General features: G+C 55.9%; 57 protein-coding genes and 1 pseudogene (1 of these 58 running past the window's edge). 30 read left to right on the top strand and 28 right to left on the bottom strand.

Annotated features, from left to right (window positions below; translation table 11 throughout):
• Positions 1 to 445 precede the first annotated feature (445 nt).
• Entirely contained in the window at positions 446 to 934 is a 489-nt protein-coding gene (locus ALO43_RS26355; protein ID WP_005895568.1) for a hypothetical protein, read from the top strand.
• A 134-nt stretch (positions 935 to 1,068) separates the two neighbouring features.
• Here the strand turns inward: ALO43_RS26355 and pilM are convergent, their stop codons facing one another.
• On the bottom strand, positions 1,069 to 1,194 hold the full coding sequence (gene pilM / locus ALO43_RS29700; protein ID WP_255870994.1) for a type IV pilus biogenesis protein PilM: 126 nt from the start codon (positions 1,192 to 1,194) through the stop codon (positions 1,069 to 1,071).
• A gap of 431 nt (positions 1,195 to 1,625) precedes the next feature.
• On the opposite strand from pilM, the gene ALO43_RS26360 reads away from it, so the two are divergent.
• On the top strand, positions 1,626 to 2,930 hold the full coding sequence (locus ALO43_RS26360) for a hypothetical protein (protein WP_235662580.1): 1,305 nt from the start codon (positions 1,626 to 1,628) through the stop codon (positions 2,928 to 2,930).
• A gap of 83 nt (positions 2,931 to 3,013) precedes the next feature.
• Positions 3,014 to 3,370: a hypothetical protein gene (locus ALO43_RS26365; RefSeq protein WP_054998397.1), complete on the top strand. Its 357-nt coding sequence runs from the start codon at positions 3,014 to 3,016 to the stop codon at positions 3,368 to 3,370.
• 19 nt (positions 3,371 to 3,389) lie between these two features.
• Here ALO43_RS26365 and ALO43_RS32285 read toward each other — a convergent pair whose 3' ends face one another.
• From ALO43_RS32285 to ALO43_RS26375, 3 genes and pseudogenes are all read right to left on the bottom strand, one after another.
• Complete coding sequence (locus tag ALO43_RS32285; protein ID WP_412778933.1) at positions 3,390 to 4,265, bottom strand: methyl-accepting chemotaxis protein; 876 nt, start codon at positions 4,263 to 4,265, stop codon at positions 3,390 to 3,392.
• A pseudogene (locus ALO43_RS32290) lies at positions 4,251 to 5,024 on the bottom strand (MCP four helix bundle domain-containing protein); the annotation flags it as partial. The gene ALO43_RS32285 and the pseudogene ALO43_RS32290, both read right to left, overlap by 15 nt.
• Before the next feature lie 333 nt (positions 5,025 to 5,357).
• A complete protein-coding gene (locus ALO43_RS26375; RefSeq protein WP_054998399.1) occupies positions 5,358 to 6,164 on the bottom strand; it encodes a cytochrome c in 807 nt (268 codons plus the stop codon).
• 211 nt (positions 6,165 to 6,375) lie between these two features.
• Between ALO43_RS26375 and ALO43_RS26380 the strand changes: the two genes are divergently transcribed.
• From ALO43_RS26380 to ALO43_RS26395, 5 genes are all read left to right on the top strand, one after another.
• A complete protein-coding gene (locus ALO43_RS26380; protein WP_054988901.1) occupies positions 6,376 to 7,089 on the top strand; it encodes a methyltransferase in 714 nt (237 codons plus the stop codon).
• A 410-nt stretch (positions 7,090 to 7,499) separates the two neighbouring features.
• Positions 7,500 to 8,360 (top strand): GNAT family N-acetyltransferase, encoded by an 861-nt coding sequence (locus tag ALO43_RS26385; RefSeq protein ID WP_054998400.1) that lies wholly within the window; start codon positions 7,500 to 7,502, stop codon positions 8,358 to 8,360.
• A gap of 69 nt (positions 8,361 to 8,429) precedes the next feature.
• On the top strand, positions 8,430 to 9,707 hold the full coding sequence (locus ALO43_RS26390; protein WP_054998401.1) for an NAD(P)/FAD-dependent oxidoreductase: 1,278 nt from the start codon (positions 8,430 to 8,432) through the stop codon (positions 9,705 to 9,707).
• Between the two features lie 191 nt (positions 9,708 to 9,898).
• On the top strand, positions 9,899 to 10,054 hold the full coding sequence (locus ALO43_RS31005; protein WP_005895597.1) for a hypothetical protein: 156 nt from the start codon (positions 9,899 to 9,901) through the stop codon (positions 10,052 to 10,054).
• 90 nt (positions 10,055 to 10,144) lie between these two features.
• Complete coding sequence (locus ALO43_RS26395; RefSeq protein ID WP_005895600.1) at positions 10,145 to 10,522, top strand: hypothetical protein; 378 nt, start codon at positions 10,145 to 10,147, stop codon at positions 10,520 to 10,522.
• A 111-nt stretch (positions 10,523 to 10,633) separates the two neighbouring features.
• Here the strand turns inward: ALO43_RS26395 and ALO43_RS29710 are convergent, their stop codons facing one another.
• The 3 genes from ALO43_RS29710 to ALO43_RS26405 form a co-directional block, all read right to left on the bottom strand.
• Positions 10,634 to 10,780 (bottom strand): YetF domain-containing protein, encoded by a 147-nt coding sequence (locus ALO43_RS29710; RefSeq protein WP_080267959.1) that lies wholly within the window; start codon positions 10,778 to 10,780, stop codon positions 10,634 to 10,636.
• An 11-nt stretch (positions 10,781 to 10,791) separates the two neighbouring features.
• Positions 10,792 to 11,562: an OBAP family protein gene (locus ALO43_RS26400; RefSeq protein ID WP_005895605.1), complete on the bottom strand. Its 771-nt coding sequence runs from the start codon at positions 11,560 to 11,562 to the stop codon at positions 10,792 to 10,794.
• Between the two features lie 78 nt (positions 11,563 to 11,640).
• On the bottom strand, positions 11,641 to 12,168 hold the full coding sequence (locus ALO43_RS26405; protein WP_005895609.1) for a CinA family protein: 528 nt from the start codon (positions 12,166 to 12,168) through the stop codon (positions 11,641 to 11,643).
• A 322-nt stretch (positions 12,169 to 12,490) separates the two neighbouring features.
• On the opposite strand from ALO43_RS26405, the gene ALO43_RS26410 reads away from it, so the two are divergent.
• The 5 genes from ALO43_RS26410 (at position 12,491) to ALO43_RS30840 (ending at position 21,044) form a co-directional block, all read left to right on the top strand.
• Complete coding sequence (locus ALO43_RS26410; RefSeq protein ID WP_053932145.1) at positions 12,491 to 14,680, top strand: ATP-binding protein; 2,190 nt, start codon at positions 12,491 to 12,493, stop codon at positions 14,678 to 14,680.
• Between the two features lie 443 nt (positions 14,681 to 15,123).
• A complete protein-coding gene (locus tag ALO43_RS26415) occupies positions 15,124 to 17,280 on the top strand; it encodes an NUDIX hydrolase (protein WP_083492267.1) in 2,157 nt (718 codons plus the stop codon).
• 606 nt (positions 17,281 to 17,886) lie between these two features.
• Positions 17,887 to 18,681, top strand: a complete 795-nt coding sequence (locus ALO43_RS30835; protein ID WP_255870995.1) for a cellulase family glycosylhydrolase — start codon at positions 17,887 to 17,889, stop codon at positions 18,679 to 18,681.
• Between the two features lie 165 nt (positions 18,682 to 18,846).
• Positions 18,847 to 19,650 (top strand): type III secretion system effector phosphothreonine lyase, encoded by an 804-nt coding sequence (ospF, locus tag ALO43_RS26425; RefSeq protein WP_024670905.1) that lies wholly within the window; start codon positions 18,847 to 18,849, stop codon positions 19,648 to 19,650.
• 350 nt (positions 19,651 to 20,000) lie between these two features.
• Complete coding sequence (locus ALO43_RS30840) at positions 20,001 to 21,044, top strand: hypothetical protein (RefSeq protein ID WP_005895620.1); 1,044 nt, start codon at positions 20,001 to 20,003, stop codon at positions 21,042 to 21,044.
• 33 nt (positions 21,045 to 21,077) lie between these two features.
• Here the strand turns inward: ALO43_RS30840 and ALO43_RS26435 are convergent, their stop codons facing one another.
• The 17 genes from ALO43_RS26435 to pilB form a co-directional block, all read right to left on the bottom strand.
• Positions 21,078 to 22,154, bottom strand: coding sequence for a protein-glutamate methylesterase/protein-glutamine glutaminase (locus ALO43_RS26435; protein ID WP_005895623.1), 1,077 nt, complete (start codon positions 22,152 to 22,154; stop codon positions 21,078 to 21,080).
• Positions 22,117 to 22,650, bottom strand: coding sequence for a chemoreceptor glutamine deamidase CheD (gene cheD, locus ALO43_RS26440; protein ID WP_005895625.1), 534 nt, complete (start codon positions 22,648 to 22,650; stop codon positions 22,117 to 22,119). Before cheD ends, ALO43_RS26435 begins: the two co-directional genes overlap by 38 nt.
• A complete protein-coding gene (locus ALO43_RS26445) occupies positions 22,647 to 23,456 on the bottom strand; it encodes a CheR family methyltransferase (protein WP_005895627.1) in 810 nt (269 codons plus the stop codon). Before ALO43_RS26445 ends, cheD begins: the two co-directional genes overlap by 4 nt.
• A gap of 9 nt (positions 23,457 to 23,465) precedes the next feature.
• Positions 23,466 to 24,005: a chemotaxis protein CheW gene (locus tag ALO43_RS26450; protein WP_005895629.1), complete on the bottom strand. Its 540-nt coding sequence runs from the start codon at positions 24,003 to 24,005 to the stop codon at positions 23,466 to 23,468.
• 36 nt (positions 24,006 to 24,041) lie between these two features.
• The gene (locus ALO43_RS26455; RefSeq protein WP_054998402.1) at positions 24,042 to 25,697 is read right to left on the bottom strand and encodes a methyl-accepting chemotaxis protein; all 1,656 of its coding nucleotides are present in this window, start codon (positions 25,695 to 25,697) and stop codon (positions 24,042 to 24,044) included.
• Positions 25,698 to 25,725: 28 nt separating this feature from the next.
• The gene (locus tag ALO43_RS26460; RefSeq protein WP_054998403.1) at positions 25,726 to 27,825 is read right to left on the bottom strand and encodes a chemotaxis protein CheA; all 2,100 of its coding nucleotides are present in this window, start codon (positions 27,823 to 27,825) and stop codon (positions 25,726 to 25,728) included.
• A 47-nt stretch (positions 27,826 to 27,872) separates the two neighbouring features.
• Positions 27,873 to 28,163 (bottom strand): STAS domain-containing protein, encoded by a 291-nt coding sequence (locus ALO43_RS26465; RefSeq protein ID WP_024690839.1) that lies wholly within the window; start codon positions 28,161 to 28,163, stop codon positions 27,873 to 27,875.
• 23 nt (positions 28,164 to 28,186) lie between these two features.
• On the bottom strand, positions 28,187 to 28,555 hold the full coding sequence (locus ALO43_RS26470) for a response regulator (RefSeq protein WP_005895634.1): 369 nt from the start codon (positions 28,553 to 28,555) through the stop codon (positions 28,187 to 28,189).
• A gap of 9 nt (positions 28,556 to 28,564) precedes the next feature.
• The gene (locus ALO43_RS26475; RefSeq protein WP_081004339.1) at positions 28,565 to 29,782 is read right to left on the bottom strand and encodes a methyl-accepting chemotaxis protein; all 1,218 of its coding nucleotides are present in this window, start codon (positions 29,780 to 29,782) and stop codon (positions 28,565 to 28,567) included.
• Positions 29,783 to 30,122: 340 nt separating this feature from the next.
• A complete protein-coding gene (locus ALO43_RS26480) occupies positions 30,123 to 31,421 on the bottom strand; it encodes an NAD(P)/FAD-dependent oxidoreductase (RefSeq protein ID WP_005895640.1) in 1,299 nt (432 codons plus the stop codon).
• 217 nt (positions 31,422 to 31,638) lie between these two features.
• Positions 31,639 to 32,172: an MOSC domain-containing protein gene (locus ALO43_RS26485; protein WP_053481610.1), complete on the bottom strand. Its 534-nt coding sequence runs from the start codon at positions 32,170 to 32,172 to the stop codon at positions 31,639 to 31,641.
• Entirely contained in the window at positions 32,169 to 32,798 is a 630-nt protein-coding gene (locus ALO43_RS26490) for a DUF1780 domain-containing protein (protein ID WP_005895647.1), read from the bottom strand. Before ALO43_RS26490 ends, ALO43_RS26485 begins: the two co-directional genes overlap by 4 nt.
• A 143-nt stretch (positions 32,799 to 32,941) precedes the next feature.
• Positions 32,942 to 33,151, bottom strand: a complete 210-nt coding sequence (gene yacG, locus ALO43_RS29725) for a DNA gyrase inhibitor YacG (RefSeq protein ID WP_003381207.1) — start codon at positions 33,149 to 33,151, stop codon at positions 32,942 to 32,944.
• Positions 33,148 to 33,771, bottom strand: a complete 624-nt coding sequence (gene coaE, locus ALO43_RS26495) for a dephospho-CoA kinase (protein WP_005895649.1) — start codon at positions 33,769 to 33,771, stop codon at positions 33,148 to 33,150. Before coaE ends, yacG begins: the two co-directional genes overlap by 4 nt.
• Positions 33,768 to 34,640 carry a prepilin peptidase gene (locus tag ALO43_RS26500; RefSeq protein WP_054998404.1) on the bottom strand — a complete coding sequence of 291 codons (873 nt, stop codon included), beginning with the start codon at positions 34,638 to 34,640 and terminating at the stop codon, positions 33,768 to 33,770. The genes coaE and ALO43_RS26500 overlap by 4 nt, the downstream gene beginning before the upstream one ends.
• Position 34,641: 1 nt before the next feature.
• Positions 34,642 to 35,859: a type II secretion system F family protein gene (locus ALO43_RS26505; protein ID WP_024690386.1), complete on the bottom strand. Its 1,218-nt coding sequence runs from the start codon at positions 35,857 to 35,859 to the stop codon at positions 34,642 to 34,644.
• 2 nt (positions 35,860 to 35,861) lie between these two features.
• A complete protein-coding gene (gene pilB, locus ALO43_RS26510; RefSeq protein ID WP_005895655.1) occupies positions 35,862 to 37,556 on the bottom strand; it encodes a type IV-A pilus assembly ATPase PilB in 1,695 nt (564 codons plus the stop codon).
• Positions 37,557 to 37,782: 226 nt separating this feature from the next.
• Here pilB and ALO43_RS29730 point away from each other — a divergent pair, with 226 nt between their 5' ends.
• The 3 genes from ALO43_RS29730 to ALO43_RS26520 all read left to right on the top strand — a co-directional run bounded on the left by ALO43_RS29730 (position 37,783) and on the right by ALO43_RS26520 (position 39,719).
• Complete coding sequence (locus ALO43_RS29730) at positions 37,783 to 38,187, top strand: pilin (protein ID WP_083492268.1); 405 nt, start codon at positions 37,783 to 37,785, stop codon at positions 38,185 to 38,187.
• Between the two features lie 471 nt (positions 38,188 to 38,658).
• The gene (locus tag ALO43_RS26515; RefSeq protein ID WP_328586987.1) at positions 38,659 to 39,315 is read left to right on the top strand and encodes a MerR family transcriptional regulator; all 657 of its coding nucleotides are present in this window, start codon (positions 38,659 to 38,661) and stop codon (positions 39,313 to 39,315) included.
• A complete protein-coding gene (locus ALO43_RS26520; protein WP_053481442.1) occupies positions 39,312 to 39,719 on the top strand; it encodes a PIN-like domain-containing protein in 408 nt (135 codons plus the stop codon). Before ALO43_RS26515 ends, ALO43_RS26520 begins: the two co-directional genes overlap by 4 nt.
• A gap of 43 nt (positions 39,720 to 39,762) precedes the next feature.
• Here the strand turns inward: ALO43_RS26520 and ALO43_RS26525 are convergent, their stop codons facing one another.
• Positions 39,763 to 40,308, bottom strand: a complete 546-nt coding sequence (locus tag ALO43_RS26525) for a DUF1523 family protein (protein WP_054998406.1) — start codon at positions 40,306 to 40,308, stop codon at positions 39,763 to 39,765.
• Positions 40,309 to 40,427: 119 nt separating this feature from the next.
• Here ALO43_RS26525 and ALO43_RS26530 point away from each other — a divergent pair, with 119 nt between their 5' ends.
• The 13 genes from ALO43_RS26530 to ALO43_RS26590 all read left to right on the top strand — a co-directional run bounded on the left by ALO43_RS26530 (position 40,428) and on the right by ALO43_RS26590 (position 51,998).
• Positions 40,428 to 41,426 carry an ATP-grasp domain-containing protein gene (locus tag ALO43_RS26530; protein WP_054998407.1) on the top strand — a complete coding sequence of 333 codons (999 nt, stop codon included), beginning with the start codon at positions 40,428 to 40,430 and terminating at the stop codon, positions 41,424 to 41,426.
• A gap of 54 nt (positions 41,427 to 41,480) precedes the next feature.
• The gene (locus ALO43_RS26535; RefSeq protein ID WP_005895666.1) at positions 41,481 to 42,629 is read left to right on the top strand and encodes a trypsin-like peptidase domain-containing protein; all 1,149 of its coding nucleotides are present in this window, start codon (positions 41,481 to 41,483) and stop codon (positions 42,627 to 42,629) included.
• A gap of 65 nt (positions 42,630 to 42,694) precedes the next feature.
• Entirely contained in the window at positions 42,695 to 43,828 is a 1,134-nt protein-coding gene (locus ALO43_RS26540) for a phosphoribosyltransferase domain-containing protein (RefSeq protein ID WP_054998408.1), read from the top strand.
• Positions 43,821 to 44,579, top strand: coding sequence for an HAD family hydrolase (locus tag ALO43_RS26545; RefSeq protein WP_024669664.1), 759 nt, complete (start codon positions 43,821 to 43,823; stop codon positions 44,577 to 44,579). The genes ALO43_RS26540 and ALO43_RS26545 overlap by 8 nt, the downstream gene beginning before the upstream one ends.
• A complete protein-coding gene (locus ALO43_RS26550) occupies positions 44,572 to 45,672 on the top strand; it encodes a cysteine protease StiP family protein (protein ID WP_005895672.1) in 1,101 nt (366 codons plus the stop codon). Before ALO43_RS26545 ends, ALO43_RS26550 begins: the two co-directional genes overlap by 8 nt.
• Entirely contained in the window at positions 45,672 to 46,622 is a 951-nt protein-coding gene (locus ALO43_RS26555) for an HpcH/HpaI aldolase/citrate lyase family protein (protein ID WP_005895674.1), read from the top strand. The genes ALO43_RS26550 and ALO43_RS26555 overlap by 1 nt, the downstream gene beginning before the upstream one ends.
• Positions 46,623 to 47,369, top strand: a complete 747-nt coding sequence (locus ALO43_RS26560) for an HAD family hydrolase (protein WP_005895676.1) — start codon at positions 46,623 to 46,625, stop codon at positions 47,367 to 47,369.
• Positions 47,370 to 47,416: 47 nt separating this feature from the next.
• The gene (locus tag ALO43_RS26565) at positions 47,417 to 48,010 is read left to right on the top strand and encodes a TerD family protein (RefSeq protein ID WP_005895677.1); all 594 of its coding nucleotides are present in this window, start codon (positions 47,417 to 47,419) and stop codon (positions 48,008 to 48,010) included.
• Positions 48,007 to 49,218, top strand: a complete 1,212-nt coding sequence (locus ALO43_RS26570) for a TerD family protein (RefSeq protein WP_054998409.1) — start codon at positions 48,007 to 48,009, stop codon at positions 49,216 to 49,218. Before ALO43_RS26565 ends, ALO43_RS26570 begins: the two co-directional genes overlap by 4 nt.
• 51 nt (positions 49,219 to 49,269) lie before the next feature.
• Positions 49,270 to 49,719 carry a tellurite resistance TerB family protein gene (locus ALO43_RS26575; RefSeq protein WP_005895681.1) on the top strand — a complete coding sequence of 150 codons (450 nt, stop codon included), beginning with the start codon at positions 49,270 to 49,272 and terminating at the stop codon, positions 49,717 to 49,719.
• A 25-nt stretch (positions 49,720 to 49,744) separates the two neighbouring features.
• Entirely contained in the window at positions 49,745 to 50,779 is a 1,035-nt protein-coding gene (locus ALO43_RS26580) for a TerC/Alx family metal homeostasis membrane protein (RefSeq protein ID WP_024669660.1), read from the top strand.
• A 27-nt stretch (positions 50,780 to 50,806) separates the two neighbouring features.
• The gene (locus ALO43_RS26585; RefSeq protein ID WP_005895685.1) at positions 50,807 to 51,382 is read left to right on the top strand and encodes a TerD family protein; all 576 of its coding nucleotides are present in this window, start codon (positions 50,807 to 50,809) and stop codon (positions 51,380 to 51,382) included.
• 37 nt (positions 51,383 to 51,419) lie between these two features.
• Positions 51,420 to 51,998 carry a TerD family protein gene (locus ALO43_RS26590; protein WP_005895687.1) on the top strand — a complete coding sequence of 193 codons (579 nt, stop codon included), beginning with the start codon at positions 51,420 to 51,422 and terminating at the stop codon, positions 51,996 to 51,998.
• 188 nt (positions 51,999 to 52,186) lie between these two features.
• Here the strand turns inward: ALO43_RS26590 and ALO43_RS26595 are convergent, their stop codons facing one another.
• The 3 genes from ALO43_RS26595 to nadC are packed head-to-tail and all read right to left on the bottom strand — an operon-like array spanning position 52,187 to position 55,470.
• Complete coding sequence (locus tag ALO43_RS26595; RefSeq protein WP_054998410.1) at positions 52,187 to 53,419, bottom strand: VWA domain-containing protein; 1,233 nt, start codon at positions 53,417 to 53,419, stop codon at positions 52,187 to 52,189.
• 60 nt (positions 53,420 to 53,479) lie between these two features.
• Positions 53,480 to 54,574, bottom strand: a complete 1,095-nt coding sequence (locus ALO43_RS26600) for a TIGR00266 family protein (protein WP_005895690.1) — start codon at positions 54,572 to 54,574, stop codon at positions 53,480 to 53,482.
• A 47-nt stretch (positions 54,575 to 54,621) separates the two neighbouring features.
• On the bottom strand, positions 54,622 to 55,470 hold the full coding sequence (gene nadC, locus ALO43_RS26605; RefSeq protein ID WP_005895692.1) for a carboxylating nicotinate-nucleotide diphosphorylase: 849 nt from the start codon (positions 55,468 to 55,470) through the stop codon (positions 54,622 to 54,624).
• A 351-nt stretch (positions 55,471 to 55,821) separates the two neighbouring features.
• On the opposite strand from nadC, the gene ALO43_RS26610 reads away from it, so the two are divergent.
• On the top strand, positions 55,822 to 56,384 hold the start of the coding sequence (locus ALO43_RS26610) for a DUF1631 domain-containing protein (RefSeq protein ID WP_024690392.1). The gene runs 1,693 nt beyond the window's last position; only the first 563 of its 2,256 coding nucleotides appear in the window; it begins with the start codon at positions 55,822 to 55,824; its stop codon lies off the right edge, out of view.

Consider the following 56,384-nt stretch of genomic DNA (forward strand, 5'->3'; position numbering starts at 1 on the left):
TTGCTCGGAGCATCCCTAGGTGGTCGTCACTAAGCTTGGCGTTCCGGCGACAACGAGTGATTGCGTTATAACTAACTAAGCCTATGCGTTCGAAACGCGTGGTGATCCCGCTTTCTCATCCGACATCACATCTGTAACGTGGTGATAAATACGTTATCGCCAATGGCTGCCGCTTTTCGAGGACAGTGTGCGCTACCGAGAGGTAGCTCTGATGGTGTACTCGGTTTTCTTGATGCTACGCTATGGGAATAATGGGTAATTTGCAGTCCCAGGCTGCCTGGTTGGGAGATCTTGCAAATTCAGGAATCCTTTTGCAGGATGTGCATAGGGCCATAGTCATAACTGGTATGCAGTGCGCACATGAAATTGTAACATCGCCAACGTGGGTGAGAGTCTCAGTACGTTGACGTAACGTCCTTCATAAAATCAGGCGAGGAAAAGTGAATTGAAATTCATCACAATGGTAACCACAGCTCTGCTCCTGCTCATGAGCGGCGCTCACGCCGAGGGACTGACAACCTCGGTGGATGGTAAAGAACTGACCGTTAGCTTCGGTAAGCCCACCATCAAGCAAGTGCTACATTACCGTAAAATGTACGACAAAAAACCTTTCCCTGATGCCGAGATCTATTACTACGACAACGGCACATACAAACTCATTTCGCAGGGTGAGAACCACTATGGCGTTTACTCCATACAGGGCAAGCCAGACGAAGAAACTTTCACCGTGCGTTTCATTTCTCTGCCGTCTAGCGACTGGGGGAATAAAACGGCCTTTCATCAGTTAACTTTCGTCCGTGGAGACAAGCAAAACATATTCATCCAGAACGCCGTTGTTGATACCGGCGAAGCCCTTGCCGAGCAGAATGGCACTTACACCCAAGAAGAAAATACCGTAACGAATCCGGTGCACACCGACTGGAAAAATAAATAATCCTCAGGGAGTATTTAATCGTGGAGGTTCTTCTCTATCTACCCGTTCGTAAGATGCTACCGCCCCTGCGGCTTGGTGGCAGGCGATAACCAGCGCGACCTATCACAGTGTCTTGATGGGTAGGCGACAGCTGCTCACTTTGAAACTGCCGCAGGCAGCGTGACAACCACGCTCCCTGAGGCTGGTGTGATGAGACTACCGGAGGATCCTATGCCGATGGCTGGCGATCCCCCGGTCAACTCGATCATCGCTGAAACCAGGCCAGGCGTTCAGCAGCGTTGTTGTCGAGCGGCAGGCTTGTGCTTGCCACGATGTCTGGCGGAAGTGACGACCTTCTAATCCGCTCCTTCGCTGATCGGTCCGGCGATACTTTCGGCTTCGTTGAGCAGCGCCAACACATTCCGCAGGTACGCTGAATTAAAAGCCTAAAAGAGGCCCCGTCAGCGTGGTGCTCCCCCCCCCATCAATGCATTCGTCAGTTTTGAATCTGTCTTCGGAACTCACGAGCCCTTGTGACCACACATGAGGCCAAATTAATTCATTCGAGACAGTTCTGGGCCTGATCAACAATGCCCAACGCGTCGCGCAATTGAGGTACGTGCCGGCCTGATGTGGGGAAGGTGCGCCTGAAACTCACGAAACGCCGCACTCGCCTCGACTTTATAACCTTTCACCTTTGTATGGAGAAATCATGCGCTCAACCCTATCGATCCCTGTTTCCAAAACATCAGTTTTCAACGACTATCAGCAGCCCGCAGCGGTGGTGTCGGCACCGACACCGACACCGACACCGTCGTCACCAATAGATAAAAAAACGGGTACTACCTCGGTTGTTAATTCGGCACGCGACAAAGCGTTGCAATCGAAATTAAATAAACTATTCCCCACGCTACGGCGTTCCAATTCAACCTCCGCAGAAACCACACGCAAGCTGGCGCCCGATGTACGCCGGTTCGACACCTTGCTGCATCCCACTGAAAATGCCAGCAATCTCAGCGCAGGAATTCTGATGCTGGCTCAAAACGACAAGCGTCAATGGCATCGTGTGACGTGCTCACCCGGTTTACTTTTACAGAACATCGAAGTGCGACCTGAAAAAGGCCTGCTGAATTTGACCGGATCGGAAAAGTTTTGCAGCGGCGAACTGAGCCAAACAGAAAAACGCGATCTTCAGCGCGCCGTCACCAGTATCGTAATGACCTACAACCAGATAGCGGCGGAGCATGGGGAAACACCGATCAGCATTCATGAAAATCATTTGGAGGGCGATGGCAAGGTGTACGAGGATCGACGTATTCCACGCAAATCGAATGAAAAGGATTACGATTATTACCACACACTGGGCGTCAGTTATGCCGATAATGGAAAAATGCTGCCGCATTACCATCTTGAGTTTAATGGCACATTAAACAAACACAACGTCGGTATTATACTCGACAATCTGAAGCATTTGGGCAAGCAAGTAATAAAGAAAGACATTCTGACTGAAAAAGAAATTACCGCAGTTTTAGAAAAACTCCCAGAACATAATGGCACACCCGGCTTCAATGCCGCGATGGTAAGAGAGCAGCGTCCACTGCTGCCCAACGAAATAACCGACCCAACAGCACGGGTGCAGCGCCGCGACGAGCTTGAGGGTGACTTCATTTCCTTATCAAGTCACAACACCGAATTGGCAGCTGATAAAGATCGCTTGTTCATTCAGAACGCGCATATGAATTCTTTCCGACCAGCCGAGCCTATATTCGAATGCTTTTCAGCAGGCCAGGTATCGGTCATCGACGACTTGCGGAAAATTGAGAAATATCTGCAGTCGGACAACTCCGAATCTTCTGGCCAGTTAGATTTCAATGAGCTTTTAGCGATCCACTTTAGCTTGAATAAAGCGCTGAAGGAATTGAACGGCGATGCGAGCAGCACTGTCGAGCAACGTCAGGAGTTGGCGGCCAGATTTGGCGCCGGTATCGAGAAGATCAAACAGTTGGTGATCTCATGATGGCAACACGCCCTAGCTGAATCCAATGATGATCGAAACAAGCGCAAGTATAGGGGGGCGGTGAACATTAAGCCTGGCATCCGATGGGCGAGCTGATAATCACCAGCGTCGGCGAGCGCCGACTAACAGCACTGAGGTTTCAGGAAACTGCCCGCAGTGCCGGCAGCGGCGAGTGGTTCGCCAATATCCGCAACCCAAGCAAGCGCCGGGCGCGCCAAGCAGATCTGCGCAGCTTTGCCGATGCCGAAGAGTTTCGCGCGGTGAGCCGGGCGCACGTTTTTAGCTTGGAGCGCCCAGATGGAGCGACGCGCTCTGTCGGGGCGAAGGTTTCCGATGATTTCGGTCGAATTCAGCCAGAAGCATATACACTGCACACTGCACAGTTTGGCCTTTGTATCGCGCCTAAACCTGCCGCTGTAAGAGCTTCAGCCAGGATTTAAAAACTGTGGTAACAAAAAATCACACAAGTTTAAAATTCTTCAATAGAAGATCCAGCGAATTAGCGGTGTTAGACAGGCCCTGACTGGCCATGTTAGTGATTTTAGAATTCTCCACGCCTTCGTTAGCCAACGTCCTGATTTTTTCAAGATTTTGCTCAATCTCTCGTGTCACGCTTGCTTGCTCTTCTGCCGCCCTGGCAATGACCTGGTTGCGATCACTGATTTTTTCAATAGCTAAACTTACTTTTTCTAATGATTTGCCGGCGCCCAAAGCGACTTCAAGTGTTGTGCTGGCATTACTAACACTTCTGTTGATGGCTCCAATGGCTTGATCTGTACCTAGGCTAATACTGCTTACCAGGCTTTCTATTTCGAGAGTCGATGCGCGCGTACGCGACGCAAGATTACGAACTTCATCAGCGACGACGGCGAATCCACGGCCCAGCTCGCCTGCTCGTGCTGCTTCAATGGCAGCATTCAATGCGAGCAGATTCGTTTGGTCGGCCACTGAGCGGATATCCACTAATATATTGTTGATGCCGGCTGCTTGATGGGCAAAATCATTCACTAAAACCGAGCTTTGTTGAACATCGCCTGTAAGTTCCTGGATGGCTTTAATGACATTGATAACAAGACGATTTCCTTCCAGGGTTGATTCGGCAGATGATTTCGACGCTTGCGCAGTGGTAACCGCATTAGTCGCCACCTCATCGACAGCAATGCTCATTTCATTGAACGCTGTGGCAACACGCTCGACTTGTTGATTCTCTTCATCGGCCGACTTGGCATGTGATTCAGCCAGAAGGCTTAAATCAGAAGCAGAAGTCGTGAGGTTCTTGGCGGTGTGGGTGATGATGCCCAATGTTTCAGAAAGCTTTCCTTGCATGACTTGCATGGACTTCTGAAGTAAAGAAAGTTCATCATCGCCTGAAACGTCGATAGGTTCCCTCAGGTCTCCTCGAGCAATGCGATCAGCAATGTCGACCGTGATCTTTAAAGGCCTCTGAATACTCCTCACTATAGTCCAGGCTAAGACGCCACCCAAGATAAATACAGCGATGACAAAAAAGACAGAAAGATTCACTATTTTTTTGTATTCTTGTTCGACGGATGAGTTTACCTTGACTGTTTTTTCTTCGATGTCTTCAGCCAATAGGTTCAGCTGTGAAAGAGCGGCATTGTGATTTTGATTAAGCTCATTATTAAGCAGTGATTTTAGTTTTTCGGTGTCTCCCTGTTCTGACAGGGAAAGCAGTGCTGGAAACAAAACAGCGTATTCGTCCATTGCTTTTTTATAAGCATCATAAGCTGTCTTTTGTTGTTCCCCGTGCACGAGACTTTCAAATTTATTTTGCTGTGTCTTGAGCTGATCATAACGCTGCTTCATCAAGCCGGTGATGCGATCCAATGTCGCCTGGTCACGGTTTGCCAATAGCCAGTAAGACAGCACTCTCAACCTAAGGGTGAGTTCCGTGAGTCGATTCATGGTCGTAGCCGTTGGTAGCATTTTTTGCCCTGTCTCAACTTGGGCAGCCCTCAGTTTCGATATTGACTGAAAGGAGAACACAGATAGAAACAGCACCATAAAACCTATCATTGCAAAGCTAAGATAGGCTCGGGTGCCTATTTTGAAATTTCTAATCATTGCCAGCATCCTGTTTTTTGTAAGGTTCTGTGAAAGTAACGTGTTAGGTTTTACGTTCAGTTTCAAGCGCTTTCAAGAGGATTAGATAATTTCACGACTCAATATAAATCAAGTTAAAACCTAAAAAGTCTCCTGGCAGATTGTTTTGATGTACAGGTGTTCATGTGTTGCTTTTAATGGGTTTTATTTTTCTGAGCGGCAAATCCAATGTATCGGCTCCAAGGAAAAATCTTTAGCACAGCCACAACAAATTTATAAATTTTCGCTCAGCTGCATCAGCGTTGAGGATCAGGGCTCGAAAAAAGTTGTTTTGTTGCAACGGGTAATAACACACGCTATGGATCAAGGCTCTATCTTGCGTCCCGCCATATGCTGCAAATACGCCATCAGCCTCTGCAAGTCGGCATCCGGCAGTACCGTTTCCGAAAACCCCGGCATCTTCGCCTGTGGCCAATGACGCAAATCCTGAGGGTTGCGAATGTAGCGCTTGAGGAAGTCCATGCCCAGATACTCGGTCGGGTTATAGGGAATATTCAGATCGGGTCCTAACTGTGCATCACCTGCACCGTTCAAGCGGTGGCAAGCCACACAGTTTCGTTGAAACAGTGCAAAGCCCTGATTGACCGGATCGTCAGGCTTGAGCGCTGGGTCCGGCAACAGGGCGGGGAAGCGCTCGGCAACTGAAGCCATGCGTGTGATGCTGGCCACTTCGAATGGCCATTGCTCCGGGCTGATATTGTCTGCCTGCGGGTCCGTCCACACTATATAGAACGGCCCCGCGCTGGGTTTGCCAGGGGACAATGGCGGCCAAGGATGGGCAGGGTCCTCGATAGCCAGCCAGGCCCGTGCGCCTTTATCGTTGAGTAGCGGTGCGGCGGGCAGCTCTGCGGCAAACCCGTCCAGTGCCACGGCCTGCAGGTGATCCTGAGGCTTGGTTCCCTTCAGCAACGCGGCCAGAGGCACGGCACGGTAGGTCATGTCCCTCTTGTAGGACACATCATCTTTAACGGTAATAGCTTGCAGCTGAGGATGGGTAAGCAATTCTTCGGTTTGCCAGATGCGGCTGCTCTCGCCCAATTGCAATTCCAGCTGGGCAGCGGACAGCGTCGTGCTCAGCAGCAGAGCACTGAGCAGAATAAGTGCTTTCAAAACGTGGCCCTCCCTATCGTGAACTGCGAGAAGTCTTTCACAGACACATGGATGCTGAATAGCGGGCTGGTCGCAGGTCGGTGGTTTTTCATGAATCCAAGCCAACGCGCGTAGTAAGGAGTCGGGAAGGGCTGAAGTCAGTTGAGCTATTGGAACCATAACGGATTCGCTACCACTCACCTTGGGTCACTACCGGCCAAGGGCGTTTTCAATGCACGAAGATGCAAATGAATCGACAGAAATCCATACCCGGGTTTTTCCGATGGAATGGATTGAGATCGGGCCCTGCACGTTTTCAAGCCACGCGCAGCACGTTGCCAATCTGACCAACCCGCAACCTGCTCCCTCAATAGGCGGGGTCGAGTTGTTTCTTCCGCCTAATGTGTACCATCCCGGTACCGGACTGTCCTCCAGCCTTTTGGTCGAAGCGCTGTCGAGCGAAAATCTGGGGAGAACCGTGTTGGACCTCGGGTGTGGCAGTGGTTATATAGGGATATCTCTCTATCGCCCTGGGATGGATCTGGTTCTGGCCGATATTTCAAAAGACTCAATTTTGAGCAGCACCGAAAACCTCCGCCGTATGGAGATACCGGGGAGGGTGCTAGAGAGCGATTTATTCTCAAATCTGAAAGGCCTGCGCTTCGACACGATTCTGTTTAATCCGCCTTTACTCGACAAAAAGATAGAACACGAAGCTGAAATCGCATTATGTGACCCTAATGGTGATTTGCTGACTCGTTTTCTCACTGAGGCGCCACAGCATTTGATTTCAACGGGGTGTATTTACTTTATTGCGTCCAACCTGATGAACCGTGAGGTGTTATTAAATGGATTAGTCGGTTATCGATACAACATTATCTCGTCTTCATTTTCCACTCAGTCGCAGGTCTCACGCTGGATAATCAGCGCCCGGCCAAAGCATTGAGCCACAGGCTGAGATAGGTGTGATCGTCACGTAACAGCCCCTTGTAAACGTCTGCACAGCGTAGGGGTGTTGCGATGGCGTCCTGAATCAAAAAACACGCAGGCAATTGTTTATCCCCTGATGTACCCAGCCATTCGACCCCTCTGCGCGTGCTGTCAGCGAGTCAACGCTGATGAGCGCCGAATCTTCTGCGAGAGGCCCACGCTTGGTGCAATACGCCAAGTCTGCTGAGGAACTTGGACAATACGGTTTTTTCTATCAGCCAAACGGCCCGTTCAACACCATCTGCTGATTTCCTGGTGTTGTAATAAAAGGGTGTTGCAGCAATCACAATGGCTACATCGTTGATATACCTGCCCGAGGCACTTTTGGTGAGCAATCCCGAAGGAACTGTATGTGGAGCACCCTCTATGGGCTCGTCTCCATGCGTGATACCGCTGTGCGCAGACCATTTACCGCAGGCGGTGGGGCTTTCAGACGCTTTGCGCTGGCCTTACCGAGAGGCGGACTGGCGCTTCGCCTTCGATCTTGGCGCTGGTCTTGCGGTGGAGGTGGAGGGGCAACTGCTTGCCACGGCGTTGTGGTGGCCACAAGGCGAAAACCATGCCTCGGTAGGTATGATCATTGTTTCCCCCTCGCTGCAGGGCCAGGGCATCGGGCGCGCTCTGATGGATCAACTGATGCAGCAGGCCGGCGAGCGAACGCTGATCCTCAATTCCACTCAGCAAGGCCTGGCACTGTACACGCGGCTCGGCTTCGTTGCGCATGGGAAGGTCAACCAGCACCAGGCAAAGCTTGAACATGCCGCTCACTTTGTTCCTGATTCGGTGAACGTGCGTGTCATGCAGGCCGATGACGAGCAACCGCTGCAACAACTGGATCTGGCCGCCACAGGCCGGGATCGCAGTGTATTACTGAGAGCCTTGTTCGACCACGCCAGTACCTTGGTCATTGATCGCGGCGCGGGTGTTTCAGCTTACGGCTGTGTGCGCGAGTTCGGGCGGGGTGTGGTCATCGGTCCGGTAATCGCCAGGGGGCCTGCTGCTGCAGCGGATGCCAAGGCGCTAATCGCAGCACTGGCCAATACCCATCGCGGACATTTCGTGCGTATCGACGTCACTGAAGACGCAGGCTTATCGGATTGGTTGACCGAGCAAGGTCTGCCCTGCGTCGACCATGCGATACCCATGGTCCGCCTGACGCCATTGCAGGTTTGCCCTGCTGAAACTGATGCGCGGCTGTTCGCCCTGTCCAACCAGTCGATTGGTTGACGCGTACGGCCAGCGAATTTGTGTAATGCGCGACCCGATGATTAACCCTGAAATAATGGACAGCCCCTGATGAAACTGATGCCCTACTGGCTGGATACCGCGCCTGCATTTGCAGCCGGTGAACGTGATGCGCCCAGTGGCGAGGTAGATGTGGCAATCGTCGGCGCCGGCTTTACCGGTCTGTCCGCCGCGATTGCGCTTGCCAAAAAAGGCGCGAGCGTGGCCGTGTTCGAAGCAGGCCTGGTCGGCAATGCGGCTTCCGGTCGCAATGGCGGGATGTGTAACAACGGCTTTGCTCAGGATTACTACGCACTGTCGACTGCCATCGGGCGTGAGCGCGCGAATATGTTGTACCGCGCCTTTGATGCCGGGGTAAGCAAAGTCGAATCCCTGATCGCGGAGGAGGGCATCGACTGCAGTTTCAAGCGCGTCGGAAAGCTCAAGCTTGCGGCCAAACCTGAGCACTTTGACAAGCTGGCCCGGTCGCAGGCGCTCATGGAACAGGAGTGTGACCCCGACACCTACATGTTGACGCGCGAGCAGTTGAGCAGCGAGATCGGTTCGGACCGGTATTTTGGCGGCCTGGTTTTCGGCAAAAGCGCCGGCATGCATGTTGGTCGCTACGGCCAGGGCCTGGCAGAGGCGGCTGCCCGACGCGGGGTGCGAATCTATGAAAATGCCCCGGTGCTTGGTCTCTCGCGTCAGACTGGCACAGTGCATCAAGTCAAGACGCCGCGTGGTGAAGTGCGTGCCAAACAAGTGCTGCTTGCGACCGGTACATCCTCGGTGGGCCCCTTGGCGTGGTTTCGCCGACGCATTGTGCCGGTGGGGGCGTTTATCATTGTCACAGAGCCCCTTTCAATAGAGGTGCTTGACCGCCTGCTGCCACGCCGACGCATGACCACCGATACGAAAAACTTCGTCAATTACTTTCGGGTTACTCCCGACAATCGTTTGCTGTTCGGTGGTCGTGCGCGATTCGCAACTTCCAACCCCGCCTCCGACATGAAAAGCGGGATCATCCTGCAGAAATCGCTGATCGAAGTATTTCCGGAATTGAGCAATACACGCATTGATTACTGTTGGGGTGGCATGGTCGATATGACCCGCGACCGCCTTCCTCGAGCCGGTGAGCATGATGGGTTGTTTTATTCAATGGGCTACAGCGGCCACGGCACGCATATGTCGACCTATATGGGCGCGATCATGGCCGAAGTTCTCGACGGCCGTTCCGACTTGAACCCATGGCGGGACTTTACTTGGCCAGCGATTCCTGGGCATTTCGGGAACCCCTGGTTTCTGCCATTGGTGGGTGCGTATTACCGGTTTCAAGATCTTCTACGATGAAATAGCTGCCGGGACGTGAGCACATCAAGTTCGCCATGCACACTGGGTATTTCATAATTCACTCTGGCAAACCCTGGGTAGAAATGCACTGAACGCCTTGGCACGACCTGACTCCAAATCTTGTCCCGGCGCTCAAAACCAACATATCGCGTCGATGGATATTTGAATCCTCTGCCAATCAAGGAATTCCCATGACCGATCCACGTAACGTCGCTCACGACAAAAAAGTCCAGCAAGAGAAAAAGAACCACGGTGAAGAAATTGCGCCAAATGCCGAGCACGCACCTCAGCCAGGCATGAAGCCTGCGCTCAAACACGATGATGAAGAGCAAGACGAGCAAGCTTGAGCCGGGCGCTAGCCTGACCTGATATTGCCGTGTGGCGGCGCTGACTCAAGTCGGCGGTCGCTGCATACCTTTTAAGAGGAGGTAAATGTCATGCCACGTGGAAGCAAGGACAAATACACCGAAGAACAGAAGCGTAAGGCTGAGCACATCGAGGAGTCTTACGAGCACAAAGGCGTACCCAAAGCTCAGGCTGAGGAACGTGCGTGGGCGACTGTCAACAAGCAGTCGGGAGGTGGCGAAAAACCAGGAGGGTCTGGTCGCAAAACGCCTCTGGCACGCAAGCAGAAAGCCGAGTCCGACTCCGCGAAACGCGCCGCTAAAACCCGACAGGGTCATTCACGAGAATCCTCTGCGTCATTGGAGACGCAAACCAAGGCGAGCCTGATGACGGAAGCCCGAAGTCGTAACCTGTCGGGAAGGTCCAACATGACCAAGGCCGAGTTGATCGAGGCGTTAAAGAAGAAGTAGCTTGCACACTAAATGTGCGTGCGTCTTGATTCGATGGCTTTCGATGACTAAAGCAATTTTTGATCTACTGGGTGTTAAAAAACACCCAGTCGTGTTCAGCAATGCGCGCTATCAAGTTGCAGATATGATCGAGATAGCCCCATTTCTTTCAATGAACGCGTACTTGATATCTTTCATCTCGACGATCCCTTGAGTGGTTCGTGCAGCTTCCATGATGTCTGCTTCGGTGATGCGCACCTCTTTTATTCTGCGCAGCAATGGTTTGCCTACTAATGAGAGTGGCCGCCTGTGGGGTCTTTTATCTGAAAGGCGTTGCCGTTACGCCAGGCGTCGGCACCTGCGTCTACCGCCGGTGTCGGAATATCTGCTCGAGACTTTTTCTCTTCTTCGCTGTTTACGCCGAATCTGGAATCTCTTTGCTGAACCAGCGCGGGCTTTATCTGCCCGTCAGAGGTGAATCCCATCATCAGTTGAGGCACGCCCAGCGGAAGAGTCTTGTCGAGGTCCGTATGCCACGTGTGCCAGGTTTTTCCGTAGGTATTCACGAGCTTCTCCATCAATGCATGCTCCGCCGGAGCAGGAATTCCCGGGGCGATGAGCTGACCTGATTTCACCTCATGCACATGGCTGTGCCACAAGGCCTTCTCGGCGGGCGGGAGCTGCGTGAACAATCGCTTGCTGATGATGTATTCGACGCCCATCAACTTTGCGTCCTTGACGTTACCGTCGTAGATGACGCACTGGATGACTTCTTCATTCACAATCGAACAATAGTGATGAGCTTCCATCTGTGAATGAAGACGACCGTTATAGAAATGGAAGCCGTCAAGGTATGCGTTCAACGCTTTAATGGGTGGGCGTGTCTGGAGAACATTCGCTCCGGCCTCAAGGACTTTTGTGGAGGCTGTTGCAGGCGCGCCGGGCGCATTAACATTGGAGCCGCTATTGTTGCCTGCGCACGCCACAATGGAGAATGCAGCGAAGACTGCGAGCGGTAGTCTGATTATTGTTCGTCTCGAGAAAGGGTGTGTGCTGTTCATCTCAACTCCTTGTAATGGCTCGCTTCAAGCAAACGTATGATCGATGATCAACCGGTCGACTGACTTCTACGCAAGCTGTCACGCGTCGCAGAGGGGCGGGTGTTCATCAATTGAATTTTCCAGGCCCTTCAGCTTCAAGTGAAAGTAAGGCAGCCTTTCCAATGCATGCAGTGCTGCCTCATGCTGCATGGTTTCTCTGTCGCCAGAGAAACGCTGTATTTCAGTGAATACGCAAGTGCGCCCTGCATGTACAAAGCCCCAGGCGAAACACACAGTACCTGCCGGAATGCCGTCTACGTCCTCGGTCCCGCACAGGCCGGTCGTTGCAATCGCTACATTGGCAGGGCTGTCCTGCAACGCGCCCTCTGCCATCTCTTGAGCAACCTCGACGCTGGTGAGATTGAAGCGCTCGATGGTTTCAGGCTTCACGCCCAAAAGGCGGTGCTTGGCCTCTGGCGAGTAAACAACGTAGCCGCAGTCGACCAACGAACCGCTGCCGGGAACCTCCGCCAAAAGAGCAACTATGCGACCTGCCGTACACGACTCAGCGGTGGCCAGTAGCAAGTTGTGTTGCTGCAGATAACTGACGGTTTCACTCGCAGGCATGAGCGTGTTTTCTCACCTTTCAGGTTGTACGACTATTTTTTAGGACAGATGAAAAACAGCTTCGTCTCGACTTTTTCGACAGGTATTGCGCGGCCACGACAGTCGAATTATTGAATCGATATCAACCAGGGCAGTCTAGAGTCATGCGCACCCGAATCACGACCACGCTGGTAATGAGGCGCTTTGACAACGGTAACCGAATAATTGCCGGCCTCCAGGCTGTCAGGAAGTGGTATTGGCTGCTGCGGATTGCATTGACCCAACGGTCTTTTCCAACGCTCTTCTTCCCACCCGCAACACGTTGACGTCGATGAGGAAAGCAATGCCCTATAGTGATGGAGTAGAGCACCTGACCAAGGCCGAACTCATGGCCGAGGTCTTACGCCTGCGCGCTGAAACTACAGGCAAGGAACAAAGCCTCCGACACACCAGCAAGGTCAAACTCGACCTGACAGAAACACCTGCCTCCGAAGTCACGTTGCGCCAAAGCCATGAGCTTTTTAGAACCATCCTCTACACAATCGAAGCCGCCTTCGCCATTGTCGAGGTGAAGTTTGACGAGCACGACAAGCCAGTGAATTATCGCTTCCTAGAGGCCAATCCTGCCTTCGAGCGGGAAGCCGGTGTCAATCTGCGCGGCAAGTGGGTGACAGAGTTTGCGCCTGACCTCGAGCCGTTCTGGTTTGAGATATACGGTCACGTCGCAAAAACCGGGGAGCCGAAAACGTTCGAGAATTACGCCAGAACATTCAACCGTTGGTTCGACGTGAGAGCCGTACAGGTGGGCAATCCTGACGACCGCCAGATTGCGATATTTTTCAGTGATGTGACTGAGCGGCGCAAAACTCAGGAGCGTTTGCGAGCCAGTGAAGCCCTGGCGCGTGAAAGTGTCGAGCGGGTGCAACTAGCACTTGCGGCCGGTGCCATTATCGGCACGTGGCACTGGGACCTTATCAGTGATGATTTCACCGTTGATGAGCCCTTTGCCGAGTCCTTTGGCCTGGATCAGGCAATAGGTCGGCAAGGGCTGACACAAACGCAGGTCCTGTCCACCGTACACCCTGATGACAGAGCGGGTATTACTGCAGCTATTGCACAAGTGATAGCGAGTGGCAGCGCCTACGTACATCAATATCGTGTTCGCCGCCCGGACGGTAATTACTATTGGATCGAGGCCAATGGCCGGGTTAACCGGGCTGAGGACGGAACGGCACTTAGTTTGCCGGGTGTTCTGATAGACCTGGAAGAGCGCCGTGCCCTGGAAGCAGAGCGTGACAGGGCGATAGCAGATTTGCGCATGCTTAATGAAACACTGGAGCAGCGCGTTGCCGAGCGCACTGAAGAACTGATGCGATCCGAAGAGCAACTGCGGCAATCGCAGAAGATGGAGGCAGTGGGGCAGCTTACCGGGGGCCTGGCCCACGATTTCAATAATTTGTTAGCCGGCATCTTGGGCAGCCTTGAGCTTATGAACGCTCGTTTCGCACAAGGCAGGCTCACAAACATCGATAAGTATATGGCGGCGGCGCTTGGGGCGACAAAGCGCGCCGCAGCACTTACGCACCGCCTGCTGGCGTTTTCGCGCCGCCAGATTCTTGCGCCGACCGCGACTGACGTCAACGAACTCATCGGCGGCATGATTGATCTGCTCCAGCGTACGGTAGGTCCAAGTGTGCAGATCAAGACAGCCAAAGTCTCGGATCTATGGCTGGCATTGGTTGATCCTTCTCAACTGGAAAATGCCTTGTTGAATCTGTGCATCAATGCACGTGACGCGATGCCTGACGGGGGCACTATTGTCATTGAGACGGCTAACCGTTCAATCGACGCGAAGGCCTCTTTACGCCAGGACATGCCTGAAGGAAATTATCTGTCGTTAAGTGTATCGGACACCGGAACGGGCATGCCTCCCGAGGTCATCGCCAAAGCGTTCGAACCTTTTTTTACCACCAAACCCATCGGTCAGGGTACAGGCCTGGGCTTATCCATGATTTACGGGTTTGCCAAACAATCAAACGGCCAGGTCCGCATTCACTCGGTTGTGGGAGCAGGGTCGACAGTAACCATCTACTTGCCCCAGCACCAGGGCGGCGTTTGCAATAGCGACTCCAGCTCCGCGCCAGTCGCTAACCCACGAGCGAAGGAAGGCGAAACAGTGTTGGTCGTCGAGGATGAGCCAACGGTACGTTTGTTGGTCACAGAGGTTTTGGAGGATCAAGGCTATATCGCTATTGAAGCAACTGACAGCGCGGGAGGGTTACGGATACTTCAGTCCAACGTGCGCCTGGATTTGCTTATAAGCGATGTGGGGTTGTCTGGCGGTATCAATGGGCGTCAGATGGCCGACGCAGGCCGTGTAACGCGGCCTGGTCTCAAAGTACTCTTCATTACCGGCTATGCGGAGGGCGCGTTGCTTAATGACGGCCAGCTTGAGGCCGGGATGTCAGTGCTGGCCAAGCCATTTGCGGCCAATGTGCTGATCGCCAGAGTCCAGCAAATGCTCGCTGAATGAAACGCGAGCTGATGGCGTTTTTTGCCGGTAGACCTGGCTGACAAGCGACACCATTACTTCCTGAAAGGGCAGCGCCGATTGGCTCATTGTTGATCACTGTCAGTGATACCGGATGATAAGTGAGACGTATTCTCATTATTTTCTGGAACCCACTGGTGCAGTGCGACACTCATCTACTCAATTTCCACTGGGTATAGATGATTAGTCTCTGCGGTGTATTACATCGATTGAATTATAAAGCCTGCTTATTGATGACCTTTGCACATTGGTGGCAATGAGCTGCTTATTCCCGTCTTCTTATTATCAGTTGGCTTTATTCAGGGTGTGGCTACGTGCCTTGCGCGTATCGGTTGCTGGCGATCTGGCCAGATGTAAGTAGATGCCCGCTGTTCCAGAGACAACGTTTCATCGCGTGCCCCAAGACGGATTTACAGGAACGCTTAATGATAAATCCCATAAAATATAATTTCAGTCATCCTGGGTTTTCCGCTGCGCAAAACCCACCTGCTCCAGCGCACCAGCCTATGCAGGGGCCGTCCGTCAGCAGCAATTGGGTGCCTAACTTTATCTCGCGCGGGCGAGGCAAAAGCGTCCCTCTGAGCCATTTCAACACGGCTGATGAGCATCACCTGGCTGACAGGCAACACGCCGTGTTGCAATCGATAGAGGGTAACAAGTTCATGCGGGTGCTGCAGAAGTACACTGCCTCTGAAACAACCAACACTGAATTTGCCTTTCTAAGGGATGCGATACCGCGCTATTCCATTGAATTAGCCAAACCATGCTGTCATAAAGTGCTTTACCGGGGCATATCTCTTGATAAGCGTTCTGCGCTGGACTTACTGAAACTTCCCCACGGCTATTACAGTCGTGAACTGGCACATGGCCTGGTGCATGGTATGCCGCTGGCAAACGGTGGTTACACTGGACGAGGCGTGGCCAGTGCCTCTACGGTTTCGGCGATTTCCAGGGGGTTCGCACTGCTCAATGCGGAGAAGAAGAATGAAATACAGGTTCTTTTTGTACTGAAAGCAATGGGGCCTGTGCCAGCGCTCCGACACAGCGGTGCCAAGGGTGTGACACTCAGTACAAGCCGATTGCCGTCATCGGTGGCGGGCAAGAGTGAACACGAAGTCATTCTGGATATCACCAACCGGTACGAAGTTACGCAGGCTTATCCGGAGGGTGATGGCATCACCGTTGAGATGACTGTTTTGGGACGCTCGAAAAGGGCTGTCGAACTCGCCGCACCCGAGACTGATAAATGGGAACAGCTTTCCCGGGCCAAGGGATCTAACCCGGGCGGTTTGTTCCGGGCGCCCAATGGCATCAAGTGGTATGTGAAGACCGGGCGCCTTACGAATAACTACACCGATAACTACATGGATCGTTTTCGCAACGAGCTGCTCGCTTCCAGGCTGTATATCGCTGCAGGCATTGACGTTCCCGAAATAAGACTCGCGCTCCGTGATGGCAAAACTGCGTTAATTTCCAGAGTGCTCGAAGGGAATCACAAAGGCGTTGTCGCTATGGCGAGAAGCGGCCAGTTGATGAAAGGGTTTGCCGTGGATGCCTGGTTGGCCAACTGGGATGTCGCGGGGCTTGATCTGGACAATATTCTGTTTACCCAGGATCACACGCCTGTGCGTATTGATCTGGGCGGCGCGATGATTTTCAGGGCAGGCGGAGAGCGCAAGGGAAGCCAGTTTAGCGCCACGCCTATGGAGCTGGTGACCATGCTGTCAAGGAAAGACAACACGTCAAGTCGTGTTTTTCAGTACATCGAGCGTGATCAGATCCGTGCTGGTATTACGGCGATAGAACAAATAGCCGACGTGCATATCAGAGAGCTCTGCTTGAACCACGGTCCTGGTAATAGCCTCGAACGCGCTGCGCTCGGAGAAATGTTGATCAGAAGGAAGAAGTGGCTTGTCAGTGTGAAGCAGGAACTTCCTCATATTCACCCCCGGAAGAATGAGCATGGCCAGGTAGTTACCGTTAAAACCCCCACGTCGCCCACGACGGCTAATACATGGAACACTCCAGACAGGACGGCGGTTTTCGTACCTCACCATTTTGCCAGTGGCAGCCTGAACAACATACCGTTCACCTCATGGCGGTGTCCCGAAACCCTTCCGGGTTGGCGCCAGATTACAACCCGCGCTGTGAAGTTCAGAGAGCCGGAATTTCAGAATCATGGCCATCTTCATCCCGCCAGTGGCGCAGTAATTTTCGAACCTGATGGCAGGATATGGGTCACCGAGCCGACTAATCATGTATTCGGCACTGCTCACTCGTTGCCCAAGGGAAAACAGGAAACCGGGCTGAACTTGAGGACTAATGCCGTCAAGGAAGTCTACGAAGAGACCGGTCTTAGGGTTGAACTTCACGGTTTCATTGGTGATTACGACAGAACAACATCACGTACCCGCTATTACCTTGCCAGGCGCATCGGTGGAACGCCATCGGATATGGGATTTGAATCCCAAAGTGTCAAGCTGGCAAGGCTTTCCGAGGCCAACAAATTGCTGTCCAGTGAACTGGACACCGCCATCTTGCTGGATGCAGCGAAGGTGTTCCAAAAGGCCTCTTTCCACTGAGCCTCAGCTGCTCGGACGCTGGTGAGCGGTATGGGTTTTTTGAAGCATTGCGAAAAACCGTTTCACCCCAGCGTGTTACGTCCACAGAAACGGAGTAATGAAATGACGATTAATACTCACGTAAGTAATAACGGTTCATCGTGGTCATCTCTCTCGCCAGGCAATCAGGCACCGGACCCGCAACATTCCGGAAAAACATCAGGCAATGCCGTTAACTTTCTCCCTCCAGAACATACAAACGGCTCGAGCAATGCCGTCAGTTGGGGAAGCGGCACGCCAAACGCTGCTATTGCAGGCCCTGGACGAGCAAGTGGCTCAGGTCAAAGCGAGTTGGTAGAGGCGCTGAAGACGCTTATCTTTACGCTGCTCAAAAGTTTGATGGGCAACACTTCCGCAGGCCATCCATCTGCAAGCAACTCATCCGCAAGTGAGCCTTCTGCAAGCCAGCCTTCTGGATCGTCCGGGCCTGGAAGTAGTTCAGCTTCCCCAGACTGTGCAAACAGTTCGGCTGCAGACGCGAGCCCACCTGAACAGTCCGGTGAAACTTTTCCGCTCAACAACTCTGGCCTGGGTGCTCATGGTGGCGCTAATACTGTTCCGGACCGGATTGCCTCTCCCGAGGCAGCTCGAAAAATGGTCGAAGATGTGAAGAATGCCGGCGGGGGAACACTGCGCATGCAGATGACCCACGACCAGATCAATGACCCGGAGCAAATGGCCAAGCTCAAGGCGATGGTCGATGCTGGCGACAAACAGGGGGTCAAGGTTCAGTTCACGTTTCGTGACAACGCCAATGGCGGTGGCGGCAATGTCTTGACCGGTGAAAAACTCAAACAAGCCGCCGATGATGTCAAGAACGTCGTTTCCGCAGTTGGAAAGCACCCAAGTTTTGTACTCGACACGTTCAACGAAGGTGGCAAGAGCGCCACTCAGGGCTGGGCTGATATGCAAAGCACGTTGATCAAGTCTGCGCGTGACGCCGGTTACAAGGGCGACATTGTGGTAGAGGACAGCAATTGGGGCGGCGGTCTGACGGCAGGCGGGGAGAGCGGGCTGGTCAAATACGCCGATCAGTTGAAAGCCGCCAATGGCCGTGGCAACCCTGGCCTGATCGGCAGTATCCATGAATACGCCAGCGGTGCCGACGCGTCTTCGCGTCTTTCATCAGAGATAAAGGCGCTGACGGGTGCTGGCTTCAAGCCTCAAATAGGCGAAGTCGGCAACGCCAACTGGGCCGGGGGCAGTAACTTCGAAGAGCGCGACGGGGCCAATCAGGCTGTGAAAGACAACATGGACGCGCTAAAAGCCGCAGGCGCTGATGTCCTGCCGTGGATGGACCAGTTCAGGGACGGCAAGATCAAACACGACGTCGGCTTTTCGAAAGGCGATCAATTCTCCTGACGTTGGGTATTTGTATTACGCCTGATCACGCCAATCAACTTAAGGTCGCTGGTTCTACGTGAACAGACAGCCATCAATCCATTCAGGCTGATGAATACAAAAGGGGGACGACGGCGTCGCCACCCCTGCATTTTGGTTCTCGATAGAAAGCAGGAAATCAATGTTATGCCCGTAAACAGCCTCATGCTGAGTTTGAAGCTGAACACCCAGCTGACTCCACCACCGGTAAGAAAAAATACAAACGCTGAACTGAATCGCATGAATAAGGGAGAGGTACTTGCACACACTCAAACCCGGTTCGCCTTGAATCACCGTGCCCCCACCTACGAGATCGTACAGCGAGCGCGGGGCGAGAATCATGGCGGCTGGACGGCGTTCAACAAATGCCGGATGACGGGCACCGACATGTTTATTCACATGGACCGCAGAGCGCCCAAGAGCAAGGGCGACTTTGCCGGTGACAAGTTTCACCTGAGTGTGGCGCCCGAGCACGTTGCGCGCGCATTTGATGCGATAGGCAAACTGTTACAAGCCGACGACAGCCCTGTCGACAAGTGGAAAGTGACCGACATGAGTGGCGTACATACAAACGCGCCGCCTGAACAAGCGCGCATCACGCAGGGCGCTCAATTTACGCTGTATGCCAAACCTGACCGTGCGGATAACACCTACAGCCCCGAATACATGGGGAAAATGAGGGGCTTGATCAGCAGCATCGAGCATGAGTTGCGAGCGGCCGGTATAGCGCAGAGCCGTAATCGCCCGGCCTCGGATGTTGCTCCCGGACACTGGGCGTATGCGTCTTATCGTAATGAACACAAAAGCGAGAGAGCGGGGTCATCCAGCCAAGCTAATGAACTTGAAACAGAACCGTTTTTTCAGTTGGTTTCATTTGCTGAGGTTGCTGCTTCGCCAGTGAATGCAAACGCCGGAAATCGCTCATTGCTGCCACCACCCTGGACCCGCTGAGCAGGCCTGGCTTGTGGATCGTCGCTGCATACAAACCAGCTCCCCTTACATCACATGGCTCACAACCCTTGACGGGTACTGTGCAGATTCTGTGATGACCGCTGGTGACACCTGCATGTGCTTACAAAGCACGTGTTGAAAATAGAAAACGCCGTCGCACAACGAGGCGTCTTACAAGGAAACACTTCATGCCAAACCCGGTATCTCAACATTCTGCCAATCATGCCTACCTCCACAATCAGTCTTCCGGTAGCCAGCGCCCTGCTTCACGTGCTCAGGCGGCCCCACACAGTGTTCAGCGTGCCAGGCCAGGAAACGCGACGGCGCTCGTCGGAGGACACCCCGTTGCCATGGCCGCGATTAACCGGACAGGGTTTGCGTCTGCGTTTGCAACTTCCCAGACCGTGCACACCACGATGATGGGTCAACAAGGCATATCGCCTGCTTTTGCTCAGCAAGTTTTAAATCAGAGCCAGCGATTGGCGCACGCGGCTGAGCATGAGAAACAGCATATTCTCAGCAGTCAGCTGAATAATTTCCCGACAGAAAGAAACGGAATTGCACACAACAGCCTGCAGCACTTTCGCCGCTATTCACCCGCGCAGGGCAAGCACATCGTTGATGCATTGCATACCTATCAGGCGGACTATGGCGATAACTACCTGATGAATATCAGCGCGATGGGTTATCGCTCCCTGAGGCATTACCTGCAATCCCTCGACCCTAAATATAACAACGAAGCCGAGGTCAATAAGTTTGTCCGTGATTTCGCTCGACATTATGAGGCGGGCGAACTGAACGCCAGTGAAGTTGAAATGCACAAGACTCACATCGAACATCAGCTGGCGCCGCAAGTCGCCCTTTTACAACAGTTTATTCACGCCGCTCCGCGTATTTCAGGCGTTTCCCTCTTGAAAGGGGCGACAGGGCATAACGATCTGTTCACCACCCAACTGGACGGCCGTTCAGCACTGGGCGCCTTGCTGGCGGGACAATCAATACGATTCAACGGCTTCCTCAGCACCACATCAGGCGCCGCAGCCGCTGTAGAGTTCTCCAGTGTGGACGATGGCAGAGAGTTGGGAAGGGCTCGGTACACGGTAGATTTTTCAAGCAGAGATGCGGCTTCCGAGGTGTTGCGCAGGCAGGCAATTGGAGAGCTGCGGCGTGGTAACTTCGATCCGGCATCGATTTTTTTCCGCTTCAAGGCCGACCGTGTTGCGGGTATCCACGTCGACGCAATTCAGGATGCTCATAACCCGCAGATGAGCATCAGCGGCGCGGGTGAGCAGGAAGTTCTGCTCAATCCGGGGCATTACTTTCAGCCCGAAAAGATTGTGATGCTTGAACAAGGTTTTGCAGTCACTGGCAGGCTCTCTTATGGCGGACGCTGAGGTTTCCTGAGCTGATCGGCAAGCGCGCTGACGTTACCGGTGCAAGATCACCTGATGAATCTCCTGCAGCGGAATGATCCGTTGCGCTGCGTTCAGTTTGATCGCTTCCTTGGGCATGCCGAACACCACGCAACTGGCCTCATCCTGAGCCACGGTCGAGCTGCCTGCGTCGAGCATTTCCTTGAGCCCGCGTGCGCCGTCGTCGCCCATGCCGGTCATGATGATGCCGGTGGCGTTCTTGCCGGCGAACTTGGCCACAGAGCGAAACAGTACGTCCACGGAAGGACGGTGCCGGTTGACTAGCGGGCCGTCGATGACCTGAACGTGATAATAGGCGCCGCTGCGCGTGACCATCATGTGCTTGCCGCCGGGCGCAATCAGCGCCAGGCCCGGCAGGATGCGGTCATTGTTTCGGGCCTCGCGCACTTCGATCTGGCTAAGGCTGTTCAAGCGTTCGGCGAACGAGGCGGTGAACTTCTCCGGCATGTGCTGGACGATGACCATGCCGGGGCACACGCGGGGCAGGGCGGTCAATACCGCTTCCAGCGCCTGGGTGCCGCCGGTCGACGTACCGATCGCGACGATGCGCTCGGTGGTCTGCGCCATGGCATGGCCACTGGCGGCAGGCAGGATGGCGTCGGCGGTTAACTTGCTGGCGGGGTTCAGGACTGGTGCAGCGGCGCGCTTGCCAAGGTTTTTGACATTGGAATGTGCGGCCGCACGAATCGCCGAAATCAGCTCGGCAGCGGACTCGATCAGGAAGTTCTTCAGGCCGGTCGTGGGCTTGGTGATGATTTCCACCGCCCCTGCGGACAACGCCTGCAGCGACGTTTCCGCGCCTTTCTGGGTCAGCGACGAGCAGATCACCACCGGTGTCGGCCGCTCGCTCATGATCTTCTTGAGAAACGTGATGCCATCCATGCGCGGCATTTCCACGTCCAGCACGATGACGTCGGGCCATTCCTGGGCCAGCTTGCTCATGGCAAATATCGGGTCTGACGCCGCGCCCATTACATGAATGTCGGGGGTGTCGTTGAGGATGGCTACGAGTACCTGGCGAACGACAGCCGAATCATCGACCAGCAATACGCTGATTTTTTTGTTTGGCATCTTTTTCACTTACATCCATTGGTTGGTGCCTGACCCATACGTTTCCGTCCCACAGGTCGAAGATGATGTTGCGATGACCGGTGCTGCCGAGGTCCTGAGCGATCAGTTGCAGATGGTGCTGCTCGGCCAGCGCAAGCGCTGCGTGAATGTTCAGGTCTGCGACGTTATGCATGTGTTGCTCGAGACGTTGAGCAGGAAACATTTCACCGCCACCAAACAGCTTGATCTGATACTCCGCAGGCAGTGTGCCATTGGCCAGCGCGTGGCGGATCAGTATTTCCATTGCCTCGTCGGCGTATTTGCCGTCCAGCGGCTCGTGCTTGCGGATACGCCCTGGCAGCATGAAATGACACATGCCGCCAATACGCCGATGCGGATGCCAGAAGGTGATCGCCACGCAGGAACCCAGCAGCGTACGCAAGCGCACAGGCCGGGTCTCGAAGACCACGTCGCCGGGGGCCAGCACTGTTTCGCAGACGCCGACGGGCGTGTTCATGGTTTGCGGTAGATCGAAGGGGAGACCATTTTCAACACGTCATTCACACCGTTCAGGCTTTCCGAGTGGCTGATGATGAAGTAACCACCGGGTTTGAGGCGCGGTATCAATCGCGCCACGACTTTGCTCTTGGTCTCCTGATCAAAATAAATCATCACGTTGCGCAGGAAAATGACGTCGAACTCACCCAGATCCGGAAGGGTTTCATTTAGATTGACCTGCACGAAGCTGACCCGGCTGCGCAAAGACTTGTCGATCAGGAAGGTGCCTTCCTGGCGACCTGTGCCTTTCAGACAATATTTGAACAGCAAAGGTTGCGGAAGCGTCTCGGTACGCTCCATCGGGTAGTGGCCGCTGCGCGCTTTGATCAGCACCCGCGTGCTGATGTCCGAGCCGATGACCTCCCATGGCGAGGTGCCCAGTTGTTCGGCCAGTGTCATTGCCAGGCTGTAGGGCTCTTCGCCAGACGAGCTGGCAGCGCTCCATATCCGGAATACTTTGCCCGGCGAGACCTTCGGCAGTACATGCTGGCGCAAGAAATCAAAGTGCTTGGGCTCGCGAAAAAAGTAGGTTTCATTGGTGGTGAGCAAATCCAGCGCAATTTGCAGCTCGCCATTGCGCTGGTCGGTCATGATCAGCTTGAAGTACTCGCCGTAGCTGTCCAGCTCGTAGTGCTTGAGGCGTTTGAACAGGCGGCCAGCGACCAGTGCTTTTTTGGCCGACGTCAGTTTGATGCCCGCAGCGCGGTACAGCCAGGACTGGAACTGGCCGAACTCGCGATCACTGAGCGACGCTGTATCAACCATGCGCGGGCCTCAATGGGCGTCAAGGTCGGCAGCAGGTGTCTGACCCGCTGCTGCCAGGCTGGACATCTCGTCGATGGACAGCACCTTCTCGACTTCCAGCACGATCACGAACTTGCCATCGACCTTGGCCATGCCGCTGATGAAATCAGCACGAATCCGCGCGCCGAAATTGGGCGGCGGCTCGATCTGTGACGCAGGTATTTCCAGTACCGCCGAGACATTATCGACCAGCAAGCCGATGTCCTGCGGCTGACCGTCCTCGGTACTGGCTTCGATGATGATGACGCACGAGCGCCGGGTAATGTCCGAGTTCTGGCGCCCGAAACGCGCCGACAGATCAACCACCGGCACCACCGCACCGCGCAGGTTGATCACGCCGCGCACGAACGCGGGCATCATCGGCACGACGGTCAGGCTGCCGTACTCGATGATTTCCTTGATGCCCAGAATGCCGATGGCGAACATCTCGCCACCCAGCATGAATGTCAGGTACTGCGCCTCTTCCTCGACCGCTGTTGCGGCCTGTCGAGTCGTGACCAATGAGCCCATGTCGTTCTCCCAGTGAATCGGTATCGAAGCCGTCGATCAGAAACGAGTGAATTCCGATTCGTCCGGCGAGCTGGCCATGCTGTGCGCAAAGGCCTTGCGCGGCGCCTGCTGCACAGGCCTTGGCGGCTGGCGGGTCGGGCTGCCGTGGCTGTCGATCTTGTTGCTGTGTGCTGCGGCTTTTGGCGACGCGTCGAGGGTGAAGAAGCTCATGGATTGCTGCAGTTGTTCGGCCTGGCTGCTCATTTCTTCTGCCGTGGCGGCCAGCTCTTCGCTACTCGATGCGTTCTGCTGGGTTACCTGATTGAGTTGCGTCATGGCCGTGTTGATTTGTGCGACGCCTGCCGCCTGCTCTTCGGAAGCGGCGCTGATTTCCTGCACCAGATCAGAAGTCTTGTTGATCGATGGCACCATCTCGTCCAGCAACTTGCCGGCCTTTTCGGCCATTTCCACGCTGCTGGAAGACAGCTCGCCAATCTCCTGAGCGGCAATCTGGCTTCGTTCTGCCAGCTTGCGCACCTCGGCAGCCACCACCGCGAAGCCTTTGCCATGCTCACCGGCGCGGGCCGCTTCGATAGCAGCGTTCAGTGCAAGGAGGTTGGTCTGGTAGGCAATGTCATCGATGATGCTGATGCGCTGGGCAATCTTCTTCATCGCGACCACGGTCTGCTGTACCGATTCGCCACCATCGGTGGCTTCTTTGGCAGCCTTGCTGGCCATGCCGTCGGTGACCTTGGCGTTCTCGGTGTTCTGGTTGATGCTGGCGCTCATCTGTTCGACCGAAGCGCTGGTCTCTTCGACGCTGGCTGCCTGTTCGCTGGTCGCCTGGCTCATCGACTGTGCCGTCGCGCTGACTTCTTCCGAGGCGCTGGCCAGGTTGTCGGCGGCGTTACGCACTTCGCCGATGATGTGCGACAGTTTGCCGACCATATTGCGCATGGCGTTTAGCACCATGCCGGTCTCGTCCTTGGAACCGTGACCAATGTGTGCGTTGAGGTTGCCCTCGGCCAGTTGCTCGGCGGCAGTGGCTGCTTCCTTGAGTGGGCGCGAAATGATCCGCGCGATGAACAGCGCCAGGCCCAGACCGATCAGCAAGGCTGCAACCAGTACCGCGATGATCGAAATACGTGAGGTTTCGTACAGGCTGGTGCCCTTGTTGCCAGCGATGGTCGCGCCAGCTTCATTCAGATCGACCATTTTTTGCAGCTGAGTGGTCACTTCATCAAAATGCGTCTTGGATTCGCCCTTGAGTAACGTGCGCGCCTGAGCCTCCAGGTTTTGGCGTGATTGATCGAACAGGTCGCTACTGACCTTCAGGTAGGCGGCCCATGACGCGCTCACGCTACTGAACAATTGACGATCTTCATCACTGACAATCAACTTGTCGTAAATGGCCAGTCGCGCTTCAAACTGCTTGCGTGCTTCTGCTGCCTCAAGCTCCATCTGGGCTTTTTCCGGGGCAGCGTCCGCCGCGATATGACGGTTTTCCTTTAGTCGGTAACTGGCTGCGAAGAATCGCATGCCCGCAGCCGCCCGCATGGACGGCATCCAGTTTTCCTTGATGTCCTGCGCGGCCTGGTTGACCTGGCCTAGCTGGATAATCGCAAAGACTCCCATCGCTGCGGTCAACGCCAGAACCACCAGAAAAGAGGTAATCAGCTTGGTGGATATCTTCAGATCGTAAAACCATTTCATCGGGTTACTCCTTGGAATTGCAAATCCGTCAGCGAGAAGCGGGCGAGAGCGAATGAGGGGACTGGGTGGCGCGGACGTCCATTTGTACGATCTGGTTGAGCAATGCCGGTACGTCGAGAATCAACGCCACCGCACCGCTGCCCAGAATCGTCGAGCCGCTGATTCCGCGCAGAGCGCCAAACAGCTTGCCCAAGGGTTTGATCACGGTCTGGAATTCGCCGAGCAGGTCATCCACCACCAGCCCGGCCTTGTGTTCGGCGTAGCGCACTACCACCACGTTCTGGCGGCGTGCTGCGGGGCCTTCGTGGTTGAAGTGCTCGCGCAGGTAGACCAGCGGCAGTACCTCGCCACGCAGGTCCAGGTAGCCGTTGTCGCGGCTCGTCTGGCGATCCTGTTCATCCAGCTCGATGCATTCCTGAACCATGTCCAGCGGGATCACGTAAGTCGACTGGTCAATGCCGACCAGAAAACCGTTGATGATCGCCAGCGTCAGGGGCAGACGAATGCGCACGATGGTGCCCTGGCCGGGCTGGCTGTCGAGGTCGACAGTGCCGCGCAGCAGGGTGATGTTGCGCTTGACCACGTCCATGCCGACGCCGCGCCCGGACAGGTTGGTGACGGCTTCGGCGGTAGAAAAACCAGGTTCGAAGATCAGGTTGTAGATTTCCTGATCGGTCAGGCTCGCACCGGCAGCCACCAGACCGCGCTGCTGGGCCTTGTCCAGAATGCGCTCGCGGTTGAGGCCGGCACCGTCATCGGCAATCTCTATGACGATACTGCCCGAGTCATGGTAGGCGTTCAGACTCAAGTGGCCCTTGGCCGGTTTGCCAGCGGCGCGGCGGGCTTCGGCGCTTTCGATACCGTGGTCCATCGAGTTACGCAGCAGGTGCATCAGTGGGTCGCCGATCTTCTCGACAACCGTCTTGTCCAGTTCGGTTTCTGCGCCGTTGATGATCAGGTCGATATCCTTGCCCAGTTCCTGACTGACATCGCGCACCACCCGACGAAATCGGTTGAAGGTGTCGCCGATCGGGATCATGCGCAGGTGCAGCGCGCCGTCGAGAATCTGCTCGACCAGCCCCGACACGGTCGAGCTGGCTTCCTGAAGCGGATCGTTGTCGCACGACTTGGCCAACAGGCTGGCGCCAGCGCTGGCAATCACCAGTTCGCCGACCAGGTTGATCAACTCGTCGAGCTTGTCGGCATTGACGCGCACATAACGTCCGTCCTTACTTTTCTGGTCGCCGCTCTGTGAGCGATCCACCACCGTCGCAATGCCAGGTTCTCGCGGCACCGCTCGCTGGTCGCCCAGCAGTTCGCCGCTTGCCACTACAGTGCTGCGCTCGTTCTGCGACACCAGTTCTGTGCCGACAGGCTCGGCATCTGCTTCGACTTGATCGATCAGGGTGATTTCCACTGCGCAGTCTTCACGCACGAAGTCGAATACTTCGTTGATTGCGGCGTGACCGGCAGCGGAGCGGAACTCGATCTCGAAACCCAGGTGACACGATTCCGGGTCCCACGATTCCACCGCTGGAATGCTGTCGGTGACGGTCGTGACCTTGACCATCTGCCCCAGCGTGTTGAGGTAACGCAGGAACGACAGCGGGTCCATGCCATTGCGAAACACATCCACGCCGAAGCGCAGAGAGATATGCCATGACGCTTCGACTTCTTCGCCATCAGTGACGCCGGTTGCAGCAGCCTCGTCGGCAGCCTGGGTGGTGTCTGGTGCCTGATAGACCTGCAACGCCTGACGCAGCGCAGCTTCGCGCTCAAGAGCAGGCGGCTGAAGTTGCTCGCCCCGGCTGGCGACCACGTCGATCAGCTCGAGCATGTGATCACCGGACTTGAGCAGCACTGCGATCAGCTGTGCATCCACTGAAACGCTGCCTTCGCGCAGACGATCCAGCACGTCCTCGACGATGTGGGTAAAACTCACGATCGGGGTCAGCCCGAACAATCCGGCCGAACCCTTGATGGTGTGTGCTGCACGAAAGACTGCGCCAATCGCGTCCACATCACCCGGTTCGCTTTCAAGTTGCAGGAGGGATTCCTCCATCGCCTGCAACAGCTCTCGCGCTTCGACGATAAACGTCTGCTGAGCCTGATCGAGGTTAATGCTCACATTGACTTCCTATGTCCAACTACTCGGCAATGCTGCCAATAGGTGCGCTACAGCACGACGCCCGGGTTGCATAACTCGAAGGTTTCCGTCACGGCCTTGCTCTGGCCGGTCATGTGCAGCGCTGTGCCGTTTTTTTCGGCCTCGCGCTGAATGACCGCGAGCAATTGCAGTCCCGCGCCATCCATTTCGGTTACTTGCGACAGGTCGACGTCCAGTCTTGCGGCTGTGCCGACCTGCGGCAGTATTCGGGCGGCGAGTTCGGTGACGGTGTAGATCGTCAACTCGCCTTCGATCTGCACGCGGGCGGCGTCTTGGCTGGTCTCTGCAGATGTCGTCATGCTGACCTCCAGGGCCGTCGGTCTCAGGGCAGGATCAGCTTGGATACGGCGGCCAGCATTTGTGCTGGCTGAAATGGCTTCACCACCCAGGCTTTTGCACCGGCGGCCTGACCCTCGGCCTTTTTCGATTCCTGAGACTCGGTGGTCAGCATGATGATGGGGGTGAACTTGTAACTGGCCAGCTTCTTCACCTCTTTGACGAAGGTGATTCCATCCATGTTCGGCATGTTGACGTCGCTGATGATCAGGTGCACTTTCTGCCCTGTCAGCTTGCCCAGTGCATCCTTACCGTCGCTGGCTTCGATGACATCGTATCCGGCACTTTTCAGAGCAATGCCGACGACCTGCCGGACACTGCTTGAATCGTCGACCACCAATACACTCTTAGCCATGATCTACTCCTAGAAGAATGTGATTTCCTGCGAATTCTGCTGCGCAGCCGATTCGCCGCGGTGTGTACGGCGTTGTTCATCGGTTGCGTAGGTGGACTCCATGCGTGCCAGCCATTGTCGCGCGTCGATGGCAACGGCTTCGTCCGGGGACTGACTGGCCTGTAGCAGGTGCGCATAAAGAGAGTCGATGTTGTCGCGAACATGGGCCAGGATCTGGCTGACCCTGTCCTGAAACTGCAGGCTGACCAGCACTTCGGTCATCTCGTCGCGAATACCGTAGCTTTCCTGTTTCAGCAGGTCGGCGGATTCGGCCAGACGTCCGGTAATGCTCTGGAAGCGCTCCAGCACGTTCTGGATGCCTTGCTCGGAGGCTGTAACGGAATGGCTGTCCTGATCGGCACCGCTGGAGGCGGCTTGCACCAGTTGCGTAATGGCGTTGTTGATGATGTCGACCTTGGCCGACATCTGCTGGCCGGTTTCGCTGGACTTGCTGGACAGGCTGCGCACGGCGTCGGCCACTACCGCAAAACCGCGTCCCGCTTCGCCCGCGCGGGCGGCTTCGATGGCAGCGTTGAGGGCCAGCAGGTTGGTCTGCGCAGCAATGGCGGCCACGTCGGCGGCCATGGTGCGCAATTCGCCTGTGTAGGCAGTGAGGCCGCGAACCTGGGAAAGCGTCTGGTCACGACTGGCTTGTGTGGCCTTGAGCGAGTCGATCACCTGAGTCAGCTCGCTGTCGCTCTGCGACAGCGCTTTCAACGCGCCGTCGGCATTCTGTCCGTCCAGTTCGCCGGCTGCGTGCTGCGAAGCCTGCACCGTATCCTGCAAACGTTCGGAAATCCCCATGAACCGGGTGGTCAACGCGACGATGGCGGTTTCGGTCTGCTCGCGCGAGCTTTCGACCTGCTTGACCCAGATCGGCATCGCACCGAGCAGTACCTCATTAATCTGAGTACTGGCGGCCATCGCGGTGGTTTGAGCGTTGTGCGTGTGTTGGTGATCCAGCGCCTGAGCGACGGCCAGATTCACTTTGTCGGCCTGCGAGCGGGCTGCCCAGAAACCGGCACCGACACCCACCGCGATCAGCACAGCACTGGCGAAAAGATTGTCTGGCGCTGTGCCCGACTGGACGAACAGCCAGGCGACGGCGGGGATGACAGGAATCAACGGGAACCAGACGAAACGCGGATGGGCTTGTACTGGCGGGGTGCGGAGTTGATTCGACATCATGGGTTCGATCCTTGAACAGTGCTACTACGATTAACAACTGTAAGGTTATCTGCGTGATCGCGACGAACTTGATAGCCACGTCAACGCCTTCCGTCCGTTAGGCCATACGGAAAGCTATAACTGTTAAAAATAGCTGTTATTGCGAGGACGGCAAGTCAGCACGAGAATCGTGCCGGACGCTTGTAGTTCGTGGCGTGGCGGGGCAGGTGGGGCGAGGGTTGGATCGTAGCTCGCGTTTGGAGAGCTGACTCATCTCGTAACACTCTGCGCCGCCGCATGCAGCGCAGAGCCTGGTAAACAGCGTGCCAACCCCGACAGGCATTGGCACAGGTGCTACAGGTTAGTGCAGCTTCATCCGTGGCTCGGTGCCTTTGCCGATTTTGCTGCCCAGCATCAGCATCAGGGTGCGGAAGGCGCCATACAGCGCCATCTGGTGCATGCGATACAGCGACACGTAGAACATCCTCGCGAGCCAGCCTTCGAGCATTACGCTGCCCATCAAGTTACCCATCAGATTGCCGACCGCCGAAAAGCTCGACAGGGAAATCAACGAGCCGTAGTCCTTGTAGGTGTACTCCGGCAGTGTCTTGCCTTCGATCCGCAGACGCAGCGATTTGGCCAGCAAAGACGCCTGCTGATGAGCCGCTTGAGCGCGAGGCGGAACATTGCGGTCGGTGCCTTTTTGCGGGCAGGCCGCGCAGTCGCCGAAGGCAAAGATATTTTCGTCGCGGGTGGTCTGTAGCGTCGGCAGCACTTGCAACTGATTGATGCGGTTGCTCTCCAGCCCATCCAGCTCATGCAGGAAGGCCGGGGCACGGATACCCGCCGCCCAGACTTTCAAACTCGCAGGAATGACTTCCCCGGTCGCCGTGATCAAACCGTCTGCCGTCACCTCACTCACGGCAGCGTTTGTCAGCACTGTCACGCCCAGTTTTTCAAGCGTCTTGTGGACTGGCGCACCGATACGTTCAGGCAGTGCCGGCAACACTCGCGGACCGGCCTCTATCACCGTGATGCGCAGGTTTTCAGGCTTTATCTGGCCCAGCCCGTAAGCCGCCAGCTCGTGCGCCGCGTTGTGCAGCTCTGCCGCCAGCTCTACGCCGGTAGCCCCAGCGCCAACGATGGCGACGGTGATTTCCCGGGTGCTGTCGGCCTGACCTGCGTGGGCGCGCAGGTAGTGGTTGAGCAGTTGCTGATGGAAGCGCTCGGCCTGCTTGCGACTGTCGAGAAACAGACAGTGCTCGGCAGCGCCTTTGGTGCCGAAATCATTGGTGGTGCTGCCGACTGCGATCACCAGCGAGTCATACTCCAGGCTGCGCGCCGGAACCAGCTCCACGCCCGTTTCATCCAGCGTGGCCGCCAGATGGATCTGACGGCTTGCACGGTCCAGCCCGGTCATGCGACCGAGCTGAAACTGAAAGTTGTTCCACTTGGCCTGCGCCACGTAATTCAGCTCGTCCTCATACGAGTTGAGCGAACCTGCAGCCACCTCGTGCAACAGTGGTTTCCAGATATGTGTCAGGTTGGCGTCCACCAGCGTGACAATTGCCGTGCCTTTTTTGCCCAGGGTTTTACCCAGACTGGTAGCCAGCTCCAGACCGCCAGCGCCTCCGCCAACGATAACAATACGGTGCGTCATAAGGATTACTCGGAAGGTTTAAGAAATTCGGGGGAAGCTCGATCTGCGCGAGCGCCAGGCAGCTCATAGCGTCAGATGGCTCGATAAAGCGGTTCATTACGGCAGTGCCTGTATCAGGAGCGAAATGCGCTCGACTGGCTGCCAAGTGGCCTGAAGGTACTCTTCGACACGCCTTTGCGGTGTGGGGTTCAGCAGGCTGATCACTTTATGCGTCGTCTCAGGCGTGCGGTCGCACAGGGGGCCAGGCATCGGTGATTTCCAGTGGCTCGACCTGCAAGGTGTCGTCCAGGCGGATGATGCCGCTTTGTAACACTCGCGCAGTAATTCCGCCATGCCCACGCACCGCCTGAAAGGTGCCGTGGCCAAGGCGTTGCTCAAGCTTTGCGCACGGCTGGCACCAGCCAGTGGTTTCGAAAATGGCCTGGCCAATCCTGAAGCGCCGGTGCTTGAGGCTGAACAGATTGATGCCGCTGATCACCAGATTGCGGCGCAAGTCCTGCGGCACGATGGGGTTGTCGGCAGACCGGCTCAGCAAAGAACCGACCACAGCCAGGTGCTCCCACTGAATCAGCGTGACCTGCCGCGCATTGCGTGGGCCGGGCCGTGAGTGATCACCGGTCAGGCCAGCCTCGCGACGCGCTTCCACCGCATCCAGCTCAATCATCTCGGCACGCGACTCTGGACGCACACCGATCCAGCGCACGCGGCCTTGTTGAGGCACATCGGCCAGCAATTCCTGAAAAGGGCTCATAGACTGATTCCAACATCGAAAACGACACTGCGGCCCAAGTTGGTACGCAGAAAATCCGGGGCACCCGGATGCGCGAACAATACCCGGGCAAACGTCGGCCCCACCAGCGATAGCGAGCGCCAGCCCTGTCGCAGGTATTCGGTCGGCGGAGGAAAGTGACTGTTCAGGTCGAGCACTTCACGCTTGAGACTGGCAAACGCAATGATATCCAGCTCACCCAGATCAATGCCGCGTTCGCGATAGTTGGTGGATTTCTTGCGCAGGGTAGGGGCGAGTCGGTGCAACAGTTCGGAGGCAGGAATGCGTTTGGGCTTGGCTTCCCGGCGCACCAGTTGGCTCAGCGAAAACGCGCTTCGTCGTCGCTGCAACTCTTCACGCCACTCGTCATTCAGGCGGCGCCCCTCATCCAGCACGAAAAACACCTCGAAACGCCCGTCACGAAACAGTACGTCGGGCGGCTCCTGACTGGCAGGCGTGAAGTCCTCGTTGCGGTGCGCAATGTTCAGCCCCTGCAACAACCGCTGACAAACCCAACGCTCACGCTCCCACTTCCGCGCATTGGACAGAAAGGCATTGGCTTGTTCGGCCTGGATCGTCAACAGGCGCAGGTAGTCTGAGTCATCCATAGGGCCAAGCTTAGCGTTCAAGTTGCCATGACTGGAAGAGCCAATGCAGAAGGGGAGGCTGGCAATTCGCTTTTTACGCTTGCGGCGCCCTGACGTGTCGCTGAAATACAGCCTTCGCGAGCTTAAATTCCCGCTTTTGAGCCTCAATGCCCCCTGTGTGGGGCCTCAAGGTCACCCGAAAACATCTCATCCTCGGCATCCGGGCTCACTGGAATTGCATGCTCTTCAGAAGCCCACGCCCCAAGATCAATCAGTTTGCAGCGCTCGGAACAAAACGGACGGCTTGGGCTGGCTGCGCTCCACTCCACTGGGGTGTCGCAGGTTGGGCATTGAACGGTCATTGGTTGGCTCATGATTGGCCTCCACGCAAAGTAAGGTAAAAGTGGTGCAGCCGCTCGACTTCGCTGACCAGCCAGTTGTGATCGCGGTCGTTGACCAGTATGTCATCGGCATGGCGCAGGCGGTCTTCACGCTGGATCTGCACCTTGAGAATGGCTTCGACCTGCTCCTGGCTGGAACCGTCACGCAGCATCGTGCGTTCTATCTGCAAGCGCTGTGGCGCATCGATAACCAGCAGACGCTTCACCATCCGGGATTGCCCGGACTCGATCAGCAGTGGCGAAACCAGAATGGCGTACGGCGATTTGGCCTTGGCCAGATGACTGACGATTTCCTGATTGATCAGCGGGTGTAGCAGCGCTTCCAGCCAGCGTCGCTGCTCCGCGTTTTCGAAGATCAGCTTGCGCAGTGCGCCGCGATCCAGCTCGCCGCTGGCCTGCAATACGCCGTTGCCGAAATGTGTGGCTATCTGCTCAAGCGCAGGCCGCCCAGGCTCGACTACCCAGCGGGCGGCGTGGTCGGCATCCACGGTGTCAATGCCGAGGTTGATAAAGCACTGTGCCGCTGCACTTTTACCGCTACCAATGCCGCCAGTCAGGCCGAGAATCCAGGGTTTTTGATCAGGGTGGGTCATCTGAAACCGGCAAACTGCATGTAAGAGTCGGTTATTTGACCACCCCAGAGCAAAGCGATCCACCCCGCAATGGCAAGATAAGGACCAAAGGGGATCGGCGTACCGCTTTCGACCCTGCGCACGCGCATCATGATCCCCCCAAGCACTGCGCCCACCAGCGACGACAGCAGCACGGTCAGCGGCAGAATCTGCCAACCGCCCCACGCGCCAAGCATGGCCAGCAGTTTGAAATCGCCATAACCCATGCCTTCCTTGCCGGTCACCAGCTTGAACAGCCAAAACACCGACCACAGCGCCAGATATCCCGCCACAGCACCCCAGAGCGCATCATTTAGCGATGTGAACAGCCCAAAGTCGTTAACAATCAGGCCCAACCACAACAATGGCAGCACCAGAGAGTCAGGCAACAGCTGATGATCGGCATCGATCAGACTCATCGCCAGCAATCCCCAGCTCAACACCAACATGGCTGCAGCCTGCCAGCCAAAGCCAAAATGCCAGGCGACATAGGCCGACAAAACTGCGCAGGTCAGCTCGACCAACGGGTAGCGTTTGCTGATCGGCGCTTTGCATTGCGAGCATTTGCCACGCAGCAACAGGTAGCTGAGGATCGGCAGGTTTTCCCACGGGCGTATCTTGTGCGCGCAGTGCGGGCAGCTGGAACGGGGTCGGTTCAGGTTGAAAACGGGCTGGTCCTGTTCGGCGGGGAGGCCGAGCATTTCACGGGATTGTGCTTTCCAGTCGCGCTCCATCATTTTTGGCAAGCGGTAGACGACTACGTTCAGGAAGCTTCCTATGATCAAGCCGAGAATGCAGCAGGTGGTAACGAAGGCCAAGGGGGAGCTGGCCAGGAGGTCGAGGAGGGGCATGTCAGACGACGTTTCCGAGTTGGAAGATAGGTAGATACATCGCAATGACCAGCCCGCCCACGATTACTCCCAAAAAGGCCATGATCATCGGTTCCATGAGGCTGGTCAGATTGTCGACCATGTTGTCGACTTCATCCTCATAGTAGGTAGCAACTTTGTCGAGCATGGTGTCCAGAGCTCCGGATTCCTCGCCAATGGCAGTCATCTGAATCGCAAGGCTTGGAAATACTCCTGTTGAGCGCATCGAGAAATTCAGTTGCATACCAGTTGAGACATCTTGCTTTACCTTATTGACTGCGTTTTTGAACACTACGTTGCCCGTGGCTCCAGCAACTGAGTCCAAAGCCTCTACAAGCGGAACGCCAGCAGCGAATGTAGTAGCAAGCGTACGGGCATAACGAGCAACCGACGACTTGAAAATCAACGGGCCAATGATAGGTACTTTCAGTAAGAAGCGGTCGAGGGTGTCTCGGAATTTTTGAGACTGCTTATAAGCTCGTTTGAACAAAAAAAAGCTGACGAAAAATAGACCAACGATTGCCAGCCACCATTTTTGTACGACGTCGGATAGGCCGATTACCATCAGTGTGAAAGTGGGCAATTGGGCGCCGAAGCTAGCGAAGACTGACTGGAACTGCGGCACCACTTTGATCAGCAAAATGCCGGACACAATCATTGCGACGATCAACACGGCAATCGGGTATGTCATGGCTTTTTTGATTTTAGCTTTTAGCTTTTCGGTCTTTTCTTTGTAGCTCGCAACCCGGTCCAGCAGGCTTTCAAGTGCGCCAGCTTGCTCGCCGGCGTCTACCAGGTTGCAAAAAAGATCGTCGAAATACTCGGGCTTTTGTCGCAAGGCGGTTGCAAAACTATTACCCGCTGAAACTTCCTGTTTGAGCGAATTTACCAGCACTCGCATATTCGGATTCTCTGCACCCTCGCTGATAATATCGAATGACTGAAGCAGTGGCACGCCTGCCTTCATCATTGTCGCCATCTGCCGAGAAAAGAACGCGATGTCCAGAGGCTTGATTTTCTTGCCCTTACCAAAGATGGACGCCGATTTCTTGCGCACCTTTGTAGGGTTGATCCCTTGCTTACGCAGTTGGGCTTTTACGAGTGCCAGATTATGGCCGCTCAGCTCTCCACTGGTTTTAGTGCCTTTCTTGTCAACCCCTTCCCAAATGAAAACGATGACTTTGGCTGCCTTGCTGGCCATGTTTAATCCTTGGTTACGCGGTTGACTTCTTCAAGGCTGGTGATGCCTTGCATCGCTTTTGACAAGCCCGAAGTGCGCAGATCATTGAAACCGTCTTTGCGCATCTGTCTGGATATCTCAAGCGAGTTCCCTTCTTCCATGATAATGCGTTCCAGCTCTGCTGTTTTTTTGACCACTTCGTAAATACCTACCCGGCCTCTATAGCCGCCGTTGCAATGTTCGCAGCCCACGGGGCCAAAGATTTTGAACGTTCCGATTTTTGATTCCGGGAAGCCTTCCTGAATCAACGTCTCCCGCGGAATATCGATTTCTTTCTTGCAGTGGCTGCAAAGTTTGCGTGCAAGTCGTTGCGCGATAATCAGGTTGATCGCTGTAGCAATGTTGAATGCAGCGACGCCCATGTGATGTAAACGCGTCAGGGTTTCTGCTGCGCTGTTGGTGTGCAGCGTTGAAAGCACCATATGGCCTGTCTGTGATGCCTTGATGGCGATCTCGGCAGTTTCCAAATCACGTATCTCGCCGACCATGATCACGTCGGGATCTTGACGCAAGAAGGCGCGCAATGCCTGAGAAAAGTCGAGTCCTTGGCGTGGGTTGACGTTGACCTGATTGATGCCTTCAAGGTTGATCTCTACCGGGTCTTCAGCGGTGGAAATGTTGATGTCCACAGTATTGAGGATATTCAGCCCGGTATACAGGGAAACAGTCTTGCCAGAACCCGTAGGGCCGGTCACAAGAATCATGCCTTGTGGCTGCTTTAGCGCCTCCAGATACAGTGCCTTTTGCTCTGGTTCATAGCCCAGAGCGTCAATGCCCATCTGCGCACTGGTCGGATCAAGAATACGCATCACGATCTTCTCGCCCCATAGCGTGGGCAAGGTGTTCATACGGAAATCGATGGCCTTTGTTTTGGACACCCTTAACTTGACCCGGCCATCCTGCGGTTTACGTCGCTCGGAAATATCGAGGCTGGCCATGACTTTCAAGCGGGCAGCAATACGGTTTGCCAGATGAATCGGCGGCCTGGCGACTTCGTGCAGAATGCCGTCGGTACGCAAGCGCACACGAAAGATCTTTTCATAGGGCTCGAAGTGCAGGTCAGATGATCCTAGCCTGATAGCATCCAACAGCATTTTGTTGACGAAGCGCACCACCGGGGCGTCGTCAGCATCATTCTGTGCAGCAAGGGAGGTTTCCTTGCCATCAGCGGGTTCGATATCCAGACCCAGATCGACATCTTCCAGGTTGCCCAGCCCGCTGTCATTGTCAAAAAAACGGTCTATCGCAGTGGTCAGCTTGTCGTCTTCGACCAGAATCGCTTCAGTGTTCAGGCCGGTGCTGAACTGAATATCGGTCACCGCCTGATGGTTAGTCGGGTCCGAAATACCGATAAACAGCTTGTTACCTCTTCGCCATAGTGGAAGGGCATGGTGCTGTCGAATAAGCTTTTCACTCACCAGCCCCTTAGGCTGGCTTTCCTTGTCCAGGCTGGCCAGATCCATAAAAGGGACACCAAACTGATCCGAAGCCATCTCTGCGAGCGTCAGGCTTTTGACCAGCTTGTTCTGAACCAGATAGCTCACCAACGAAATTTTGTCGCGGCGCGCTTGTTGATACGCTTGCTGCGCAACGGTTTCGGTAAGCAGCTCGGCAAGGACCAATTGTTTGGCCAAGCCAGTGAGTACAGCATCAGTCATAAAACCACCAGACACAGACAGTGTGAGGGTTATAGCGCAGTCGGGCTGTGCTGCCAAATAGCAGAGGGGCATGTGACGAAAATTGTCAGTTTCTGCTGGTTTCAGAGCTTTCAATGCCACTGAATATGTAGTGTGGGCGACGTTATCGGCGAGAAAGAAGTTTTGGCACGACCTATGCTTGCACGCTCCCAAGGCACCACCTAATTGACGCCTCGGAGAAGTAGATATGAACGTACAAAAAGGTTTTACGCTGATTGAACTGATGATCGTTGTTGCTATTGTTGGTATTTTGGCTGCGGTGGCTATTCCGCAGTACAACTCCTATACCCTCAAAGCTAAGTATTCTGAGGTTGTATCGATGGCAAATGCTTACCAAACCGCAGTTGCATCTTGTGTGCAAGAAACAGGTAAAAAGGAAGGTTGTGATCTAAATAAGAATAGTATTCCAGATACACAGGCTACTACACACGTTGCTAGTGTTGCAGTTAAAGATGGTACTATTACTGTTACACCTACTGCGACAACTATCGCCGCTGCTACTTATGTCGTTACTCCTGTTATAGGTGCTGGCGCGGTGACGTGGACTCAGTCCGGTGGCTGCCTTACTTCGACTCCAATTCTTTGCAAATAGTCAGTTGTGGTAAGGTTGTGGTCAATGGTTTTTGAATGTTGGCTCTTCTTTACATGCTTTTTGTGAAGTGTCTGGATAAGTTTTGTCAGGGTTTTTTTTAAAATTGCAGTTGGGAGTCTGGTCAGTGATGGCCAGACTCCTTTTTTGGAAAAAGACTGGCTTTGGTGTGACGTATGAGTAAATGATTGGTTCCCATGCTTATCTTGTTCTCGGTATTTTACAGTTTAATGATGTCCTCGGTTTATTTACATGCTCACTCCCCTTCAATCTAAGCTGAATTCGTTTTCCACAACCACTTCACGCTCCGGCAGCAAATTCAACCTAACTCAGGAATTCCTAACAAAGCCGAATGCGACAACATTGCCAGCACAGTCCGAGCCACCGCGCTATCCCGCTGAACCGCACCGGCAGCACCTTTATCGAATGAAACTCTTCGAACCCTCATGGCTCTAGATCAGTCGCCTCCTCGGCGTGGGGCTTTACACCGCGTCGGAAGCCTCTTCATACACAGGCATTCCTGCAAAAGACATTCGCAGATGGATGTTTGGCTATAGCGCAGCAGGGGTCGACCATCCTGGCCTCTGGACTCCTGAGGTCGCATTTCTGGACGACAAGCTGCTCGGCTTCCATGACCTACTGGAAATTCGTTTTGTTCATGCATTTCGCCAGCATGGCGTCAGCTTGCAAGCGATACGCAGCGCTTCGTTACAAGCCAGGAAGATGTTTGGTCAGCTCTACCCGTTTACTTGCAGACGCTTTCAAACTGACGGAAGAGATATTTTCGCGACCGTTCTGAATGAAACGGGGGATGAGGCGCTCATGGATCTGTTAAAGCGGCAGTATGCGTTCAAGCAAGTCATCACTCCCTCGCTTTACGAGGGCATTGATTACTCAAGCGAAGACTCGGCAAAGCGCTGGTATCCGGTAAAGCGAAGCAAGGCAGTGGTTCTGGACCCAGCCCGAAACTTTGGCAAGCCTGTACTTTCTTCGATAGGAATTGATACAGCAGCTATCTATCATGCCTATCTGGCTGAAGGGCAAGACGCCAAGCGTGTGTCATTGCTTTATGAGATTCCGTCTGCTGCAGTGGAAGCTGCTGTCGCTTTCGAGCACAGGATTGCTGCTTGAATTTTTTGATCGATAATAATCTGCCTCCTGCTATCGCCAGAGCGCTCAACGAGCTGACCCATTACGAAGGTCATTCAGTGGTGCCGCTGCGTGAAAGATTTCCGGCTAACGCCCCTGATATTGAATGGATGACCCACCTCAAAAAAGAAGGCGGGTGGGCGGTTGTATCTCAGGATAAGTTCTCCAAGGGAGACACTGAGCGTCGGGCATTCCGGGAGTGTGGTATGCCCATTTTCTGCCTCGCCAAACAGTGGGGGCAAATGACCTACTGGAACAAAGCAGAAAACCTGGTCAGGTGGTGGCCTTCAATTACCGAGCAAGCATTATTGATTGAAGGCGGAGCCGCGTTTCGTGTGCCGTGGAGGTTCTCTGCGGCGGGCAAGCTTCAGCAGCTCAAAATATAGCCCGATCACAGATCGGGCTAGTCTCGACATCTAATGCAAAAAGCTACCGAGGCGTCCCATCAACCCGCGGCTGTCTACGAATCCTCCTTCTAACCCCAACAACCACCATCACCACCAGCAACCCCACCACCACAAAAAACACAGTATTGAAAACCGGAAACGGCTGATCACGACTCGTCACGGCCTCGATCTCGGTCACGTTGGGGAACATCGAGAGGATCGTTATCCGCCAGCCGTAATAGCGAATCAGCGCCAGTTGCTGGGCATCACGCGAATAGCCTTGGGCTTTGGCCTGGATGTCGGCGGAGTCGAATTTGAAGTACCACGGGAAGCTCCAGGCGGTGTCTTCGTTGCGGTAGACCACGACTTTCTTGGTGTCCGGGTCTTCGGTGTTGATGAAGTACACGTCGCGGGTTGGGCCGTCTGCCGGGTTTTCGGCGTTGACCACGCCGTCGGCGTCCATTCTTTTGACTTCCACGCCTGTGATCATCACGACATCATGGCGCGGCAGGACGTAATAGAGGCTTAATGCGCCGATCCCCAGTGCAACGAATACCACAAGCCAAATCGACCTTTTAAGCCACTTCATACCAGCGTCCTCTGTTTAAAATTGCGTGACTTTGCCCTAATCCGAACATTTCGAAGCAAAACAGTTATTACAAAATTCGACAAGGCCGTTTGAGGCGGCGCAGTCATCCGGAGATTGACATGATTTGGTTCCTTGAAGGGCAGGCCAGCCAGCGCGACGTCATTATTGGCGCGCGCGATGCCCTGCCTGCGTCGGTGCGCATTATCGCCTCTCATCGTCAGCAGCGCTCTGAAATTACCGGGCAGGCCGATGTGGCGCTGCAGGAGCCACTCGACAACGAAGAACGGATCGACTGGGTGCTGGAAAACGCTCGTGCAATGGGTGTCAGCGTCATCATTGCCGGTCGGGTGGGCGGCGTGTATGAAGCGCAGCGCTCGCGTTTTGTTGCTGAAGGGTTGGACCTTGTCACGGGCGGAACGTCCCTGCAGACCTTCATGAATGTCGATGACAAGAGCCGCTTCACGGCAGCGGCCGAGGCGGCGGGGCTGGCTTGCATTCCGGCGCTCACGGCTCGTAATGCCGAGGAGCTGCAGGCGGCGTATGAGGCGTTGTCGATTGCTGGCGAAGTCTGCGTCAAGCCGGTGGTCGGGATCTACGGGCAGGGCTTCTGGCGCTTCAAGGCCGACGTCGATGGATTTCGCTGTTTCGCCAACCCCGATGCGCGCGAGACCACCTTTAAAGCGTACCTTGACGCCTATCGCCAGTCCGAGGACCTTCCGGCAATGCTGCTGATGCCGTACATGCCGGGCAGTGAGGTCTCGGTGGATATGGTGTGCGAGGGCGGCAAGGCAGTTGCCTTCGTCGGACGACGCAAGCTGGGTCTGAACCAGACCTTCGAGCGGGACAGCGAAGCCGTGCAACTGGCGGTGCGCGCGGCCGAGCATTTTGCCTGTGACGGGTTGATCAATGTGCAGACCCGTGACGACGCTGATGGCAAGCCGCGCTTGCTGGAGATCAACCCGCGTTACTCGGGCGGGATCGGTTATACGCGGGAAACCGGGGTCAACCTTCCGGGGATTTTCGCAACACGGCGTCTTGGATTGAAAGAACCGGAAACACATTGGCTTGAAGATATCCGCGTCAAGCCCATCACAGTCGCTGTACGGGCTGCGGTTTGATCGTGATAATAGATTTTTGCTATCACTAATCGCTCTTATCACGGAGGATCGGGCATGAAGCTTCTGGCGCCAGGTGCAAACACTGCTTTAGCAAACGCTCACTGCACCTGGAACCTGGAGAGCGGCACATCTTCGGTTTTCGGTGAATACGCGGCGGTCGCCTTGTTGGCGGTCAACGAGAAACGCCAGTCGATGGGCGAGCCTGCGCTGCTGCATCAGGAGCAGAGCTGGATGGAGTGGAGCGGCGGCCCTCAGGATGTAGGTTGTACGCTCAGGCTCGACAGGCTTCCGGCGGGCAGCGATCGAGTGCTGCTGATGGTCTATGTATATGCCGCGATGGGGCCGGTGCGCGACTTCGCCAGCCTGCACCTCAAGGTAGATTCCGATATCGAGCATCGCCTGGACCTGCGTGACAATGGCGAAGCGGCGATCATCATCGGCGAGTTCTACAAGCGTAACGATCAGTGGAAGTTTCGGGCGCTGAGTGAAGGCTCTGCGTACGGGCTGTCAGCGTTCGGGCGCAAGATCGGCCTGGAAGTGGATGATCGCCATCCGCGCCGCCCGTCCGGTGGGTCGGGCGGCTCGGCGGGTGGTCCTCGGCATGATTCCGCAACCGGCACGGCATTTGTGGTCGGGCCGGCACATGTCATGACTTGTGCGCATGTCATCGAAGACATGGGCGTGTTTTACATTTCTTCGCTGCAGGGCCGCTACAAGGCTGAGCCCGTGGTGATCGACCGCCGCAACGACATTGCCTTGTTGAGGGTGCAAGGCGCGCCGCTGTTGTCTCCGGTTACATTCCGGGACGGGCAGGGCTGTGAGCCGGGTGATACGGTGGCGGTGCTGGGTTATCCGCTGGCGTCGATTTCCGGTGGTGGCTTGCAAGTGACGCAAGGCGGAATCTCCGGCCTGTTCGGTCTGCATAACGACGCCAGCCTGTTCCAGTTTACGGCGCCCATTCAGCCGGGCTCCAGCGGCAGTCCGTTGTTCGACAACGGCGGCGCGGTCATCGGGATGGTCACGTCCACAGTCCCCGACGGGCAAAACATGAATTTTGCGGTGAAATCCGCACTGCTTCTGTCCTTTCTGCAGGCCTGCCGCATCGATGCGCCGCATGCCCGCCCGGAAAGGTCTTACACCACCACAGAAATCTCACGCACCGCACAGTCATCGTTATGGCTCCTTGAAGCCTCTCGCCAATGAAGTCGGTGTTGCCGCCCGCGTGGCTGGCGTCTGGGGCTGCGGCCCCGTTACTCAGGAATTTATCGATGGACAGCAGCGTAGCTATTTTCACCCCTACAAGGCTTCGTGCTGATCTGCTTCGTGGTCGTCTCGATGTGAGCGTCAGCGCGTCCAGCATTGCCCCGGATTCGTTGTTCGGTTTTGCTGAACGACGCAACCCGAAGCGCGCGTTTCTGTTCGTGTCGCGTGTTTTGGGGCGTCACATACCGGCGCGTCCGAGCGTGATGCTCAAAAGCTTTCAGGACCTTGCCCACAAGATCCCGGCAGACCTGCCAGGTCCGGTGCTGGTGATCGGCATGGCGGAAACAGCTGTCGGTCTTGGTGCTGGCGTACATCGCGCATACAGCGAGACGCGCTCCGATGCGTTGTATCTGGTCAGCACGCGCCATCCGACCGGCACCGAGCTTTTTGCCCGTTTCGAGGAAGAGCACAGCCATGCCAGCGCGCATCTGATTCACCTGCCAACCGACCCGGCAATGCGCGAAATGATGCTCACTGCGCGTTCGTTGGTGCTGGTCGATGACGAGGCTTCCACGGGCAAAACTTTCATCAATCTTCACCAGTCGCTGGTCGAAGCGGGGTTGAGCAAGATCGAGCGGGTGGTTACCTGTGTGCTCACCGACTGGTCGGCAGGCGCGGTCAGCACGTCGATGGGGGCCTTGGCCGAGCAGGTTTCACTGTTGCAGGGCTCTTATTCTTTTGATGAGGACATCAGCGCACCATTGCCCGACATGCCGGAAGTCGGCACCGTCGCTATGGGCGACTGGCCTCTGGTGACTGCCAATGACTGGGGACGAATGGGCGTGCTGTCGGTCGCCGATACGCTGGCGCCGGGGCTTACCGTCAGCAAGTGTGAGCGTGTGCTGGTGGTCGGTACCAGCGAGTTCGTCTGGCGTCCGTTTCTGCTTGCCGAGCGCCTGGAAAAGGCCGGGGCAGATGTGCATTTCAGCTCAACCAGCCGTTCACCGATCGCACTGGGCCATGCCATTGATCACGCGCTGTCGTTCTCCGACAACTACGGTCTGGGCATCCCCAACTTTCTTTACAACGTGCGACCGGGTCAGTTTGACCGGGTGCTGCTCTGCACCGAAACGCCGAGGCAGGCCGTGCCTGCCGAGCTGATCGAGGCGCTGAACGCCGAGGTGATCTGCGATGAGTAACGACCGCCCGCTGATCTTCGTCGATCTGGACGACACACTGTTCCAGACCGCCCGCAAAACACCGGCTGACATCGAGAAGCATGTCGCAACGCTGGATGTCAGCGGTAACGCCAATGGCTACATGACCAATGTGCAGAAATCGTTCGCCCACTGGTTGCTTGCCCACTCCGATGTGGTGCCGGTGACTGCGCGCAGTGTCGAGGCGTATAGCCGGGTGAAATTGCCGTTCGCCGCCGGCGCTATCTGTTCGCACGGTGGTGTCATGCTCGACGTCATGGGACGACTGGATCACGACTGGAACGAGCAGATGAAACAGACCTTGGCGGCCTATCAGTCGCGCCTGCATGAGCTGTCTGCCACGACGCTGGCGATTGGGCAGGAACTGGGGTTTTCACTGCGCGGGTGGGTGGTCGAAGAGGCGCAGCTGTTCCATTACGTTGTCACCAAGCACAACGAGAGCGATGACAGCATCCTCGTGAAAGTGCTCGCCGAAGTGCAGGCCCGAGGCTTGCTCGATGGCATGCACATCCATGGCAACGGCAACAATCTGGCATTTCTGCCCGAGGGCCTGGCCAAGCGTTACGCCGTTCAGGAATGGCTGCGCCGCGACCGGGCGGTCAACGGCGAACGCCCGGTGCTGGGTTTTGGCGACAGCATTACCGATCTGGGTTTCATGGACGAGTGCGACTGGTGGGCGACGCCTGCTCGCAGCCAGCTGGCGAAAATGTTTGTCGGAGCCGCACATGAGTGATCCCGTTCACGGGCTTGATACCGTCGGCAGCGGCAGTTACCAGCGCGATGACGTGCATTTTCTGTTGCGCAGCGTCGAGATGCAGACCACCAGTGTCGAGGAGAAAGAGCGCCTCATTCAGACACGGCAAAAGCACTATTCGGAAATGATCAGCGAAGAATCCGCCCCTGGCGCCGCTCATCAGTCTCTGTATGAGCAGGCGCTCAGCCAGAACGGCGAACGCATGGCCGATGATGTTCAGGCGCTGGCGCAGGCTCTCGATCGGTACTGCAGCGGGCCTGAAATCATTCTGGTGTCATTCGTGCGCGCCGGGCTGCCGCTCGGGGTGCTGCTGCGTCGCGCGCTGATCGGGCTTGGCCGTGAAGCGCATCATTACGGCATCAGCATCGTGCGTGACCGTGGCATCGATAAAGTGGCGCTGGAAGCCATTGTCGAGGCCCACGGCGCGCAGAACATCGTGTTTGTTGACGGCTGGACCGGCAAAGGTGCGATCTCCGGCGAAATACGGCGCAGTCTGGCCGGAGACTCGCGTTTTCCAGAAGACCCGCGCCTGGTGGTATTGGCAGACCCTTGTGGCTGTGCCTGGCTGGCGGCGTCCGCAGAAGACTGGGTGATCCCGTCGGGCATCCTAGGCGCAACGGTGTCCGGGCTGGTGTCACGCTCCATCTGGCCGTCAGACGGCGGGCTGCACGGTTGTGTGGTCTATGGGCATTTGCAGGGCCATGACGTTACCCGTTCATTTATTGAACAGATCGAGAGCCTGCGTCGTCGAAAGGGTTCGACGCTGACGCTGACGCTGGCCCCCTGGACGCCGTCGCAACGTACCGGGCTCGGGGCTGCTGCATCACAGGTGATAGCCAGTCTGGCCGAACGCTTCGGGATCAGTAACCTCAATCGCGTCAAACCAGGCATCGCCGAAGCCACCCGCGCGGTCATGCGCCGGGTGCCGGACCACGTTCTGGTTCGCAACCTGGCAGACAGTGATGTGCAACTGCTGTTGCACCTGACCGGCAAAGCGGGAATTGCGGTCGAGGAAGTCGGTGATGTCTTGGGGCCTTACCGGGCAGTGACCATTATTCGGAGTCTCAGCTAATGGCCTTATTCTCGCCTTACGCGCTGGGGGCAACGCTGTACATGCCTGCTACCCGCGACGACATTATCGACGTGGTCTTCGGCGAAAAGATTCCCGAACTGCGCTCGCTGGTGGTCTGTCTCGAAGATGCGGTCGCGCTGATCGATGTCGAGACAGCGCTGCTCAACCTTCGCCAGGTGCTGACCCGCATCCAGGATCGTGGCGGCCGTCCTGCCAAGGGCCCGCTGCTGTTCGTTCGTCCCCGGGATGCTGCGATGGCGCGGGTTCTAAACGACTGGCCGCTGATGTCGCATGTCGATGGCTTCGTTGTCCCCAAGCTTTCGCTGAGCAGCCTGACAAGCTGGGAGCAGGCGGTGACCAACCCTGCGCTGGCATTGATGCCTACGCTGGAAACGCCGGAAGTATTCAACCCGACCGCGATGGTCGAGCTCGGTCAGGCGTTGAAAGCCTCCCTTTACGAGCGGATCATTGCCCTGCGCATCGGTGGCAATGACCTGATGGGCTGCCTGGGCTTGCGCCGCAACCCGGCCATGACGCTGTATTCAACGCCGATGGGGTATGTCATTCCGATGCTGGCTGGCGTGATGGGCGCGCAAGGCTTTGCCCTGACTGCGCCAGTGTTCGAGCAACTGGCCACCCCCGACATCCTGCAGCACGAACTGGCGCTGGATATCACACATGGGCTGGTCGGCAAGACAGCAATTCACCCCTCGCAGGTCAATATCATTCAGAATGCGCTACGCGTCAGTCTGGAGGACATGAACTCCGCCCGGATGATTTTGAACTCTGTGGCCCCTGCAGTGTTCAAGTACAACGATGCTATGTGTGAACCGGCTACCCATTACAAATGGGCAACCCACATCATGGAGCGCGCCAAATGGCATGGAGTGTTACCCGCACCCGCTTCGATCATGGATGCCAGCATTCGACTCGCTGAGGCAGTTAGCTAGATGATAGAACCTGACCTTCAAACGCTAGAACCGGATATTGAACCTGTAGGCCCCGATCTTGAAATCGAAGTGGAGCAACGCCTGCTGGCGGTGTTCGATTTCGACGGGACTATTACCCGGCATGACAGCTTTGTCCCCTTTCTGAAATTCGCTTTCGGCCAGCGTGCCTTTTCCGTGCGCATGGCCCGACTGGTACTGCCGAGCATTGGCTACCTGGCCAAGCGCCTGACTCGTGACGAACTCAAGGGCCGTCTGATCAAGGCATTCCTGAGTGGTGTTGAAGTGCAATGGCTGCAGCAAAAGGCTGAAGCCTTCTGCCAGTCGCACTGGAAACGCCTGATGCGTCCGGCTGCGCTGGAGTCCATTGCGGCTGAAATCGAGAAGGGCGCCATTGTCACGCTATGTTCAGCATCGCCTGCTATGGTCCTTCAACCTTTCGCTGATCGCTTGAAAGTCGAGCTGATCGGCACCAATCTGGAAGTCATCGACGGCAAATTGACCGGGTTGATCGAGGGCAGCAATTGCCGCTGTGACTCGAAAGTTGCTCGCCTGGAAAGCGTTTATGGGCCGCTTACGCAGTTCCGGGTTCGTGCCTGGGGCGACACGCGAGGCGACCACGAACTGCTCGCTGCGGCTCAGGATGCGCACTGGCGGTTGTTCCATCCGACGTGGCGTCGAGGCCGTTACAAAGGCCCCATTAACGCCAAGTTACACAATCCTGATGGTAAAGACGGGCCAACACGGTGAGGCTGTAACACTTTTATCTGTATCCCGACGTCCACATGGAGCGAAAAATGGCACTCACTTTGGCAAAGAACCAGACGATCTCACTCGAGAAAACCGCTGGCACCGGCCTCAAGAAAGTCAGCATGGGCCTTGGATGGGACCCTGAGAAAGCCAGCGGTTTCTTCGGCAAGTTGCTCGGTGGTGGCGGCGGCGATATTGACCTGGACGCTTCCTGCATCATGCTCGACGCTGAGAAGAATCGCGTTGATCTGGTCTGGTTCCGTCAACTGCAGTCGCGTGACGGTGCCATTGTCCACTCGGGTGACAACCGTACCGGCGAAGGCGCTGGCGATGACGAGACCATCAACATCGATCTGGAAAAACTCCCGGCCACCGTCAGCTATCTGGTGTTCACCGTAAACTCGTTCACCGGTCAGAACTTCGAAAAAGTCGCCAATGCCTACTGCCGTATTGTCGACATGGGCAGCCGTAACGAGCTAGGTCGCTTTGATCTGCCCGAGAAAGGTCAGCACACCGGCGTGGTGATGTCTTATCTGTCGCGCACGCCGGCGGGTTGGGATTTCACGGCTGTGGGCAAGGTCACCAATGGTCGTACCGCTGAGGATCTGGTCGATCTGGCCATTGGAGCCATACGCGGATGACCCGACTTGTCCCGGGCGCCAACGCGCCAGTCGCTACCGGTCCATTGACGGTCGAGATCGTTTATTCTCCGCTGGCGGATGCAGACATCGATGTGTCTGCGTTTCTGCTCACTGGTTCCGGCAAGGTGCGCGGCGATCAGGACATGTGTTTCTACGGCCAGAAAAGTGTGAACGGCGGCGCTGTTCGGCAAACCGAAGCGTCAGCGGGTCGTGCCGTGTTCAGCCTTGACCCAAGTCGTCTGGACGCCGTCATCGAGAAGGTAGCCCTGACGGCGACCATCTATGAAAACAAGGCCAGCTTTGACAGCGTGTCGCAGCTGGCGTTGAGTATTACCGGCGGTATCGAGGCCGATATCCCTACCAGCGGCATGAAAGAAACCGCGCTGATTCTGGGCGAGTTTTATCTGCGCCAGGGTGTCTGGAAATTCCGCTGTGTGGGTCAGGGCTTTGCGGGCGGGCTTGAGCCTTTGGCGAAAAACTTTGGCGTTGAAGTCGCCGCGCCTCAAGATCAACCTGCACCTGCACCTGCACCTGCACCTGCACCTGCACCTGCACCTGCACCTGCACCTGTTCCAGCGCCTGCGGCCAAATCGACCGTCAGTCTGAGCAAGATCACCCTGGACAAGACCCGGGCGTCGATCAGTCTGGAAAAATCCAGCGCCGGTTTCGGCGAGATTCGCGTCAATCTGAACTGGAACCGCCGCAACGACAGCAAAGGCGGCGGCTTCTTCTCGATGAAGAAGAGCAATGCCATTGACCTTGATGTAGGCTGCCTCTTCGAATTGCAGGATGGTTCAAAAGGCGCTGTTCAGGCATTGGGCAACTCGTTCGGATCGCTCAATACCGAGCCTTTCATCAAATTGATGGGTGATGACCGTACCGGCTCGATCAGCGACGGTGAGTGGCTGCACATCAACGGCGCTCACTGGAGCAAGATTCGTAGAATTCTGTTGTACGCATTCATTTATGAAGGTGCGCCGAACTGGAAAGAGACAGACGGAGTTGTCACCATTCATGCGCCTGGCCAGCCCCCGATCGAGGTTCGTCTCAACGAAGAGGGTGGTCGTCAGGGCATGTGTGCAATCGCTTTGCTGGAAAACGACAACGGTGCTGTCAAAGTGACCCGCCGTGTCGACTTCCACAATGGCCACAGCAACATGGACAAGGCCTACGGCTGGGGCATGCGCTGGGCCGCTGGCTCGAAGTAAACAACACCGCAGAATTTCTGGGCTGGCTGTGCCGCCTCATGGGAGATAGACATGCTGGACTGGTTGAAAACAAACGCAACAGCGGCCCGCGACAAGCTGGCAACTGAAGTTTCGAAGTTCAAGAATCGTGAATTCATGGACGCTGTGGTTTCCGGTTGTGCGTTGGTATCTGCTGCAGACGGCGATATCAGCTCCAGTGAAAAACAGAAAATGGCCGGCTTCATTCAGAACTCTCAGGAACTGAAAGTCTTTGACATGAAAGACGTCATTCAGGGTTTTCAGGAAGCCTGCTCCAAGTTTGAATTCGATTATGAAATTGGCCGTGCCGAAGCGCTGAAAACCATCGGCAAGATCAAGAAGAAAGAAGACGCCTCCCGTCTGTTGGTGCGTGTCTGCTGTGCAATCGGTGGCGCAGATGGCAGCTTCGATGAGAAAGAGCGGGAAGTCTGCCGCACGATCTGCCGTGAGCTTGGCCTGAACCCGACCGATTTCGACCTGTAATTTTTACCCTAAGGAACGCAGTTAAATGGAAAGCACCTCTCTAGGCTTCCCTCCACTCACGATGGCGGTTTTCGTCGGTCTGGCCATTACGGCCATGGCTATCGACATGTTTTCCCACCGCGGGAACAAACCGATCACCCTCGCGCAAGCTTCGGCGTGGTCGATTTTCTGGGTCGCCATTTCGCTGGCTTTCGCCGGTTTCCTCTATGTGCAGCACGGCTCTGAAGTCGCCACGCTGTTCGTGACCGGTTATGCGCTGGAAAAAGTGCTGAGCGTCGACAACCTGTTCGTATTCATGGCTTTGTTCTCCTGGTTCAAGATCCCGGATGGCCTGCGCCACCGCGTACTGTACTGGGGCATCATCGGTGCCATCGTTTTCCGCGGCATCTTCGTCGCTATCGGCACTGGCCTGCTGGCTCTCGGGCCGTGGGTCGAAGTGGTGTTCGCGGTCATCGTGGCCTGGACAGCCGTCATGATGCTCAGAGCGGGTGATGACGACGACGAAGAAGTCGACTACTCGCAACACATGGCTTATCGCTTCGCCAAGAAACTGTTCCCGGTGTGGCCAAAGCTGCACGGCAGCAACTTCTTCGTCCGCCGTTCGGTGCTGGAAGAAGAAGTCAAAAAGCCTGAAAACTCTGGCATCACCCTGGCGGCCAAAGGCGCGCTGTTTGCGACCCCGTTGTTCCTGTGTCTGGTTGTGGCGGAGATATCCGATGTGCTGTTTGCGTTTGACTCCGTGCCTGCAATCATCGCAGTGAGCCGCGAGCCGCTGATCGTGTTCTCGGCGATGCTGTTCGCAATTCTCGGTCTGCGTACGCTGTACTTCGTGCTTGAAGCCCTCAAGCGCTACCTTGTGCATCTGGAGAAGGCGGTTATTGCCTTGCTGTTCTTCATCGCCGTCAAGCTGGGCCTGAACGCAACCAACCACTTGTTCCATCACGGTTACGAGATCAGTGCCAACGCCAGTCTGTTGGTTGTAGTTGTGGTGTTGATCATCGGTATCGTGGCTAGCCTGCTCTTCCCGGGTAAAGAAGAACCCGCTGAAGAAAAAGCGTAAACACTGGATAGAGGAGATAAACGCATCATGGCTTTGACTCTGCAAAAAGGTGGCAACCTTTCGCTGTCGAAAACCGACCCTACCCTGACCAATGTCCTCATCGGTCTGGGCTGGGATCCGCGAGCCACTGACGGCCAGGAGTTTGACCTGGACGCCAGCGCATTCCTGCTGGGCGCCAATGGCAAGGTCCGTAGTGAAGCTGACTTCATTTTCTACAACCAGCTCAAAAGCGCCGATGGCTCTGTAGAGCACACCGGCGACAACCGCACGGGTGCTGGCGATGGCGACGATGAAGTGCTCAAGGTCGATTTGACCCGAGTACCTGCTGATGTCGACAAGGTAGTGTTTGTCGTGACCATTCATGATGCCGACAGCCGCAAGCAGAACTTCGGTCAGGTGGGGGGCTCGTTCATCCGTGTCCTGAACGAAAAGTCCGGCTCCGAAGTTGTTCGTTATGACTTGGCAGAAGACGCGTCAACCGAAACTGCGATGGTGTTTGCCGAGCTGTATCGCAACGCTGGCGAGTGGAAGTTTCGCGCTGTAGGCCAGGGTTACGCCGGCGGCTTGAAGGCTGTCGCCAACTCTTTCGGCATGAATTTCTGATTCTCGCCCTACCAACTTTCCAGAAAGGATTACGAACATGGCAGTAAGTCTGAGTAAAGGCGGCAACGTTTCCCTCTCCAAGGAAGCACCTGGTCTGACGGAAATCACCGTAGGTTTGGGCTGGGATCCTCGCGTGACCGATGGCACCGAGTTCGATCTGGACGCGTCTATCTTCATCGTTGGCGAAAATGGCAAAGTGCTGGATGACAACAGCTTCATTTTCTACAACAACAAGAAATCGACTGACGGTTCGGTTGAGCACCTGGGCGACAATCGTTCGGGCGCTGGCGAAGGCGACGATGAGTCGGTTACCGTCAAGCTCACCGGTCTGGCCGCTGCGGTCAAGAAGCTGGTTTTCGCAGTTACCATTCACTCGGCTGAAGAGCGCAAGCAAAGCTTTGGTCAGGTTTCGAACGCTTACATTCGCGTTGTGAACAAGGCTGACGGCAAGGAAATCGCTCGTTACGACCTGTCGGAAGATGCGTCCACCGAAACTGCGATGATCTTCGGCGAGCTGTACCGCAACGGCGAAGAGTTCAAGTTCAAGGCCATCGGCCAAGGCTTTGCAGGCGGCCTGAAGCCGTTGGCAGAAGCACACGGCGTATCGATCGGCTAAACCCGAGCAACGCCCGATAAGAAACCCCGTCAGCAATGGCGGGGTTTTTTTATTGGGCTACCTGGCTATCTTTCCAGGAATGCAGTTCACGACGCTCCGCGTCGCAAGAGGACGCAGAGCGCCCAGAAAGGCATGCCAACGCAGAGCATTGGCACGATGGTCACGAAACGTTGCGCACGCTCAATGCTCTACAAAATCCCGGCAGTCTTGGCCGCTTTCAGCCAATCCGGAAACTCTTCCATCAGCAGGTCGTAGAGTTTCTCTTCCGGGATTTCATCCAGACGGTCCAGTGCGAAAAAATTGCAGTTGTCGACAACGCGACCGCCCATGTCGTCGAGCTTTTCCAGAATCCCGTAACCGCGACCGCCCATCCCCACGAACTGCCAGAAGATCGGCAACTTCGCAGCTTCGATCATCAGCCTGGTTATTTCGCGATCCTGATGCACGCCGCCGTCGCTGATGAACAGGATATAGATCGGCGTTTTGTCACCCGACTTTTTGTAGTAGTCGATGACCATGCGCATCGCCTTCGGCTCATCATTGATACGTGCGCCCAGTTCCCAGTCTTTCCAGCCGCCATGATCGGTCTTGATGAAGTCCTGAAAGTTGGCCAGCGTGACCGCATTCAATTGCTGCGGTTTTGCACCAAACGCCCAGCAATCCAGCGCACCGTCGTCGTCGAAATGCACGGCGAGGGGGATGAGTCTATCAACCACTTCCTGTACGTGGCCGCGAGTGTATTGCGGGTTCATCGAACCCGATGCATCCAGCACCAGGCCCACGCGAGCCTTGGTGTCGGTCAGTTTGGCTTTCTCCAGGCTGACCTGAGCCTTTTTCGCCAGGCTGATCAGCTGCGGCGCGGCGTCGGCAATTTTCTTTTCCAGCGAAATGCGAGCGGGCGCCGGTGGCGGCGTATCGGCCACCTCACCACCAAAATGCACCACCAGCGCATCCAGCCCGGCGTTGTAGCCCTGCAGGTTGGAAGCAAAACGCCACTCGCCGTTCTTGCGGTAGATGTCAGCGACCATGATGGCTTTTTCGGCGCTGAAGGTTGCGCCCGAAAACTCGCCACGGGCCACTTCGCGGCCCTGATGCTGAATACTGAAGTGACTTGCCTGGATATCACTCATCACGCCCGCGCCATCAATGGAGGCCGTGAACACCAAGCGATCAATGAACGCTGGCAGGCTGGCAAGCGATAGCTGGAAGTCCCCGCCGTTCACCTGTCTCACGCCGTTGCACGGGCTGGTCGGCTGATTGAAGAAAATCATGTAGCGGTCGTCCGACAGCTTGCCATTGGCATCGACACCGAAACAGACGTAATCCACCACATGGGCGGACTGGATGACGATCGACAGCGTGAGGTCAGAGCCCTGAATAAGTGTGGAAAGCGGGATGCGTTGACCTTGGGTAATCTGCATGTCTCTTCCTTGGCAGTGAGGCAGGCGCGCGGCCTGTGGTCGAGTAACTAAGTCAGGAGATCAGCGTTCGCTTCTGCCCACGCCAGCGGGGCCCGCTGCCAGCATGCGGCCAGCCAGTCGTGAGAAGGGCAGGCTTTGCAGCCATACGGTGCCTGGGCCGGTAAGCCTGGCGAAAAATACGCCCTCGCCGCCGAACAGCATTGATTTGATACCTCCGCCGACCATGCGGATATCGTAGTCGACCGTCTGGGTCATGGCCGCCAGACAGCCGGTATCGACGTCCAGAGCTTCACCGGCAGCCAGCTCGATCTTGCGCACCGTGCCGCCCATGTGAACGAACACCCAGCCGTCACCCTCAAGCTTCTGCAGGATGAAACCTTCGCCGCCAAACAGACCGGTAAGAATCTTCTTCTGAAACTGGATGCCGATGGACACGCCCTTTGCGCCAGCCAGAAAACTGTCTTTCTGACAGATCAACTTGCCGCCGAAGTCGCGCAGGTTCAGAGGCAGAATGGTGCCGGGGTAGGGCGCAGCGAAAGCGACGCGTCCCTTGCCCGAGCCTTGCTGGGAAAATACCGTGGTGAACAGGCTTTCACCGGTCAGCATGCGTTTCCCGGCGCCGAATAAAGAGCCCAGCAGGCCTGAGGACTGATTGCTGCCGTCACCGAAGATGGTTTCCATCTGCACGTCGCAGGTTTTGTACATCATCGCGCCAGCTTCGGCGACAGCACTTTCACCGGGGTCTAGCTCCAATTCGACGAACTGGGTCTCCGATCCGTACAACTTGAAATCCACGCCGTCGGTAGCCTGCGCCAAGCCAAAGCCGCCCGATGTGTTCGGGTCCGGCGTGAACGAGGGACGCCTGCTCGGGGACGAGGACGAGGGTGGGGACGGGTTGGCGGTGGGCACCGGATTGGCGTGTGCGGGCAGGCCGGAGGGTTTCGGCTGGATCATTTCCGGCGTTGGTGCCGGAAACGGCGTCACGCCGTCCTTCTTCATGGCACGCACTTGAGGGACCTGATAAATCGGTTGCCAGTCAGGCATGCCCTGCTGCCAGCACCAGGCGCCGGGTGATTCACGTGCGATCAGGCGCGCGGCGTCGGCATCCATCGGGCCAAGTTGCTTGCCCGCATTCATCACAAACCACTGTTCCAAAGCGTCTTCTCCCGAGTGAATCGTGATAGTCGTCGTGGGCGTTGCCGTCAGAGGCTCAGGCGCATGGAAAGGTCCACGGCCTTCACATCCTTGGTCATGGCCCCGATGGAAATGTAGTCCACGCCGGTCTCGGCAATTACCCGCAGAGTATCGTCGTTGATACCGCCGCTGGCTTCCAGGCTGGCACGGCCAGCAGTCAGGCGCACAGCCTCGCGCATGTCAGCCAGGCTCAACTCGTCCAGCATGATGATATTGGCCCCGGCATCCAGCGCCTGCTGGAGTTCGCTCAGGCTTTCCACTTCTATTTCTACCGGTTTGCCTGGGGCGATCCGGTGCGCTGCCTCCACTGCCTGGGCAATGCCGCCACAGGCCGCGATATGGTTTTCCTTGATCAGAAACGCGTCATACAGACCAATGCGGTGGTTGTGGCAGCCGCCGCAGGTGACGGCGTATTTCTGCGCCAGACGCAGGCCCGGCAGTGTCTTGCGGGTGTCCAGCAGTTTGACCTGAGTGCCCTCCACAAGATCGGCGAAGTGTTGCGCGCGGGTGGCAACGCCCGACAGCATTTGCAGAAAATTGAGGGCACTGCGCTCGCCGGTCAGCAGCGAGCGGGCAGGGCCTTCAAGGTGAAAAAGGGCCTGGTTCGGGTTGACCCGATCGCCATCGATCACTTGCCAGTGCACAGCCACCCGAGGGTCCAGCTGGCGGAAAACGGCATCCACCCAGGCTGTACCGGCGATAACCGCTGCGTCGCGCGAGATGATCGTGGCTTTGGCCAACCGTTCTGCGGGAATCAATTGCGCGGTGATATCGCCGCTGCCGACATCCTCAAGCAATGCGCGACGAACATTGGCTTCGATCTCGGCGGTCAGGTCGGCAATTCGTACATTCGGCATAGCGGGCTCCACTTCAAGGTCGTCCGAGTATAAGGCAGTGCAACTGTCTAACCCACCGGGCATATAGCATGGCCGCGCATTCGGAACATGCAGTTGGTCGGTTAGGCAAATTCGTTTGCGATGGAACGCGAAAGCCGCGGTCTATCGCTGCACGTAAATGCCGTGTCGCCTGCATTCGACAGGACGTGAAAAAGTCTTACTGGCGTTATTGGCAAGTTTTGAAACATAATCCGCCTTGTAATTGACGTCATAGGTTTGACTCTCCGCAAGGTCGAGGGAGTCTTTTTACAAGGCGAGGTCTGCAAGCCGCGTTTGTGAAGGGATTCAGATAATTTCCTGTCAGGGGGTGTAATGCCGAACGACGAAAAAGTAGTGCCGTTGAGCAAATTGCTCCCTGCCCAAGGTGCAAGTGCGCCTTTGGCCCGGCTGCCCGTTGTGTTGTTGCAGGTTCGCGACCGTGCGGCCCAACAGCTCAAGGATGGCCTGCAGGCGCTGTTTGATAACGCCGACGACACACTGTTCGAGATGGCAGACCGCGCCCGCAACAACTCCGAACAAAACCTTTTTTTTGAAGCCATGCGCGACTTGCGCCTCAAGCGCAAAAGCATCGAGCGCGGTTTTCTCGACAAATTCTACGAGTCCTTTCTGGCCTTGGGTCAGTACCAGATTCACGAGCCTGTGCTGCCTGCTGCCGTGTCGTTCGACAAACTGGCGCTGGTGCATAACGATGAGCTGGAGAAGACCGTAGCCGTCGATGCCATGGTCGCCAAGGTCATGAGCCGTGACAGCCTCGCGCTGGGGCAACTGACCGCGCGCCTGAATGTGTTGGTCCCGCAGGCCATTGCCGAAGACAGCAACCCGTTGGGGCCGGCGATGCTGTGCCGCTTCTTTCTCGAGGGCGGGCGCAGTCTGGG

Origin of the sequence: Pseudomonas tremae (assembly GCF_001401155.1) — a bacterium.
Taxonomy (GTDB): Bacteria; Pseudomonadota; Gammaproteobacteria; order Pseudomonadales; family Pseudomonadaceae; genus Aquipseudomonas; species Aquipseudomonas tremae.

What these genes read in the sequence shown, in the direction of transcription:
- ALO43_RS26360 (WP_235662580.1), top strand. Translation starts at nt 1,626, where the DNA reads ATGCGCTCAACCCTATCGATCCCTGTTTCCAAAACATCAGTTTTCAAC.
- ALO43_RS26365 (WP_054998397.1), top strand. Translation starts at nt 3,014, where the DNA reads ATGGGCGAGCTGATAATCACCAGCGTCGGCGAGCGCCGACTAACAGCA.
- ALO43_RS32285 (WP_412778933.1), bottom strand. Translation starts at nt 4,265, where the DNA reads ATGCAAGTCATGCAAGGAAAGCTTTCTGAAACATTGGGCATCATCACC.
- ALO43_RS26380 (WP_054988901.1), top strand. Translation starts at nt 6,376, where the DNA reads ATGCACGAAGATGCAAATGAATCGACAGAAATCCATACCCGGGTTTTT.
- ALO43_RS26385 (WP_054998400.1), top strand. Translation starts at nt 7,500, where the DNA reads ATGGGCTCGTCTCCATGCGTGATACCGCTGTGCGCAGACCATTTACCG.
- ALO43_RS26390 (WP_054998401.1), top strand. Translation starts at nt 8,430, where the DNA reads ATGAAACTGATGCCCTACTGGCTGGATACCGCGCCTGCATTTGCAGCC.
- ALO43_RS31005 (WP_005895597.1), top strand. Translation starts at nt 9,899, where the DNA reads ATGACCGATCCACGTAACGTCGCTCACGACAAAAAAGTCCAGCAAGAG.
- ALO43_RS26395 (WP_005895600.1), top strand. Translation starts at nt 10,145, where the DNA reads ATGCCACGTGGAAGCAAGGACAAATACACCGAAGAACAGAAGCGTAAG.
- ALO43_RS26400 (WP_005895605.1), bottom strand. Translation starts at nt 11,562, where the DNA reads ATGAACAGCACACACCCTTTCTCGAGACGAACAATAATCAGACTACCG.
- ALO43_RS26405 (WP_005895609.1), bottom strand. Translation starts at nt 12,168, where the DNA reads ATGCCTGCGAGTGAAACCGTCAGTTATCTGCAGCAACACAACTTGCTA.
- ALO43_RS26410 (WP_053932145.1), top strand. Translation starts at nt 12,491, where the DNA reads ATGCCCTATAGTGATGGAGTAGAGCACCTGACCAAGGCCGAACTCATG.
- ALO43_RS26415 (WP_083492267.1), top strand. Translation starts at nt 15,124, where the DNA reads ATGATAAATCCCATAAAATATAATTTCAGTCATCCTGGGTTTTCCGCT.
- ospF (WP_024670905.1), top strand. Translation starts at nt 18,847, where the DNA reads ATGCCCGTAAACAGCCTCATGCTGAGTTTGAAGCTGAACACCCAGCTG.
- ALO43_RS30840 (WP_005895620.1), top strand. Translation starts at nt 20,001, where the DNA reads ATGGCCGCGATTAACCGGACAGGGTTTGCGTCTGCGTTTGCAACTTCC.
- ALO43_RS26435 (WP_005895623.1), bottom strand. Translation starts at nt 22,154, where the DNA reads ATGCCAAACAAAAAAATCAGCGTATTGCTGGTCGATGATTCGGCTGTC.
- cheD (WP_005895625.1), bottom strand. Translation starts at nt 22,650, where the DNA reads ATGAACACGCCCGTCGGCGTCTGCGAAACAGTGCTGGCCCCCGGCGAC.
- ALO43_RS26445 (WP_005895627.1), bottom strand. Translation starts at nt 23,456, where the DNA reads ATGGTTGATACAGCGTCGCTCAGTGATCGCGAGTTCGGCCAGTTCCAG.
- ALO43_RS26450 (WP_005895629.1), bottom strand. Translation starts at nt 24,005, where the DNA reads ATGGGCTCATTGGTCACGACTCGACAGGCCGCAACAGCGGTCGAGGAA.
- ALO43_RS26455 (WP_054998402.1), bottom strand. Translation starts at nt 25,697, where the DNA reads ATGAAATGGTTTTACGATCTGAAGATATCCACCAAGCTGATTACCTCT.
- ALO43_RS26465 (WP_024690839.1), bottom strand. Translation starts at nt 28,163, where the DNA reads ATGACGACATCTGCAGAGACCAGCCAAGACGCCGCCCGCGTGCAGATC.
- ALO43_RS26470 (WP_005895634.1), bottom strand. Translation starts at nt 28,555, where the DNA reads ATGGCTAAGAGTGTATTGGTGGTCGACGATTCAAGCAGTGTCCGGCAG.
- ALO43_RS26475 (WP_081004339.1), bottom strand. Translation starts at nt 29,782, where the DNA reads ATGATGTCGAATCAACTCCGCACCCCGCCAGTACAAGCCCATCCGCGT.
- ALO43_RS26480 (WP_005895640.1), bottom strand. Translation starts at nt 31,421, where the DNA reads ATGACGCACCGTATTGTTATCGTTGGCGGAGGCGCTGGCGGTCTGGAG.
- ALO43_RS26485 (WP_053481610.1), bottom strand. Translation starts at nt 32,172, where the DNA reads ATGAGCCCTTTTCAGGAATTGCTGGCCGATGTGCCTCAACAAGGCCGC.
- ALO43_RS26490 (WP_005895647.1), bottom strand. Translation starts at nt 32,798, where the DNA reads ATGGATGACTCAGACTACCTGCGCCTGTTGACGATCCAGGCCGAACAA.
- yacG (WP_003381207.1), bottom strand. Translation starts at nt 33,151, where the DNA reads ATGAGCCAACCAATGACCGTTCAATGCCCAACCTGCGACACCCCAGTG.
- coaE (WP_005895649.1), bottom strand. Translation starts at nt 33,771, where the DNA reads ATGACCCACCCTGATCAAAAACCCTGGATTCTCGGCCTGACTGGCGGC.
- ALO43_RS26500 (WP_054998404.1), bottom strand. Translation starts at nt 34,640, where the DNA reads ATGCCCCTCCTCGACCTCCTGGCCAGCTCCCCCTTGGCCTTCGTTACC.
- ALO43_RS26505 (WP_024690386.1), bottom strand. Translation starts at nt 35,859, where the DNA reads ATGGCCAGCAAGGCAGCCAAAGTCATCGTTTTCATTTGGGAAGGGGTT.
- pilB (WP_005895655.1), bottom strand. Translation starts at nt 37,556, where the DNA reads ATGACTGATGCTGTACTCACTGGCTTGGCCAAACAATTGGTCCTTGCC.
- ALO43_RS29730 (WP_083492268.1), top strand. Translation starts at nt 37,783, where the DNA reads ATGAACGTACAAAAAGGTTTTACGCTGATTGAACTGATGATCGTTGTT.
- ALO43_RS26525 (WP_054998406.1), bottom strand. Translation starts at nt 40,308, where the DNA reads ATGAAGTGGCTTAAAAGGTCGATTTGGCTTGTGGTATTCGTTGCACTG.
- ALO43_RS26530 (WP_054998407.1), top strand. Translation starts at nt 40,428, where the DNA reads ATGATTTGGTTCCTTGAAGGGCAGGCCAGCCAGCGCGACGTCATTATT.
- ALO43_RS26535 (WP_005895666.1), top strand. Translation starts at nt 41,481, where the DNA reads ATGAAGCTTCTGGCGCCAGGTGCAAACACTGCTTTAGCAAACGCTCAC.
- ALO43_RS26540 (WP_054998408.1), top strand. Translation starts at nt 42,695, where the DNA reads ATGGACAGCAGCGTAGCTATTTTCACCCCTACAAGGCTTCGTGCTGAT.
- ALO43_RS26545 (WP_024669664.1), top strand. Translation starts at nt 43,821, where the DNA reads ATGAGTAACGACCGCCCGCTGATCTTCGTCGATCTGGACGACACACTG.
- ALO43_RS26550 (WP_005895672.1), top strand. Translation starts at nt 44,572, where the DNA reads ATGAGTGATCCCGTTCACGGGCTTGATACCGTCGGCAGCGGCAGTTAC.
- ALO43_RS26555 (WP_005895674.1), top strand. Translation starts at nt 45,672, where the DNA reads ATGGCCTTATTCTCGCCTTACGCGCTGGGGGCAACGCTGTACATGCCT.
- ALO43_RS26560 (WP_005895676.1), top strand. Translation starts at nt 46,623, where the DNA reads ATGATAGAACCTGACCTTCAAACGCTAGAACCGGATATTGAACCTGTA.
- ALO43_RS26565 (WP_005895677.1), top strand. Translation starts at nt 47,417, where the DNA reads ATGGCACTCACTTTGGCAAAGAACCAGACGATCTCACTCGAGAAAACC.
- ALO43_RS26570 (WP_054998409.1), top strand. Translation starts at nt 48,007, where the DNA reads ATGACCCGACTTGTCCCGGGCGCCAACGCGCCAGTCGCTACCGGTCCA.
- ALO43_RS26575 (WP_005895681.1), top strand. Translation starts at nt 49,270, where the DNA reads ATGCTGGACTGGTTGAAAACAAACGCAACAGCGGCCCGCGACAAGCTG.
- ALO43_RS26580 (WP_024669660.1), top strand. Translation starts at nt 49,745, where the DNA reads ATGGAAAGCACCTCTCTAGGCTTCCCTCCACTCACGATGGCGGTTTTC.
- ALO43_RS26585 (WP_005895685.1), top strand. Translation starts at nt 50,807, where the DNA reads ATGGCTTTGACTCTGCAAAAAGGTGGCAACCTTTCGCTGTCGAAAACC.
- ALO43_RS26590 (WP_005895687.1), top strand. Translation starts at nt 51,420, where the DNA reads ATGGCAGTAAGTCTGAGTAAAGGCGGCAACGTTTCCCTCTCCAAGGAA.
- ALO43_RS26595 (WP_054998410.1), bottom strand. Translation starts at nt 53,419, where the DNA reads ATGCAGATTACCCAAGGTCAACGCATCCCGCTTTCCACACTTATTCAG.
- nadC (WP_005895692.1), bottom strand. Translation starts at nt 55,470, where the DNA reads ATGCCGAATGTACGAATTGCCGACCTGACCGCCGAGATCGAAGCCAAT.